Consider the following 57,671-nt stretch of genomic DNA (forward strand, 5'->3'; position numbering starts at 1 on the left):
CATTGCACAGCCGTACCAACCAATCATGGCAGCGCCAATGCCTGAAGTAATATGGTCATAACCAGGAGCGACGTCTGTCGTCAGTGGACCAAGCGTGTAGAACGGCGCTTCATGGCAGTGCTCTAATTGTTCTTCCATGTTTTCTTTAATCATGTGCATTGGCACGTGCCCTGGCCCTTCAATAATGACCTGAACGTCGTATTTCCACGCTATCTTAGTCAACTCGCCAAGAGTACGAAGCTCAGCAAATTGCGCTTCGTCATTAGCATCGGCAACCGAACCAGGACGCAGACCATCACCGAGAGAAAGTGCCACATCATACTTGGCGCAGATTTCACAGATCTCTCGAAAATGGGTGTACAAGAAGCTTTCTTGGTGATGCGCTAAACACCATTTCGCGATAATAGAGCCGCCACGAGAGACGATGCCAGTAACACGTTTTGCTGTCATTGGTACATAGCGCAGTAGTAAGCCAGCATGGATAGTGAAGTAATCAACACCCTGCTCTGCTTGCTCAATCAAAGTGTCGCGCATCACTTCCCAGTTAAGGTTTTCTGCAACACCATTCACTTTCTCCAGTGCTTGGTACATAGGTACAGTGCCGATCGGAACCGGACTATTACGTAGAATCCATTCTCGAGTTTCATGAATATTGCGACCTGTTGAGAGATCCATGACAGTATCGCCACCCCAGCGTGTCGCCCACACTAACTTCTCAACCTCTTCTTCAATCGAAGAGGTCACCGATGAGTTACCGATATTGGCGTTTACTTTGACCAAGAAGTTGCGGCCAATGATCATTGGCTCTGACTCAGGATGGTTTATATTTGATGGGATAATTGCACGACCTTCAGCAACTTCTTGGCTAACAAACTCTGCAGTGATGTCTTTAGGTAGATTCGCTCCAAAGCTTTGACCCGGATGCTGTTGATTTAGCACTTCATCGCGGTATTGAGCACGCCCCATATTTTCGCGAAGGGCGATATATTCCATTTCAAGGGTAATAATGCCTTTACGAGCGTAATACAATTGGGTCACGCAATGACCATCTTTAGCACGTCGAATACGTGGTAGATTACCGTAACGCAGATCGTCTAGCGTTTCGTCTTCTAAGCGTTCCTTTGTGTACACCGAACTTACTTCATCAAGTAATTCAGTGTCACCGCGCTCTTCAATCCAGCTTTCTCTTAGCTTTGGTAAGCCACTATAAAGGTCAATATCGTAGTTCGGATCAGTATAAACACCTGACGTATCGTAGACTCGGACGGCTTCATTAGGCTCGAAAATAGGCGCTTCTTTTGTGCCACCAATCAAACTATCTGCTAGCGCTATTTCACGCATAGGTACACGAATATCTGGACGTGAACCTTCTACATATACTTTTGTGGAATTTGGGTACGGTTGTACCGAGAGTGTTTCAATGAACTGTTTTGCTTCTAGTCTCGCTTGTTTGCGACTCGACATAGCATTTTTCCTTGCTTTGTTATACTAGATAAAAAGTAATTGGATAAAAATGCTTGGCGGATAGATGCGACAAGAGGAGTCAAATTAAGGCTAAATAAAGCTTAAGTAATTTGCCTATAACAACATTCGACTATTTGATAGGTCAACCAGAAAGAACTCCGGTATAAATATCTTCTCTTGTTCCCTTCGCAGATTCTAATCTGATCAGGTTCAACGGATCCCGAATTAACGGTCTCAGCCTTATGGCACTCCGACAAGTGATATCAGTATATAAAAACGGCTTAGTGAAACCAAGCCGACCTGTTTAATTTTTAACTACTTTGCTAGCTGCGCATCAATAATTGGAAACCGATCCACGCGGCAGAGATGCTAAGCACCACATTTAATAAAATATTTAACCCCATCTTAAAAAATGCACCTTGCTGCATAAGTAAAACATTATCCATAGAAAAGGTAGAAAACGTCGTTAGTGCCCCTAAAAAACCCAAACCAATCACTTGTCGCCAAGGTTCTGTTGCCAACAGTTCATTATCGAAAGCAGCAATCAACAAGCCCATGATAAATGAACCGACCACATTAACGGTTAGCGTACCGTATGGAAAGCCACGCCCCAATAAAATGACACATAGTTCAGATATCAAGTAACGAGAACACGCACCGAAAGCACCACCCAGTGCAATAAAACCAAGAATGGAAAGTTGTCCCATAATTCCCCCAAAGCTTTGATGACGATATTGTAACCAAAACTAAAGCGATATTGATGGTAAAATCTTAGAATTTAGCAATGTATTGCATTTAAAACTCCTCAGCATTTAAAAAATTACAGGAGTCACTTTGCTTCAAGTTCAATACATGATGGTGATAGGTAACCGATGAGCTTTAACTAACAGGGATTCAACAACATTCAATTCAAAGAGAGTAAATAAAACCACTTTGTAAATTTTACAGCACTCTGGGGAAAAACCGATGTCTTACAGAATTGTTGCATCCTATCATTGATACCACCCCGTTCATTCAAGCAGATCATCATTAAAGCTCTTCGACTATCCTTACTTATAAACGAATGTTTGAGATTAACCGCATACTGTCAGGGCTAAAAAGAGACTAGACCATGTAGGTGAATTGTTATGGGCTTAGCCGTATCGACGTGAGCAAAAAGAAAAGTCAGCATAAAATGAGCTTGCTGGCTTTCACCTACTACCAAGACGTCCATTCTTACAATTTAACTCACTAAATTTTTTAACGGAAGCAGAACTCTGTGGTTCAAGCTTTCTTGAAGAAGAATTAGGCCCACCCTTTGCGCTGAACGAGAAATTTGATAAAGCAGTAATTCTCTATTCACAAGATGTATTGGCGAGGCCATAGTTGTGCCTTGGGTCGACAAAGCATCATGAGTGAGCAATCTAAAGCAAATATAAAAGATAACAGCAAGGGCCATCATACTGTTATGATAATGGATGATACTGGTTTGGAGTTGGCGGCGACAGCACATCGAGCGAACCAAAGCTCATTGGTTTATATTGAATATTATTGGAAGGTTGTGCGGCATGAAATCGCTTTCTAGAATGTACTCACTGCTCGTATTGCCAAACTGGTTCGAGAAATTGAGAGACCTAAACAGTTAATTCTTAAATACATCTACTATTTTCATGTATTAGCAATTTTTAAAGTAAAGAAACGAAAAAACCGCTGTAAGAACAGCGGTTTTTCATTAAAAGTGGCGGAGAGATAGGGATTTGAACCCTAGATACGCTATTAACGTATGCCGGTTTTCAAGACCGGTGCTTTCAACCACTCAGCCATCTCTCCACAAATTGTTACTAAAACTTAGTCTTATTTATCATGCTAAATTTTAGTTTTGCTTTCAGAGGCACCTTAATATTAAGGTAAATCCAAAAGCGATAAATAAAGCCTGGCGATGTCCTACTCTCACATGGGGAAACCCCACACTACCATCGGCGCTATTTCGTTTCACTTCTGAGTTCGGCATGGAAGTCAGGTGGGGCCAAAACGCTATGGTCGCCAAGCAAATTCTTTTTTAACTACCGCCAACGCGATAATTAATAATCTGGAAAGCTGTTTCAGTTCTTAACACAATCAAGTTTTCTTGTATTGAGCCCATCAAAACCCCTTGGGTGTTGTATGGTTAAGCCTCACGGGCAATTAGTACAGGTTAGCTCAATGCCTCGCAGCACTTACACACCCTGCCTATCAACGTCGTAGTCTACGACAACCCTTTAGGATACTTAAAGTATCAGGGAGAACTCATCTCAAGGCTCGCTTCCCGCTTAGATGCTTTCAGCGGTTATCGATCCCGAACTTAGCTACCGGGCAATGCGTCTGGCGACACAACCCGAACACCAGAGGTTCGTCCACTCCGGTCCTCTCGTACTAGGAGCAGCCCCTTTCAATTCTCCAACGCCCACGGCAGATAGGGACCGAACTGTCTCACGACGTTCTAAACCCAGCTCGCGTACCACTTTAAATGGCGAACAGCCATACCCTTGGGACCGACTTCAGCCCCAGGATGTGATGAGCCGACATCGAGGTGCCAAACACCGCCGTCGATATGAACTCTTGGGCGGTATCAGCCTGTTATCCCCGGAGTACCTTTTATCCGTTGAGCGATGGCCCTTCCATTCAGAACCACCGGATCACTATGACCTGCTTTCGCACCTGCTCGAATTGTCATTCTCGCAGTCAAGCGGGCTTATGCCATTGCACTAACCACACGATGTCCAACCGTGTTTAGCCCACCTTCGTGCTCCTCCGTTACGCTTTGGGAGGAGACCGCCCCAGTCAAACTACCCACCAGGCACTGTCCTCACCCCCGATGAGGGGGCTAAGTTAGAACATCGACACTACAAGGGTGGTATTTCAAGGTTGCCTCCACACATACTGGCGTACGTGCTTCAAAGGCTCCCACCTATCCTACACATGTAGGGTCAATGTTCAGTGCCAAGCTGTAGTAAAGGTTCACGGGGTCTTTCCGTCTAGCCGCGGGTACACTGCATCTTCACAGCGATTTCAATTTCACTGAGTCTCGGGTGGAGACAGCGTGGCCATCATTACGCCATTCGTGCAGGTCGGAACTTACCCGACAAGGAATTTCGCTACCTTAGGACCGTTATAGTTACGGCCGCCGTTTACCGGGGCTTCGATCAAGAGCGTCGACCGAAGTCTAACCCCATCAATTAACCTTCCGGCACCGGGCAGGCGTCACACCGTATACGTCATCTTACGATTTTGCACAGTGCTGTGTTTTTAATAAACAGTTGCAGCCACCTGGTATCTGCGACTCCTAGTAGCTCCATCCGCAAGGGACTTCACCGCCAAGAGCGTACCTTCTCCCGAAGTTACGGTACCATTTTGCCTAGTTCCTTCACCCGAGTTCTCTCAAGCGCCTTGGTATTCTCTACCCGACCACCTGTGTCGGTTTGGGGTACGATTCCATCAAATCTGAAGCTTAGAGGCTTTTCCTGGAAGCATGGCATCAATGACTTCACATCCGTAGATGCTCGACGTCGTGTCTCAGCCTTAAAAAGAGCCGGATTTACCTAACTCTTCAGCCTACGCACTTGAACCTGGACAACCGTCGCCAGGCCCACCTAGCCTTCTCCGTCCCCCCATCGCAATTTGATTGAGTACGGGAATATTAACCCGTTTCCCATCGACTACGCCTTTCGGCCTCGCCTTAGGGGTCGACTCACCCTGCCCCGATTAACGTTGGACAGGAACCCTTGGTCTTCCGGCGTGGAGGTTTTTCACCCCCATTATCGTTACTCATGTCAGCATTCGCACTTCTGATACGTCCAGCGTGCCTTACGACACACCTTCAACCGCTTACAGAACGCTCCCCTACCCAATACTCAAAGAGCATTGCCGCAGCTTCGGTTTACTACTTAGCCCCGTTACATCTTCCGCGCAGGCCGACTCGACCAGTGAGCTATTACGCTTTCTTTAAATGATGGCTGCTTCTAAGCCAACATCCTGGCTGTCTGAGCCTTCCCACATCGTTTCCCACTTAGTAGTAATTTGGGACCTTAGCTGGCGGTCTGGGTTGTTTCCCTCTCCACGACGGACGTTAGCACCCGCCGTGTGTCTCCCGGATAGTACTTACTGGTATTCGGAGTTTGCAAAGGGTTGGTAAGTCGGGATGACCCCCTAGCCTTAACAGTGCTCTACCCCCAGTAGTATTCGTCCGAGGCGCTACCTAAATAGCTTTCGGGGAGAACCAGCTATCTCCAGGTTTGATTGGCCTTTCACCCCTAGCCACAAGTCATCCGCTAATTTTTCAACATTAGTCGGTTCGGTCCTCCAATTGATGTTACTCAATCTTCAACCTGCCCATGGCTAGATCACCTGGTTTCGGGTCTATATCCAGAGACTAAGTCGCGCAGTTAACACTCGCTTTCGCTACGGCTCCCCTAGATGGTTAACCTTGCCACTGAATATAAGTCGCTGACCCATTATACAAAAGGTACGCAGTCACACCACGAAGGTGCTCCTACTGCTTGTACGTACACGGTTTCAGGTTCTATTTCACTCCCCTCACAGGGGTTCTTTTCGCCTTTCCCTCACGGTACTGGTTCACTATCGGTCAGTCAGTAGTATTTAGCCTTGGAGGATGGTCCCCCCATATTCAGACAGGATATCACGTGTCCCGCCCTACTCGATTTCACTGCATATGCGTCGTCAGTTACGGGGCTATCACCCTGTATCGCCAAGCTTTCCAGCTTGTTCACCTGACGCCTATAAAGCTTAAGGGCTAGTCCAATTTCGCTCGCCGCTACTTTCGGAATCTCGGTTGATTTCTTTTCCTCGAGGTACTTAGATGTTTCAGTTCCCCCGGTTCGCCTCGCTACGCTATGTATTCACGCAGCGATACTTACTTATGTAAGTGGGTTTCCCCATTCGGAAATCCCAGACTCAAGTGGCTTTTACTGCCTAATCTGGGCTTATCGCAAGTTAATACGTCCTTCATCGCCTCTGACTGCCAAGGCATCCACCGTGTACGCTTAGTCACTTAACCATACAACCCGAAGGAGTTTCGAGTTGATGTTCAAATCACCAAAGTTGTCTCTCATTATTTGAATGAGCGAGAGACATTTCGATTTTGCCGGACTCAATTTCGAATAATCACTGTAATAGTGATATTCCCAAGAACACTTGAATGTGTTGTTTTGGTGTTTATCTTAAAGATAAACATTGAGAACTTTATTTGATAACAACGTTGTTGTTATCAGTCAGCTTTCCAAATTGTTAAAGAGCAATTATAGCTCGAAGCTTTCGCTTCTAAACCATCAATCTGTGTGAACACTCATCGCAATAATCTTTCGTATAAGGAGGTGATCCAGCGCCAGGTTCCCCTAGCGCTACCTTGTTACGACTTCACCCCAGTCATGAACCACAAAGTGGTAAGCGTCCCCCCGAAGGTTAAACTACCTACTTCTTTTGCAGCCCACTCCCATGGTGTGACGGGCGGTGTGTACAAGGCCCGGGAACGTATTCACCGTGGCATTCTGATCCACGATTACTAGCGATTCCGACTTCATGGAGTCGAGTTGCAGACTCCAATCCGGACTACGACGCACTTTTTGGGATTCGCTCACCATCGCTGGCTCGCCGCCCTCTGTATGCGCCATTGTAGCACGTGTGTAGCCCTACTCGTAAGGGCCATGATGACTTGACGTCGTCCCCACCTTCCTCCGGTTTATCACCGGCAGTCTCCCTGGAGTTCCCGACATTACTCGCTGGCAAACAAGGATAAGGGTTGCGCTCGTTGCGGGACTTAACCCAACATTTCACAACACGAGCTGACGACAGCCATGCAGCACCTGTCTCAGAGCTCCCGAAGGCACACCAGAATCTCTTCCGGCTTCTCTGGATGTCAAGAGTAGGTAAGGTTCTTCGCGTTGCATCGAATTAAACCACATGCTCCACCGCTTGTGCGGGCCCCCGTCAATTCATTTGAGTTTTAATCTTGCGACCGTACTCCCCAGGCGGTCTACTTAACGCGTTAGCTCCGAAAGCCACGGCTCAAGGCCACAACCTCCAAGTAGACATCGTTTACGGCGTGGACTACCAGGGTATCTAATCCTGTTTGCTCCCCACGCTTTCGCATCTGAGTGTCAGTATCTGTCCAGGGGGCCGCCTTCGCCACTGGTATTCCTTCAGATCTCTACGCATTTCACCGCTACACCTGAAATTCTACCCCCCTCTACAGTACTCTAGTCTGCCAGTTTCAAATGCTATTCCGAGGTTGAGCCCCGGGCTTTCACATCTGACTTAACAAACCACCTGCATGCGCTTTACGCCCAGTAATTCCGATTAACGCTCGCACCCTCCGTATTACCGCGGCTGCTGGCACGGAGTTAGCCGGTGCTTCTTCTGTCGCTAACGTCAAAGAATACCGCTATTAACGATATCCCCTTCCTCACGACTGAAAGTACTTTACAACCCGAAGGCCTTCTTCATACACGCGGCATGGCTGCATCAGGCTTGCGCCCATTGTGCAATATTCCCCACTGCTGCCTCCCGTAGGAGTCTGGACCGTGTCTCAGTTCCAGTGTGGCTGATCATCCTCTCAGACCAGCTAGGGATCGTCGCCTTGGTGAGCCCTTACCTCACCAACTAGCTAATCCCACCTAGGCATATCCCGACGCGAGAGGCCCGAAGGTCCCCCTCTTTGGCCCGTAGGCATTATGCGGTATTAGCCATCGTTTCCAATGGTTATCCCCCACATCAGGGCAATTTCCTAGGCATTACTCACCCGTCCGCCGCTCGACGCCCAACAAATCACCCGAAGGCTCAATGTTGCCGTTTCCGCTCGACTTGCATGTGTTAGGCCTGCCGCCAGCGTTCAATCTGAGCCATGATCAAACTCTTCAATTTAAGATTTTGTCGGCTCAACGAATACTGACTTCAAAACTACAAACGTAATTTTAAAGCTATTATCGTTCCAACAGAACGATAATGAATTGACTGTGCCAAGATTAAACAAGTTAATCTCGATTGGTCACTCAGTTCATTGAAACCATATTTGAAGCAAAAGCTTCTAATTTGATTATCATCAACGAGTGCCCACACAGATTGATAGGTCTATATTGTTAAAGAGCTTGGCTTTCAGTGCCTTAGCACTTAAGCGAGGTGCGTATAATACGCTTCCCACTTTGAAAGTCAACATAAAATTCTAAACAAATTTAGAACTCTATGGTGACTTGCTTAACGAATAAGCAAAGTCGAGATTAAAGCCTGGCGATGTCCTACTCTCACATGGGGAAACCCCACACTACCATCGGCGCTATTTCGTTTCACTTCTGAGTTCGGCATGGAAGTCAGGTGGGGCCAAAACGCTATGGTCGCCAAGCAAATTCTTTTTAACTACCGCCAACGCAGTAATTAATAATCTGGAAAGCTGTTTCAGTTCTTAACACAATCAAGTTTTCTTGTATTGAGTCCATCAAAACCCCTTGGGTGTTGTATGGTTAAGCCTCACGGGCAATTAGTACAGGTTAGCTCAATGCCTCGCAGCACTTACACACCCTGCCTATCAACGTCGTAGTCTACGACAACCCTTTAGGATACTTAAAGTATCAGGGAGAACTCATCTCAAGGCTCGCTTCCCGCTTAGATGCTTTCAGCGGTTATCGATCCCGAACTTAGCTACCGGGCAATGCGTCTGGCGACACAACCCGAACACCAGAGGTTCGTCCACTCCGGTCCTCTCGTACTAGGAGCAGCCCCTTTCAATTCTCCAACGCCCACGGCAGATAGGGACCGAACTGTCTCACGACGTTCTAAACCCAGCTCGCGTACCACTTTAAATGGCGAACAGCCATACCCTTGGGACCGACTTCAGCCCCAGGATGTGATGAGCCGACATCGAGGTGCCAAACACCGCCGTCGATATGAACTCTTGGGCGGTATCAGCCTGTTATCCCCGGAGTACCTTTTATCCGTTGAGCGATGGCCCTTCCATTCAGAACCACCGGATCACTATGACCTGCTTTCGCACCTGCTCGAATTGTCATTCTCGCAGTCAAGCGGGCTTATGCCATTGCACTAACCACACGATGTCCAACCGTGTTTAGCCCACCTTCGTGCTCCTCCGTTACGCTTTGGGAGGAGACCGCCCCAGTCAAACTACCCACCAGGCACTGTCCTCACCCCCGATGAGGGGGCTAAGTTAGAACATCGACACTACAAGGGTGGTATTTCAAGGTTGCCTCCACACATACTGGCGTACGTGCTTCAAAGGCTCCCACCTATCCTACACATGTAGGGTCAATGTTCAGTGCCAAGCTGTAGTAAAGGTTCACGGGGTCTTTCCGTCTAGCCGCGGGTACACTGCATCTTCACAGCGATTTCAATTTCACTGAGTCTCGGGTGGAGACAGCGTGGCCATCATTACGCCATTCGTGCAGGTCGGAACTTACCCGACAAGGAATTTCGCTACCTTAGGACCGTTATAGTTACGGCCGCCGTTTACCGGGGCTTCGATCAAGAGCGTCGACCGAAGTCTAACCCCATCAATTAACCTTCCGGCACCGGGCAGGCGTCACACCGTATACGTCATCTTACGATTTTGCACAGTGCTGTGTTTTTAATAAACAGTTGCAGCCACCTGGTATCTGCGACTCCTAGTAGCTCCATCCGCAAGGGACTTCACCGCCAAGAGCGTACCTTCTCCCGAAGTTACGGTACCATTTTGCCTAGTTCCTTCACCCGAGTTCTCTCAAGCGCCTTGGTATTCTCTACCCGACCACCTGTGTCGGTTTGGGGTACGATTCCATCAAATCTGAAGCTTAGAGGCTTTTCCTGGAAGCATGGCATCAATGACTTCACATCCGTAGATGCTCGACGTCGTGTCTCAGCCTTAAAAAGAGCCGGATTTACCTAACTCTTCAGCCTACGCACTTGAACCTGGACAACCGTCGCCAGGCCCACCTAGCCTTCTCCGTCCCCCCATCGCAATTTGATTGAGTACGGGAATATTAACCCGTTTCCCATCGACTACGCCTTTCGGCCTCGCCTTAGGGGTCGACTCACCCTGCCCCGATTAACGTTGGACAGGAACCCTTGGTCTTCCGGCGTGGAGGTTTTTCACCCCCATTATCGTTACTCATGTCAGCATTCGCACTTCTGATACGTCCAGCGTGCCTTACGACACACCTTCAACCGCTTACAGAACGCTCCCCTACCCAATACTCAAAGAGCATTGCCGCAGCTTCGGTTTACTACTTAGCCCCGTTACATCTTCCGCGCAGGCCGACTCGACCAGTGAGCTATTACGCTTTCTTTAAATGATGGCTGCTTCTAAGCCAACATCCTGGCTGTCTGAGCCTTCCCACATCGTTTCCCACTTAGTAGTAATTTGGGACCTTAGCTGGCGGTCTGGGTTGTTTCCCTCTCCACGACGGACGTTAGCACCCGCCGTGTGTCTCCCGGATAGTACTTACTGGTATTCGGAGTTTGCAAAGGGTTGGTAAGTCGGGATGACCCCCTAGCCTTAACAGTGCTCTACCCCCAGTAGTATTCGTCCGAGGCGCTACCTAAATAGCTTTCGGGGAGAACCAGCTATCTCCAGGTTTGATTGGCCTTTCACCCCTAACCACAAGTCATCCGCTAATTTTTCAACATTAGTCGGTTCGGTCCTCCAATTGATGTTACTCAATCTTCAACCTGCCCATGGCTAGATCACCTGGTTTCGGGTCTATATCCAGAGACTAAGTCGCGCAGTTAACACTCGCTTTCGCTACGGCTCCCCTAGATGGTTAACCTTGCCACTGAATATAAGTCGCTGACCCATTATACAAAAGGTACGCAGTCACACCACGAAGGTGCTCCTACTGCTTGTACGTACACGGTTTCAGGTTCTATTTCACTCCCCTCACAGGGGTTCTTTTCGCCTTTCCCTCACGGTACTGGTTCACTATCGGTCAGTCAGTAGTATTTAGCCTTGGAGGATGGTCCCCCCATATTCAGACAGGATATCACGTGTCCCGCCCTACTCGATTTCACTGCATATGCGTCGTCAGTTACGGGGCTATCACCCTGTATCGCCAAGCTTTCCAGCTTGTTCACCTGACGCCTATAAAGCTTAAGGGCTAGTCCAATTTCGCTCGCCGCTACTTTCGGAATCTCGGTTGATTTCTTTTCCTCGAGGTACTTAGATGTTTCAGTTCCCCCGGTTCGCCTCGCTACGCTATGTATTCACGCAGCGATACTTACTTATGTAAGTGGGTTTCCCCATTCGGAAATCCCAGACTCAAGTGGCTTTTACTGCCTAATCTGGGCTTATCGCAAGTTAATACGTCCTTCATCGCCTCTGACTGCCAAGGCATCCACCGTGTACGCTTAGTCACTTAACCATACAACCCGAAGGAGTTTCGAGTTGATGTTCAAATCACCAAAGTTGTCTCTCATTATTTGAATGAGCGAGAGACATTTCGATTTTGCCGGACTCAATTTCGAATAATCACTGTAATAGTGATATTCCCAAGAACACTTGAATGTGTTGTTTTGGTGTTTATCTTAAAGATAAACATTGAGAACTTTATTTGATAACAACGTTGTTGTTATCAGTCAGCTTTCCAAATTGTTAAAGAGCAAATCACTTCCTAAGAAGTTCATTTTCTAAAGACTTTTAGATTCAACAATGCGAACCAGTATCAATTGCTTGCTCTGGTTTTGAGTTTTATTCCAAAAATACTTAGAGAATGGTGGGCGATACCGGGCTCGAACCAGTGACCCCCTGCTTGTAAGGCAGGTGCTCTCCCAACTGAGCTAATCGCCCACATTGTTTTCTTACCTAAAGTAAGCATTTCCGTGGAAGGAAATGGTGGGTCGTGCAGGATTCGAACCTGCGACCAATTGATTAAAAGTCAACTGCTCTACCAACTGAGCTAACGACCCAATGGTATCCCGTAGGGGAGTCGAACCCCTGTTACCGCCGTGAAAGGGCGGTGTCCTAGGCCTCTAGACGAACGGGACACTAGTGTAAGTGTTGGGCACTTACTTTCTCTTAAACTTTATAAACCGTATCAATCTGTGTGAACACTCATCGCAATAATCTTTCGTATAAGGAGGTGATCCAGCGCCAGGTTCCCCTAGCGCTACCTTGTTACGACTTCACCCCAGTCATGAACCACAAAGTGGTAAGCGTCCCCCCGAAGGTTAAACTACCTACTTCTTTTGCAGCCCACTCCCATGGTGTGACGGGCGGTGTGTACAAGGCCCGGGAACGTATTCACCGTGGCATTCTGATCCACGATTACTAGCGATTCCGACTTCATGGAGTCGAGTTGCAGACTCCAATCCGGACTACGACGCACTTTTTGGGATTCGCTCACCATCGCTGGCTCGCCGCCCTCTGTATGCGCCATTGTAGCACGTGTGTAGCCCTACTCGTAAGGGCCATGATGACTTGACGTCGTCCCCACCTTCCTCCGGTTTATCACCGGCAGTCTCCCTGGAGTTCCCGACATTACTCGCTGGCAAACAAGGATAAGGGTTGCGCTCGTTGCGGGACTTAACCCAACATTTCACAACACGAGCTGACGACAGCCATGCAGCACCTGTCTCAGAGCTCCCGAAGGCACACCAGAATTTCTTCCGGCTTCTCTGGATGTCAAGAGTAGGTAAGGTTCTTCGCGTTGCATCGAATTAAACCACATGCTCCACCGCTTGTGCGGGCCCCCGTCAATTCATTTGAGTTTTAATCTTGCGACCGTACTCCCCAGGCGGTCTACTTAACGCGTTAGCTCCGAAAGCCACGGCTCAAGGCCACAACCTCCAAGTAGACATCGTTTACGGCGTGGACTACCAGGGTATCTAATCCTGTTTGCTCCCCACGCTTTCGCATCTGAGTGTCAGTATCTGTCCAGGGGGCCGCCTTCGCCACTGGTATTCCTTCAGATCTCTACGCATTTCACCGCTACACCTGAAATTCTACCCCCCTCTACAGTACTCTAGTCTGCCAGTTTCAAATGCTATTCCGAGGTTGAGCCCCGGGCTTTCACATCTGACTTAACAAACCACCTGCATGCGCTTTACGCCCAGTAATTCCGATTAACGCTCGCACCCTCCGTATTACCGCGGCTGCTGGCACGGAGTTAGCCGGTGCTTCTTCTGTCGCTAACGTCAAAGAATACCGCTATTAACGATATCCCCTTCCTCACGACTGAAAGTACTTTACAACCCGAAGGCCTTCTTCATACACGCGGCATGGCTGCATCAGGCTTGCGCCCATTGTGCAATATTCCCCACTGCTGCCTCCCGTAGGAGTCTGGACCGTGTCTCAGTTCCAGTGTGGCTGATCATCCTCTCAGACCAGCTAGGGATCGTCGCCTTGGTGAGCCCTTACCTCACCAACTAGCTAATCCCACCTAGGCATATCCCGACGCGAGAGGCCCGAAGGTCCCCCTCTTTGGCCCGTAGGCATTATGCGGTATTAGCCATCGTTTCCAATGGTTATCCCCCACATCAGGGCAATTTCCTAGGCATTACTCACCCGTCCGCCGCTCGACGCCCAACAAATCACCCGAAGGGTCAATGTTGTCGTTTCCGCTCGACTTGCATGTGTTAGGCCTGCCGCCAGCGTTCAATCTGAGCCATGATCAAACTCTTCAATTTAAGATTTTGTCGGCTCAACGAATACTGACTTCAAAACTACAAACGTAATTTTAAAGCTATTATCGCTCCAACAGAACGATAATGAATTGACTGTGCCAAGATTAAACAAGTTAATCTCGATTGGTCACTCAGTTCATTGAAACCGTATTTGAAGCAAAAGCTTCTAATTCGATTATCATCAACGAGTGCCCACACAGATTGATAGGTCTATATTGTTAAAGAGCTTGCCGATTGAGCCCTGCTCAAATCGGACGGCCATTTTAGCGAGTTAAAGTTTAGTGTCAATCACTTTTTTTTAAACTTTCTTTAAGCGTTTCCGCTTGGCTAATTTGGCTTGCTAACTCAGACTCCGTCTCATTCGAAGCGTTGCCCTGTCAGCGAGGTGGCATTATAGGGATTGCGATCACATTGGCAAGCCATTTTTATCGCTTTTTCTGTTTTTTTTGCCTTTCGGATAAGAAAACATCAAAAGGCTTCAAAAAAGCATATTTTTTCTACAATTTTTTGAATCTATCTGCGAAAAGTGCCACTTTCCCCCAATTCGTATATTCCACTTCTTTTGTTGTATCGGTCTCCCCCCCTGTCATCGACATGATGAATCGAATCATCATTCGGTCAAACCAACCATAACGAGGATAGTAAAGTGCTCCAGCAAACACTCCAATGAGAGTCGGCTTCCATGGTGACTTGAGAAGGAACTTACGGATATATGCGCTCCCCTCTGGGGTATCTTTTGCTTGGTCTTCTTTACGCGCGGTTAAATTGACACAAAAAAATGCGACTTTACTACTCTCTAACTGATTTAGATTACGCTCTATAAATTGGTAAAGCTTTTTGTTCAAGTGACCATAACGAATAGATGCGCCAATCAGTACTCTGTCGTATTGGCTAAAATCGATGGTATTTACATTATGTAAATCCATTAACTCACAATCAAAGTCCGCCAATTGTTCATCTATATAGTGAAATATTTTTTTGGTTTGCCCTTCACGTGAAGAGTATAGAAACAATGCTTTTGTCACGATTTTTCCTTAGCTACGCCAAAACGTCGGCGTGAGCAGAATTAATAAGGTAAAGATTTCCAGACGCCCAAATAACATAGACACAACCAACACCCATTTAGCCGTGTCGTTAATATCACCAAAATGCAGAGCAACTTCGCCTAAGCCAGGGCCGAGGTTATTCAAGGTCGCCGCTACTGCCGAAAATGCACTGAGTTCATCCATTCCAGTGGCAATCAATGCCAACATGCATACCACAAAAACAAGCGCGTATGCTGAGAAGAACCCCCATACTGCATCGACTACTCGTTGAGGCAGTGCGCTACCACCAACTTTGATGGTGTAAACCGCGCGAGGATGGACTAAGCGTTTTAGCTCGCGGGCACCTTGTAAGGTTAGAAGCAAGATACGGATCACTTTCATTCCGCCCCCCGTCGAACCCGCGCAGCCCCCGATAAAAGAAGAAAATAGTAGCAATACCGGTAAGAACAGTGGCCACTCTGCAAACCCTGTTGTAGTGAAGCCTGCCGTGGTCGAAATCGACACGGTTTGGAATAACGCTTGGTCAAAGGCGTCATAAGGCGAAGTGTAAGAGTGATGTTTAAGTAACAAAAGAAAACAAACCACAAACAACAACACTTGTATAAAGAGGAAAGCGCGGAATTCGGGGTCTTTCCAATAATACTTTGGATGAACGCCACCGGATGCAAATGCGGCAAAGTGCAACGTATAGTTACATGCTGATATTAATAAAAACACAACGGTGATCAGGTTAATCGCGTAACTGTCAAAGTAGCCGATGCTAGCATCGTAGGTTGAGAAGCCTCCAATCGCTATCGTAGAGAAGCTATGGCTGATCGCGTCAAACGGTGTCATACCTGCTAGCCAAAACGCAGAAGCACATGCGATGGTCAGACTCAGATAGATGTACCATAACGCTTTGGCTGTTTCTGCAATACGCGGCGTAACTTTGGTATCTTTAACTGGTCCTGGGATCTCAGCGCGGTATAACTGCATACCACCAATGCCAAGCACTGGCAAAATTGCGACGGCTAATACGATGATCCCCATCCCCCCAAACCATTGCAGCAGCTGCCGATAGAATAAAATCGCTTTGGGTAATTCATCTAACCCAACGATGACCGTCGCCCCCGTTGTCGTCAGCGCGGAAAACGATTCAAAAAAGGCATCCGTCACAGATACGTTTGGGTTGTCAGAGATGAGAAAGGGAATCGAGCCAGCGCTACCAAGTACCGTCCAGAATAGAACGACAATAAGAAAGCCATCCCGTGCTTTAAGCTCATGCTTGTACCTGCGATTTGGGTACCAGCAGACGGCCCCGCAAAATAGCAGAACAAAAAATGTCGTGACAAAAGGCACACCCGCACCATCTCGATAGATAAGCGCAACCAGTGCTGGCGCGAGCATCGTGACACTAAAAAGTGCGAGCAATAGCCCGACGATTCGAATTATTGAACGAAATTGCATGGATAGATTGACTAGCGAAGCTGTCTTTGTTGCTTCTTGTTTTTCATTATTGTCCGTCTAGAGGGGTAACTATTGCTTTCGCCCCACTTTTATTGATGATTGCCTGGGTAAACGCGCTCACTTCTCGAAGCTCAATTTCCACCACGAATATGACCAGATCGCTATAGTCTGCCTCAACTTCAACCGCCTCAAATTGAGCCAGTATTGATTGTGCGATAGGCAGAAACCCATAGTCTAACGTTAGTCTGAGCTTTGTGGTTATTTTTTTCTCAATAGTTTGAAGCAGCTTGAGTGCTTGTTGTACACCTCCGCCATAGGCCTTCACCAAACCGCCCGTTCCTAACTTGATCCCCCCCGAATAACGGGTAACCACCGCGGTGATTTCACCGACTCCAGAACCGGATAACTGCGCCAGGATCGGTTTACCTGCGGTGCCTGATGGTTCACCATCATCACTAAAGCCCCATTTCATCGAATCTTCTGGTCGGCCAGCCACAATCCCCCAACAATGGTGTCTTGCATTGGCGTGTTTTGCTTTGACTTGTTCCACAAACGCTTTGGCTGCTTCTACACTTGGGGTATGCACTAAGTATGTAATAAAGACACTTTTTTTGATCTCTTCTTCAAATTGAGTCGGCTCAGCAGGAATCAGATAAGGCTGGTCATTCATAGGATTATGGATTCAGTACTATTTACCCGCAGTCTATCACGAGTGCCATTTACACGTCGCATAAGATCTGCCACAGCGCACAATGTTAAACACTTGTTTAAAAAATGTATTGAAATTAACCAATCCGCGATCCAAACTAACCTAACTGGTCAAACCAGAATAAAAATAACACGACTTCCTCGGCTGCTCTTTGTCGAGGAACACGGCACCGTTGAATAGGTATACAGACAATCCACGATTGCATGTCATGGAGATAGACAATGATTTACCAAGCCGAAACCCTACAGGTAAAGGAAATACAATCTGGTATTGCAGAGCTTAACTTCTGCTCACCAACATCCGTCAACAAACTCGATCTAGCAACGCTGGAATCGTTAGATAAAGCCCTTGATGCACTGATCGCTCACCAAGGCTTAAAAGGTTTACTGCTCACATCTGATAAAGACACGTTCATTGTTGGCGCGGACATTACCGAGTTTTTAGGTCTGTTTGCTAAAACAGATGCCGAACTCGATGAGTGGCTGCAGTTTGCTAATAGCGTCTTTAATAAGCTAGAAGACTTACCCGTTCCAACCCTCTCCGCAATAAAAGGCCATGTGCTTGGCGGAGGCTGTGAGTGTGTCCTTGCGACCGATATGCGTATCGGTGATAACACCACCAGCATTGGTTTACCAGAAACCAAACTTGGCATCATGCCAGGTTTTGGTGGCTGTGTTCGATTGCCTCGTGTTATCGGGGCAGACAGCGCCATGGAAATCATCACTCAAGGCAAAGCATGCCGCGCGGATGAGGCTCTGAAGATTGGTCTGTTAGATGCCATTGTAGAAACAGACTCTCTATACGAATCCGCACGGCAAACATTGACTGCAGCGATCAATGAGAAACTGGACTGGCAAGTACGTCGTAAACAAAAGACCTCACCACTGACACTCAGCAAGCTTGAGTCAATGATGAGTTTCACCATGGCGAAAGGCCTGGTAGCGCAAAAAGCGGGCCCTCACTACCCAGCGCCAATGGCTGCGGTAATAACGATTGAAGAAGGCGCACGTTTTGCGCGTAATGAAGCACTCAACGTTGAACGTAAGCACTTTGTGAAACTGGCGAAAACAGAAGAAGCCAAATCGTTAGTTGGTCTGTTCCTTAACGACCAATACATCAAAGGTATCGCGAAGCAAGCAGCGAAGTCTGCGAGTAAAGACACCCAACGTGCAGCGGTACTTGGTGCGGGCATCATGGGGGGCGGCATCGCTTATCAATCGGCGCTGAAAGGCGTGCCAGTATTGATGAAGGACATCGCACAAACCTCGCTAGATTTGGGCATGACCGAAGCGTCGAAACTACTCAATAAACGCTTATCTCGTGGTCGTATTGATGGTTTCAAGATGGCCGGTATTTTGGCCTCTATCACCCCAAGCCTACACTACGCCGGTATTGAAAACTCAGACGTGATTGTTGAAGCGGTGGTTGAAAACCCGAAAGTGAAAGCAGCAGTATTGAGTGAAGTAGAAACATACGTCGGTAATGATACTGTTCTCACGTCAAACACCTCGACGATTCCGATCAACCTTTTGGCTCAGTCGTTAAAACGCCCAGAAAACTTCTGTGGTATGCACTTCTTTAACCCTGTGCACCGCATGCCATTGGTTGAAATCATCCGCGGCGAAAAAACCTCTGATGAAACCATCAACCGTGTTGTCGCGTATGCCGCGAAAATGGGTAAATCACCAATCGTTGTGAATGACTGTCCGGGATTCTTCGTCAACCGCGTACTCTTCCCCTACTTTGGCGGCTTCAGCATGCTGCTACGTGATGGTGCGGATTTTACTAAAATCGACAAAATCATGGAGCGTCAGTTTGGCTGGCCGATGGGTCCGGCTTACTTGCTGGATGTGGTCGGCATTGATACCGCGCACCACGCGCAAGCGGTCATGGCAGAAGGCTTCCCTGAGCGCATGGGCAAACAAGGTCGTGACGCGATTGATGCACTCTTTGAATCTGGCAAATATGGCCAGAAGAATGGCAACGGCTTCTATAGCTACACCCTTGATAAAAAAGGTAAGCCGAAGAAAACCTTCTCTGAAGATGTCTTGCCAGTCTTGGCAGGAATTTGTGCCGATAAGCAAGACTTTGATGACCAAACCATCATCCAACGCATGATGATTCCCATGATCAACGAAGTGGTGCTGTGTTTACAAGAAGGCATCATCGCCTCGCCTCAAGAAGCCGATATGGCATTAGTTTACGGCCTTGGCTTCCCTCCATTCCGCGGTGGTGTATTCCGCTATCTAGACAGCGTGGGTATTGCTGAATTTGTCAAAATGGCAGAACAGTACTCACAACTAGGCGCAATGTACCAAGCACCGCAAACGCTGATTGACATGGCGGCGAAAGGCGAAAGCTTCTACGACGCACAACAGCAAGGTTCTATCTAAGGAGGGATTCCCAAAATGACTAATCAAACAAGAAACGTGGTCGTAGTCGATTGTCTGCGTACCCCTATGGGTCGCTCCAAAGGCGGTGCTTTTCGTCATACCCGTGCAGAAGATCTCTCTGCTCGCTTAATGAAAGGCATTCTGGCGCGTAACCCACAAGTTAACCCAAGTGAGATAGAAGACATCTACTGGGGCTGTGTACAACAAACACTGGAGCAAGGCTTCAATGTGGCTCGCAATGCGGCGCTGCTTGCTGGTCTACCTATCGAAATTGGTGCTGTCACCGTGAACCGTTTGTGTGGTTCGTCAATGCAAGCTCTGCACGATGGTACTCGTGCGATTATGACGGGGGATGCAGAAATCTGCCTGATCGGTGGTGTCGAACACATGGGCCACGTACCGATGAGCCATGGTGTCGACTTTCATCCCGGCATGTCAAAAAACGTCGCCAAAGCAGCAGGCATGATGGGCCTAACGGCTGAGATGCTCGGCAAAATTCATGGCATTAGCCGTGAGCAACAAGATGCCTTTGCCGCACGATCTCACGCTCGTGCCCAAGCCGCGACTGTAGAAGGTCGCTTTAAAAATGAAATTCTGCCCATTGAAGGGCATGCGGCTGACGGCACACTGTTTACTCTCGACTATGATGAAGTGATTCGTCCAGAGACGACAGTTGAAGGTCTGTCTCAGCTTCGTCCTGTATTTGACCCAGCCAACGGCACCGTAACGGCGGGGACTTCCTCTGCGCTATCGGATGGCGCGTCAGCGATGCTGATCATGAGTGAAGAGAAAGCCAACGAACTTGGCCTGAAGATTCGTGCTCGCATTAAAGGCATGGCAATCGCAGGTTGTGACCCATCAATTATGGGTTACGGTCCGGTTCCAGCCACGCAAAAAGCTCTGCAACGTGCAGGCCTATCGATTGATGATATGGGTGTGGTTGAGCTCAATGAAGCCTTTGCTGCGCAATCTCTGCCTTGTGCGAAAGACTTAGGTTTGCTTGATGTCATGGACGAGAAAGTCAACCTCAACGGCGGCGCAATTGCACTGGGTCACCCGCTGGGCTGTTCCGGTTCACGTATCTCAACCACCTTAATCAACCTGATGGAAGATAAGGATGTGAAATACGGGCTGGCCACCATGTGCATCGGTTTGGGTCAAGGTATTGCTACGGTATTTGAACGGCCATAGTGAACGCTTCACAATTATGATGAAATGAACCAAGACTGAAAATTTTGCTATTACACTTAAAGGCGACATCAAATGTCGCCCTTTTTTACGCCAAATATAGTAAATATGCACAAAAGGCATACATAAAATGAGTAACTTTCATTTTATTCATAGATAGAGAAGACATACACTTATAGCCAGTTGATATTTTGCTGCATGTGGCACCTAAGTCACCCTATCGCACATTCGGAGAACCTTATGTTTAATGCTCTAGTTCTAAATCAAGAAGACAAACGCACTATCGCTAGCATCGAGCAGATCGATGAGACACAGCTGCCGCAAGGCGACGTTCTGGTTGAGGTCGATTACTCATCGTTGAATTACAAAGACGGTTTGGCGATCACAGGTAAAGGTAAAATCATCCGTAACTTCCCGATGGTGCCAGGGATTGACCTAGCCGGTACGGTCATCAGCTCTGAAGATGCGCGTTACCAAACAGGCGACAAGGTGGTCTTAACTGGCTGGGGCGTGGGTGAAAACCATTGGGGTGGCATGGCTCAACGTGCACGTCTAAAAGCAGATTGGTTGGTACCACTACCAAAAGGTCTAGACAGCAAGAAAGCCATGATGGTGGGTACAGCAGGCTTTACTGGTATGCTGTGTGTTCAAGCATTGCTTGATGCGGGCATCAAACCTGAAGGTGGTGAAATTCTAGTAACGGGCGCAAGTGGCGGTGTGGGCTCGGTAGCCGTTACGCTTCTCGCTCAGCTTGGTTACAAAGTCGCAGCCGTGACAGGCCGTGTAGAGCAAAACGGCCCGCTACTTGAAAAACTCGGTGCCAGTCGCATCATCGACCGCGTTGAATTTGAACAGCCAGCCCGTCCGCTAGAACAACAAATCTGGGCAGGCGCAGTAGACACAGTAGGTAGTAAAGTACTAGCAAAAGTATTGGCGCAAATGGATTACAACAGCGCAGTCGCAGCTTGTGGCCTTGCAGGTGGCTTTGATCTACCCACCACCGTGATGCCGTTCATTCTCCGTAACGTTCGTCTACAAGGTGTCGACTCAGTCATGTGCCCAACCGAGAAACGCATCGCAGCTTGGGAAAAATTGGTTGAGCTACTCCCAGACAGCTACTTCGAGCAAGCTTGTACTGAAGTAGCACTCGCTGAAGCGCCAAAATACGCTGAAGACATCACTAACGGTCAAGTAACTGGTCGTGTGGTCATCAAGCTATAAACGCCGACCCAATACCAACAGACTAAGAGCCGGCATTGCTGGCTCTTTTTGTTAGCGGTTCAGTCCCATGTCTTCAATACGCTTAGCAATCAAGCGGCTACATTCTTCACGTACAATGGTTCTTAACCACTCTTGAGCGGGAGAGTGTTCGCAGCGCGCATGCCAGATCATCGAATACTCAAAAGGGGTAAATTGGAATGGCAGTGGCTTCACCACCAAGTCATAACGCTCAGCGACTAAATAGGCTAAGTCAGCAGGCACAGTAATAATGATGGGTAACGTATCGACAATCGCCAGCGCAGCTTCCAAATGATACGCACGCAACACCATTTTACGCGGAGGTTGATCGACCAAAGCTTGTTCAATGAGGGTGCTCACACCATCACTGATCGCGATCATCGCATGAGGATGGTTTAAATAGTCATTCAAATTCATCTCTTTACCCGCCAACGGATGTTGTTTGGATAACAAACACAACACACTAACTCGACCTAAGATCTCACTTCGTAACGGCGCTATAGGGTGGGTTGGGCGACAAATCGCTAAGTCCGCCCCTTCATAGGTCAGTTGATCGGCTAATCGATCGTGCTGTAGCGGCAAGAAATTAAATGATACATGGGGAGCTTCCTGATAAATACGCGGCAAGGCAAAAGGTAAAATCGCTTGCATCGCATAATCTGTGGTCGCGATCTTGAATGTCTGCTCACATTGCTGCGGGTCGAATTCAATCGGCGATAATAACTGGCGCAGCGACTCTAAAGGCTCACCCAATAAACGATCGATTTCCAAGGCTTTTTGAGTTGGAATCAAATGCTGACCCTGGCGAGTAAACAACGGGTCGCCCAACAAATCACGCAAGCGGCCAAGCACTCGACTCATCGCTGATTGGCTTAAATTTAAACGTGTTGCCGCTTTACTGACACTGCTCTCTTCAATCAATACTCGCAATGCGACTAATAAATTCAGATCTCGGCGGTAGATGTCTTCTAGTTCCACGATTTGCTACTGACTCTTTAAGGTTTGAGTAAATTGTACTCTTCGAGCAAAAAAAATCCCGCCTTTCAGCGGGGAAGCCCAAGAAAAATGGGGATAGTGTCGGAATGAAGTGTCGTAAGAAATAGGTGAGCGGTATGAACGTGTTGTGATTGAGGCAAGAAGCGCTAATTTTCTTGCTCTGATCCACCTGACCATTTGTGCATCTCAATCCAAATCCCAGTAATAGTGGCCATCATACCGATTAAAGGCATCAATGAGGTGTCAGCTGACGTCTTAAAGACCAATGCACAAAACGAGAGAAAACACAGCACAGAGTAAATCGTAAGTCTGTCTAACGCAGTCACCATTGTCCTCCCTTGTCATTTGTTACCAACTTGTTAATTTAAGGTAAAACAAAAAATTCACTTTGCCAAGAGGTTATTGAATATTTTTTCAACGAACGTAGAATTCACCGCTAAGTTAGTTACGAGAATCACACTATGAGCTTTAATCCTGAACTGGCGACAAAGACATTAGAGGCGGAAGGACTGCGCTGCCCGGAGCCAGTGATGATGGTCAGGAAGACAATTCGCAACATGCAAGATGGTGAGACTTTGCTGGTCAAAGCCGACGACCCATCCACCACTCGAGACATTCCGAGTTTCTGCCGTTTTATGGATCACCAATTAATGGCGGCACAAACGGAACAAGTTCCGTATCAGTACCTGATCAAGAAAGGATTGGTATAACTGGGTCGAATTAAAAACGGCAGCCAATAGGCTGCCGTTTGTTTATTCATCGTATTCGAGTGTGCGAACTTCCGATTGAAGCTTGTTGAGTTGTTTTTTCATTGCCCGCATCTCTTCATGCATCGGGATGATGTGAGCAACGCGAATCCACGCCTCGACGGTTAATCCTGTAAGAACGAACGATCCTGCCACAATCGGTAACCACATATCGGTTAATACCATGGCTAATAAGCACAGCGCTAAACCAAAAGTGAATAAATAACTCTGACTCTTTGGGGACATCCCCATGTAACGTGTAAGCATAAACTTGCCCTCTCGCTATCATTCACATCATTAAACTACCATGACAAGTATGACACTAATATATCATCCGTCACGTAACGGAACGATTTTCGCTCAGAGTTTCAAGCGACGCACTGCTCCACTAGTTATTGATAATTCGCACCATTTTATAAAGTGAAAAATTAGACCAATGCTGCGCCAATCGCTAGTGCAATAAACAGGAACGCGGTCACCTTACGGATTAGAGCTAAAGGCAACTTATCCGCAGACAGTTTACCAATCAGCACCACAGGTACATTGGCCAGTAACATTCCGATGGTGGTTCCCAAAATCACCCAACTCAGCGCATCCGCGTATTGTGCGCCTAGGATAGAGGTCGCAATTTGTGTCTTGTCGCCAATCTCAGCCACAAAGAAAGCAATAAAGCTGGCAATAAACGGACCGCGATTGGAGATCGGCTCGTCATCATCCAACTTATCAGGAATCAGTACCCAAGCCGCCATGGCGACAAAGCTGACCACCAGCACCCACTTTAAAATATCCGGTGATAAATAGTCAGCGACAACCACGCCTAACCATGCCGCCAAAGCGTGGTTGGCAATGGTTGCCAAAAAGATGGCGGCAATAATTGGGATTGGTTTGCGGTAACGGCTGGCGAGTAATAGAGATAGCAATTGGGTCTTATCGCCAATTTCTGCTAACGCTACAGTAGTAATTGAAATAGCTAAAACGCTCACGACATGCTCATTGGGGCAGGGATTATGATATTGAACCAAAGACAAACCTCACGCCCCTACCCCGGTTCGTGATGATTTGTCTAAGGTCTTGCTAAACTTGAAAGGCTTCAAGTCTCGAACGCCATGGTGATTTTGCACCAATTATGTTGACGAACGAACCAGATGAAACAGAAACTTCACCGGGTAAGCTACTCCCCAAAGACGGGCGCAATTCTAGCCACCTTTGATGGGCATCTCAAGCGTCAATACATATGAAAACTCCCTTTTAAGAAAATTTAGACAAATAAGCCATTAAATTTCGATTAAAGGGGAAAGATGCCCACGAATTAATCAAGATTTGCTCTACTCCCATGCTCAATATCTCGGTATACTAGATTGTTAATTTATTCAACCAAAATTACTCTTTATCACCTTTCATTAGCGTTGAAAAACTCGCTATATAAAGGACAGATTAACGAGTAACAAGAGAATCGCGCGAACCTGACTTATGCAAAAATACGATATCAAAACCTTCCAGGGAATGATCCTCGCGCTGCAGGATTATTGGGCTCAAAATGGTTGCACCATAGTTCAACCACTCGACATGGAAGTGGGTGCGGGTACCTCTCACCCAATGACCTGTCTACGAGCGCTTGGCCCAGAGCCAATGTCGACAGCTTATGTACAACCTTCACGTCGTCCAACTGATGGCCGTTACGGTGAAAACCCTAACCGTCTTCAGCACTACTACCAATTCCAAGTAGCGCTAAAACCATCGCCAGACAATATTCAAGAGTTGTACCTTGGCTCCCTTGAAGTTCTTGGTATTGACCCACTGGTTCACGACATCCGTTTCGTAGAAGACAACTGGGAAAACCCAACACTCGGTGCATGGGGTCTAGGCTGGGAAGTTTGGCTCAACGGCATGGAAGTGACTCAGTTCACTTACTTCCAACAAGTTGGCGGCCTTGAATGTAAACCCGTTACTGGTGAAATCACTTACGGTATCGAACGTCTAGCCATGTACATCCAAGAAGTAGACTCGGTATACGACTTAGTCTGGAACGTGGCGCCTGACGGATCGAACGTTACTTACGGTGATATCTTCCACCAAAACGAAGTGGAGCAATCGACTTACAACTTCGAACACGCTGACGTAGATTTTCTATTCACTTTCTTCGATCAGTGCGAGAAAGAGTGTAAAGAACTGCTTGAGCTTGAGAAGCCACTGCCGCTTCCTGCTTATGAGCGCATTCTAAAAGCGGGTCACGCATTCAACATCCTTGATGCGCGCAAAGCGATCTCGGTTACCGAGCGCCAACGTTACATCCTTCGTATCCGCAACCTAACCAAAGCAGTTGCAGAAGCATACTACGCATCACGTGAAGCGCTTGGCTTCCCAATGTGTAAGAAAGAACAAGCGTAAGAGGTAGAGTAACATGGCAAAAGAATTTCTAATCGAGCTAGGTACCGAAGAGCTACCACCAACGCAACTTCGTACTCTAGCTGAAGCATTCGCAGCAAACTTCGAATCAGAACTAAAAGGCGCAGATCTGACGCACGAAGGGATAAAATGGTTCGCGGCACCTCGTCGTCTGGCGCTAAAAGTAACAGCACTAGCAGAAAGCCAATCAGACAAAATCGTTGAAAAACGTGGTCCTGCGGTTTCTGCAGCATTTGACGCGGAAGGCAACCCAACAAAAGCGGCTCAAGGCTGGGCACGCGGTTGTGGCATCACGGTTGATCAAGCAGAGCGCATGGTAACCGACAAAGGCGAATGGCTACTGTTCAAACAAGAAGTGAAAGGTAAGCCAACAACTGAGATCGTCGTTGAACTTGCAGCGAAAGCCCTAGCAAATCTACCTATCGCAAAACCAATGCGCTGGGGTAACAAAACCACACAATTTATCCGTCCAGTTAAGACCCTCACCATGCTAATGGGCAGCGATCTCATCGAAGGCGAGATCCTTGGTGTTGCATCAAGCCGTACTATCCGTGGTCACCGCTTCATGGGTGAACAAGAGTTCACTATTGATTCTGCTGAGCAGTACCCTGCGATCCTAGAAGAGCGCGGTAAAGTCATGGCCGATTACGAAGCGCGTAAAGCCATCATCCTCGCAGACGCACAAAAAGCGGCAGCAGAAGTTGGCGGTGTCGCTGACCTAGAAGATGATCTAGTAGAAGAAGTCACCTCTCTGGTGGAATGGCCCGTGGTACTCACCGCGAAGTTCGAAGAAGAGTTCCTAACAGTGCCTTCTGAAGCGTTGGTTTACACCATGAAAGGTGACCAAAAGTACTTCCCAGTCTATGACGAGAACAACAAACTGCTTCCGAACTTTATCTTCGTTTCAAACATCGAGTCGAAAGAGCCTCGTTACGTAATCGAAGGTAATGAGAAAGTAGTTCGTCCTCGTCTTGCTGATGCCGAATTCTTCTTCAACACAGACCGTAAGCGTCCGCTTATCGACCGTCTGCCAGAACTAGAGCAAGCGATCTTCCAAAAGCAACTAGGGACGATCAAAGACAAAACCGACCGCATCACCGAGCTTGCTGGCTACATTGCAGAGCAAATCGGTGCTGACGTTGAGAAATCAAAGCGTGCTGGTCTACTAGCAAAATGTGACCTCATGACCTCGATGGTATTCGAATTTACCGATACTCAAGGTGTCATGGGTATGCACTACGCTCGCCACGACGGTGAAGCAGAAGAAGTTGCAGTCGCACTGAACGAGCAATACATGCCTCGTTTCGCAGGCGATGAACTGCCATCTAACGGCGTGTCAACCGCAGTTGCAATGGCTGACAAGCTGGACACTATCGTCGGTATCTTCGGTATTGGTCAAGCGCCAAAAGGCAGCGACCCATTCGCACTACGCCGCGCATCGTTAGGTGTACTACGTATCATCGTTGAATACGGCTACAACTTAGATCTCGTTGACCTAGTAGCGAAAGCAAAATCACTGTTCGGTGACCGTCTAACCAACGACAACGTTGAGCAAGACGTAATTGAATTCATGCTTGGTCGTTTCCGTGCTTGGTACCAAGACGAAGGCTTCAGCGTCGACATCATTCAAGCGGTTCTAGCGCGTCGCCCAACGAAACCAACAGACTTCGACCAACGTGTTAAAGCGGTTTCTCACTTCCGTGAACTGGAAGCGGCAGAGTCTCTAGCAGCTGCGAACAAACGTGTCGGTAACATCCTCGCGAAATTCGACGGCGAGCTTGCAGAAGAGATTGACCTCGCCTTGCTACAAGAAGACGCAGAAAAAGCACTAGCAGAAAGCGTTGAAGTCATGACTGAAGCGCTAGAGCCTGCATTTGCAACCGGTAACTACCAAGAAGCCCTAAGCAAGCTAGCGGACCTCCGTGAGCCAGTGGATGCGTTCTTTGATAACGTAATGGTAATGACAGACGACGAAGCGCTTAAGAAGAACCGCCTGACACTACTAAACAACTTACGTAACCTGTTCCTACAGATCGCAGACATCTCTGTTCTTCAAAAGTAATTCATTACTGATTCAGAAGTCATTAAGAGATAAGTAAAAGGGAAGCATCGGCTTCCCTTTTTTGTTGCCTTCAAATGGAGATAACTGGTTCTTATTATTCATTTTGTGAACAAGGCAAAAAATTGTAGGGTGAAACGCGTTTAACTTGTTGCTGTAGAGCTCGGATTGTAGAGGCACAGTTTTGCTATAACAGGACTGTTTATTCGGGGGAAGGACACAATGAAAAAAACAGTTATCGCACTCTCTATCGGACTACTGAGTGCCTGCAACCAGATTCCAGAAAATGCCATCGCATTAAGTGTAGGAGACAATACCGCCGTCTTCGAACCAAACGCTGACGGCTTACTTGTCGCCGAGCAAAAACTAGAAAAAGGCAGCTACACCTTTACCATTGCCGACAGCAACCAAACCTGTGGCAGCAGCTTTGCTTTGGCAGAAGAAGATCGCATCAAATTCAATCGTCCGTTAAAAATGGATAACTGCGCCACCGATGCCAAAATACCGCTGCGCATCTTCAAAGCCAACATCTACCAATTTACGCTTAATCCAGACACTAACGAGCTGACGGTAAAACTCAAGCCCAAACAGAACCAAGACATTACCTACTCTTGCCCTATCGCAACCGATACGCCAAAAACCATCAACGTTGCCCAAACCTTTAATGATGACACGGTCGTTCGTGATGCGCTCACCGGACAAGAAGCCACCGTCGCCAATGGCAGCGTAACCATGCAGCCAGGCCCGATGAGCCAAGGTCTGTTGTTGCTAGAAGAGGTTGAACAGCAAGCCGAGAAACCTTTCAATTGGGATAACGCAACGGTGTACTTCGTCATGACCGACCGTTTCTACAATGGCAATCCAGATAACGACAACAGCTACGGTCGCAGCAAAGACGGCAAGCACGAAATCGGCACCTTCCACGGTGGTGACTTAGCCGGTCTGACGAAAAAGCTCGATTACATCGAATCACTTGGCGTGAATGCCATTTGGCTCACCTCGCCGCTTGAGCAAATCCATGGCTGGGTTGGCGGTGGTGATAAAGGCGACTTTAAACATTACGGTTATCACGGCTATTACCATCAAGATTGGACCAAGCTCGATGCCAACATGGGTACCGAAGAGGAACTCAGAACCTTCATCGATACCGCGCACAAGAAAGGCATCCGCGTGATCTGGGATGTGGTCATGAACCATACTGGCTATGCGACATTGGCCGACATGCAGGAATTTGGATTTGGTCAGCTTTACCTTGATGACCAAGAAGCTAAAGAAATCCTTGGTGAGAAATGGACTGATTGGCAGCCAAAATCCGGTCAAAGCTGGCACAGCTTTAACGACTACATCAAATACGGTGATGACGAAGCGTGGAATAAATGGTGGGGCAAAGATTGGATTCGCACCGACATTGGCGATTACGATGCGCCGGGATACAACGACATCAACATGTCTTTGAACTACCTACCCGATCTCAAAACCGAATCGACGCAAAAAACGGGGTTGCCTAACTTCTTCCACAATAAAGACACCAATGCGCAAGATGCGTTGAAAACCCCACGTGAGCATCTGATTACCTGGCTATCGGATTGGGTACGGGATTACGGCATTGATGGCTTCCGCGTCGACACCGCCAAACACGTCGAAATGCAGGCGTGGGAAGAACTCAAAGCCAGCACCACTCAAGCACTGGCACAATGGAAGCAAAACCACCCTGACAAAGCGTTAGATAACTTGCCATTCTGGATGACGGGTGAAGTGTGGGCGCACAGCGTGGTGAAGAGTCCATATTTTGATAATGGGTTTGATTCGATCATCAACTTTGAATTCCAATCCGACGTCGCACCAAAAGCGCTGAAATGCTTTGCTCAACTTGATAGTGATTACCACCGCTACGCAGAACGTATTAACTCGGATCCGGAGTTCAACGTGTTGAGCTACCTGTCTTCACACGATACACAGCTGTTTTGGTCAGCACGCAGCCGCAGCTTTGATGACCAAGCACGTGCCGCCAATGCGTTAATGCTGGCACCGGGTGCGGTGCAAATCTATTACGGCGATGAGATCGCCCGTGATTTTGGCATTACAGGCTCAGATGCTCACCAAGGTACTCGCTCTGATATGCCATGGGATAAGATTCATGGTGAACGCGAAGGCTTGCTGCAACACTGGCAAAAACTGGGCGAGTTTCGTCAACGCCATCCTGCTGTTGCACAAGGTAAGCACATCACACGCCATCAAGAAGGGTATTACGCATTCGAGCGTCAATACCAAGACGATAAAGTGCTGATCGTCTACACGGGCGAATAGCCGATTCACTCCACCAGTAAGGGAAGCAACGCGCTTCCCTTTTTCATCACCTCTTTCTGTGCAAGCTTCCCTCACCAACCCTGATAACAAACTTTTTCCTTGTTCGAGTAAATTCACACTTTGCGTCGTAATAACATTAGGGTAAGGTCAAGTATTACTCTATGAGCTGATATTTCGTCAGTATTCAAAATACATAAAGCAATCACTATGAATTAGGTATAAGTACGCATGCAGTTTTCAAAGTTTGGTGAAAAATTTAATCAGTATTCAGGTATTACGCAGTTAATGGACGATTTGAATGATGGTCTCCGCACACCAGGTGCCATTATGCTCGGTGGAGGTAACCCCGCCGCCATTCCTGCCATGCTCGACTACTTTCACCAAACCAGTGAAGAAATGCTCGCCAGTGGCGAACTCGTTGCTGCTCTCGCCAACTATGATGGCCCGCAAGGTAAAGATGCATTTGTAAAAGCGCTCGCGCAATTATTTCGTGAAACCTACGGTTGGAACATTTCAGAGAAGAACATCAGCCTAACCAACGGCAGCCAAAGCGGGTTCTTCTACTTGTTCAACTTACTGGCAGGGAAGCAGCCAGACGGTTCACACAAGAAAGTCCTTCTGCCGATCGCACCTGAATACATCGGTTATGGGGACGCGGGCATCGATGAAGACATTTTTGTTTCGTACCACCCTGAAATCGAGCTACTCGACAATGGCCTGTTTAAATACCACGTCGATTTTGAGCAGCTAAAAGTCGATGACTCTGTTGCGGCCATCTGTGCATCTCGCCCAACCAACCCAACGGGTAACGTACTGACCGACGAAGAAGTGCGTAAACTGGACAAACTCGCACGTGAAAACAACATCCCACTAATCATCGATAACGCCTACGGCTTGCCGTTCCCGAACATCATCTTTGAAGATGTCGAACCGTTCTGGAATGAAAACACCATCTTGTGCATGAGCCTATCTAAGCTTGGCTTACCGGGGGTGCGTTGCGGGATTGTGATTGCAAGCGAGGAGATCACTCAAGCCTTGACGAATATGAATGGCATCATCAGCTTAGCACCGGGCAGTCTCGGCCCGGCACTGGCAAACCACATCATCGGTAAAGGCGATCTGCTTAAACTGAGTTCAGAGGTGATTAAGCCGTTCTACAAGCAGAAGTCGCAACGCGCGGTTGAATTGCTGCAACAAGCCATTACCGATGAGCGATTCCGCATCCACAAACCGGAAGGCGCTATCTTCTTGTGGTTATGGTTTGATGAGCTGCCAATTACGACAATGGCGTTGTACCAACGCTTGAAAGCGCGTGGGGTATTGATTGTTCCAGGTGAATACTTCTTTATTGGTCAGCAAGACGAGTGGGAGCATGCTCATCAATGCTTGCGCATGAACTACGTGCAAGACGATGAAATGATGCAGAAAGGCATTGCGATCATCGCGGAAGAAGTGGAAAAGGCTTACCAACAAGGTCTGTAATACGCAATAATCGCTTCGACGACTCCAATTAAAAAGAGCGCCAACTGGCGCTCTTTCTCACTCTATAGGGCAGTCACTCGCTGATTAGTTATTTTCTAGCAAGCTATTGCTGCCGATAGCAATTTTACGTGGTTGCATTGCTTCTGGAATTTCACGAACCAAATCAATGTGCAGTAGCCCATTTTCCATCGAAGCGCCGGTCACTTTAACGTAATCCGCTAGTTGGAACTTGCGTTCGAAGTCGCGCTCGGCAATGCCTTGGTAAACGTAGTTTTTACCTTCTTCCGCTTTACGCTCCCCTCTCACAATCAACATGTTTTCGTTTTGAGTCAGGTCGAGTTGGTCTTCAGAGAACCCTGCAACGGCCATAGTAATACGGTAGTTGTGATCGTCCTGTTGTTCAATGTTGTATGGAGGGTAACCGCCAGATGCATTTTTCGCTGTGTTGGCTTCCATCAGATTAAGCAGACGGTCAAAACCAATGGCATTACGGTATAGTGGTGAGAAATCTACATTACGCATAAATCTATCCTCTTAATTAAGCAATAGTCTTAGCTCAGATGACGTTCATCCAACTGGCGTGTTGATGCAAAAACCAACGCCGAGCTAAGAGATCCTTATTATTCTGCAGGCCTTCGTTTGGCTCGGAGACATAATAAGAAATCTAAAGGTTTAAGTTGTGTGCTAAAACACCATATCCTCTTTGGAGCAATCGGGTTTTAGCGATTTCAGAGGCCAGTCTTCTAATTTCTTAGCAAGCCAGTCATCCTCTTCACAACTAGATATAAGGTCGTCAAAAATGACTTTCAAGGGGAAAAATAAAAATTTTAAACGCATTTATTATGCTCGCTAACAAGCGAAGCTAACCCGCATGTTACGACCTTGAGTGAAAAAGCCCACCTATCTGGTGGGCTCAATCCGTGCTCTACTTACGCGATGATTTACGTGCTTTTACGATGCTTTTTTCTCCCGCTTTTTCCTGTTTTAACTTACGCTTTTCTTTAAGACTTAACTGCGGTTGTTTCTTGTCTTTTTTACTCATGACTTCACCTCTATAGACTGACACAACATACAGCTACACAGCAGTTGTTGAGCTGGTGGCTGTGATTGATGCACAATTTCAGTAATTACAAAGCAGCGTCGCTGGTTAAAAATCTCTATTTCGAACCTGTCATTCTGAGCTCGCCCTAATAAGTTTGCTCCCAAGTAGGAATCAACCGCAAGCATGCCCATTAAAGGCTCGCTTTTGCGAGAGTCAACCAACGTCATCCGATATTGATACGAACGCTCAATATCCATGAAACGAACCATATCGCCGACGGCAATGCGGGCTAAATTGCGGCACCTCGCTTGTCGTTCGTAAGCTTCAAATAGCAACAATAATCTCAATGGTGACTGGTAAGTAAAAAAGCGACTGGTTAACCACCACGTTCTCAGCGCCAAGCAGCACACTGAGAACCAGCGTTCAAACATGATTATTTCCTTCTTAATGCCTTGTCTTACAGATAATTCAGTGCATTGGACCGGAAGTGCGCCACCTCCGGCTTAATTCAGGAAAGTCATCACCATTTGTCTCAACCTCTTATTTGTAAGCTCTCCAGCACTATAGCGAGAGGAAAAAAGAAAGCAAAAGCACCAAAGCGCACAAAGTGGCAAGGAAGCAATAAAACAAATATAAAATCGCAACATTGAATACAGCGTTGGCGGTTTGTACCGGAAAAGCAGAAGACTTGGAATAAAGTGGCGATTTACCCCCTCATAAAAAACAAAAAAAGCAGCGATAAATCGCTGCTTTTTAATGATGATTATTTCGTTATGAAGAGCAGGGGTTGTTACACGTCTAGGTTTGCAACCTTGAGTGCATTCTCTTCGATGAAGTTACGACGCGGCTCAACTTGATCACCCATTAGTGTGGTAAACAGTTGGTCAGCGCCTACGCCATCTTCAATCGTGACTTGCATCATGCGACGTGTTTCTGGATCCATCGTCGTTTCCCACAGCTGGTCGGGGTTCATCTCACCGAGACCTTTGTAACGCTGACGGCTTAGACCTCGCATGGACTCTTTAACCAACCACTCTAATGCTTCTGCAAAGCTAGAAACCGCAAGCGTTCGTTCACCACGTTTGATGTAAGCCCCCTCTTCTAACAGCCCATCCAACGCTTCTGATAAATCCGCCAGTTTGCCGTATTCTTTCGAGTTGAGAAAATCAACGCTAATCGCATGCTCATGAGTCACACCATGAGTACGTACGATAATCTTAGGTAGGTTTAAGCCCAGTTCAGCGTGTTGCTCGACTTGATAGCTGTATTGGCTTGCACCCACTTCTTTCGCGTTTAGCTGTTCGATAAGCTGCTTAGTCCACGCTTCTACTGCCGCAGCATCGTGACACTGTTCTGGCGTTAGACGAGGGGTGTAAATCAGTTCGTTCACTAACGCACTTGGGTAGCGGCGGCTCATGCGCTCTGCCAGCTTAATACCGGCATTGTATTGTTGCACCATTTTCTCTAACGCTTCACCCGCCAAAGCTGGAGCATCAGGATTGACATGCAGAGCGGCGTTGTCCAGTGCCAATGAGACTTGGTACTGATTCATCGCTTCTTCGTCTTTAATGTAATGCTCTTGTTTGCCTTTTTTCACTTTGTATAGCGGTGGCTGAGCAATGTACACGTAGCCTCGCTCAATAAGCTCTGGCATTTGACGGTAGAAGAAAGTCAACAATAGGGTACGGATGTGCGAACCATCGACATCCGCATCCGTCATGATGATGATGCTGTGGTAACGCAGTTTATCTGGGTTGTACTCGTCACGACCGATACCACAACCAAGCGCGGTGATTAGTGTTGCTACCTCTTGCGAAGACAGCATCTTATCGAAACGGGCTTTCTCTACGTTCAGGATCTTACCTTTTAACGGTAGGATTGCCTGATTCTTACGGTTACGACCCTGCTTAGCACTGCCGCCTGCAGAGTCACCCTCCACAATGTAAAGTTCAGAGAGTGCCGGATCTTTTTCCTGACAATCCGCCAATTTACCTGGAAGGCCGGCGAGATCGAGCGCACCTTTACGACGCGTCATTTCACGTGCTTTACGTGCCGCTTCACGCGCACGCGCTGCATCGATGATTTTCGAACAAACCATCTTCGCTTCAGTTGGGTTCTCTATCAAGAACTCTGATAGCTTCTCACCCATTGCAGATTCAACCGCGGCTTTCACCTCCGAAGAAACCAGCTTGTCTTTGGTTTGGCTTGAGAACTTAGGATCGGGCACCTTGACAGAAACCACCGCCGTAAGACCTTCACGTGCATCATCGCCTGAGGTCGCCGTTTTCGCTTTCTTGGAAAAACCTTCTTTATCCATAAAGTTGTTCAACGTACGAGTGAGCGCTGATCGGAAACCAGCAAGGTGAGTACCACCATCACGTTGAGGAATGTTGTTGGTAAAACAGAAGATGTTCTCTTGGAAACCATCATTCCATTGCATCGCCACTTCCACTGAAATGCCATCTTCGCGCTCAAAGTTGAAATGGAAGATTTTATCGATAATGGGTGTTTTGTTGGTATTTAGGTGATCAACAAATGCTTGAATACCACCTTCATACATGAAGTGATCGTGTTTATCCGCTTCACGCTCGTCAACCAGTTTGATTGACACGCCAGAGTTAAGGAACGATAACTCACGTAGACGTTTCGCTAAGATATCGTAATGGAACTCAGTGTTGGTGAAGGTTTCAGAACTTGGCCAGAAACGGATCGTCGTACCGGTTTTATCAGTCTCTCCCACCGCTGTTAGTGGCGCTTGAGGCTCACCATGACGGTAAGTTTGGGTATAAGTATGGCCACCACGATGAATCGTCAGCTCAACTTTCTCAGACAGTGCGTTTACTACTGAAACACCAACCCCGTGAAGACCACCAGAGACTTTGTATGAGTTATCGTCGAACTTACCACCCGCGTGAAGTACCGTCATGATGACTTCTGCTGCAGAGACATTTTCCTCTGAGTGGATTTCTGTTGGAATGCCACGACCATCATCGCTAACGGAAACCGAGTTATCCTCATGAATTGTCACAACGATGTCTTTACAGTGACCTGCCAACGCTTCATCAATTGAGTTATCCACCACCTCGAAAACCATGTGGTGAAGGCCGGTGCCGTCGTCCGTGTCGCCGATGTACATTCCTGGACGCTTACGTACCGCATCCAGACCCTTCAGTACCTTAATACTCGATGAATCGTAATTTTCAGACATGAGTTTCTCTCTTCTAGTTTGACTCTATCCTGCCGTGTTCCACATGAAACAATTTACCATTTTCGTCCAACATATCGGCGATCTGGTTTTCAGTGATAGAGCTTACAAATACTTGTGCACCCGTCTCTTTTAAGCAGTCAGCAAGACGCTTGCGACGTTGGCTATCTAATTCCGACGCGAAGTCGTCAATTAGGTAAATGCATTGTTTACCGGTCATTTGCGTCAGGTGTTGCCCTTGCGCGACACGCAATGCACACACCATGAGTTTTAATTGACCGCGTGACAGAACATCTTCAACGGGCGTTCCGTTCACTTTAATGCGCAAATCAGCTTTATTTGGGCCACTAAAGGTGTATCCCAAGGCCTGATCGCGCTCAAAATTCTTTTCTAGTATCTCTTGGTATGGGGTATCTTTATCCCAGCCTCGATAATACTTCAATTGGATCTCAAATTCTGGCAAAAATGTCTGACAGAGACTTTCTGCGACCGTTTTCATCTGTTCGATATAATACGCTCGCCACTGACTGATGTTTTCTGCCAAACGCGCCATTTCCCGATCCCAGTAACTGAGCTCTCGATAACCATTGGCGCTTTTTAACAGTGCGTTTCGTTGTTTGTTGAGTCGTTTAAACCGACCCCACGCTTGATAAAATGCAGGCTCAGTATGAAACACGCCCCAATCAATAAACGCACGCCGATGTTTTGGTCCATCAGTCAATAAATCAAACCCTTCCGGGTGTATCAACTGCAGAGGCAGCACTTGTGCCAACTGCGCTAATTTCTGCCCAGATTGACCGCCTATTTTAACCTCTGTTGAGCCATCACGCTGCTTATTAATGCCGATAGGTAGCTCAAATTGATCCGAGTTCAAAAAACGACCATGAACAAACAGCTCATCGCACTCATTTTGTATCACTCTCCCGGTTAAAGAGCTCTTGAATGAACGACCATGCCCGAGCAGGTACACCGCTTCCAAAACACTGGTTTTACCGCTGCCATTCGGCCCGATAAGAAAGTTAAACCCTGCTGATAACGCAATATCACAGGCTTTAACATTGCGGAACTGCTGAATGATGAGGCGAGAAAGAGGCATTCAGTTGGCTTATAGACGGATTGGCATCACCACGTACATGGCACTGTCATCGTCCGCATTTTCAATCAACGCACTGGCGTTGGCATCCGACATCGACACGCGCACATGTTCACAACGCAGTGTATTCAGAACATCCAAAACATAACTGACATTGAAGCCGATTTCGATGGCGTCACCCTCAAAGGTCACATCCAGCATCTCTTCCGCTTCTTCTTGCTCTGGGTTGTTGGCGGTAATGCGCATTTCGGTATCCGCTAGGTTGACTCGAACCCCTCGGAATTTTTCATTTGATAGAATCGCAGCTCGAGAAAAGGCTTGACGCAATTCATCACAACTTGCCACTAAGGTTTTGTTGGTGTTTTGCGGCAATACGCGGCGATAATCAGGAAAACGACCATCAACCAATTTAGAAGTGAAGGTAAAATTATTCACTTCAGCACGCACATTAGAGTTACCAATTTGCAATACCACAGGTTGTTTTGGCGCATCCATCAATTTAACTAACTCTTGGACACCTTTACGCGGCACGATAATTTGCTTTTGCGCAAAATCCGCCCCGAGCTGGGTTTGCGAGACCGCCATCCGGTGACCATCGGTCGCCACACTGCGTAGTGTTGCCCCCTCAATTTCAAACAGCAGCCCATTGAGATAATAACGAACGTCTTGGTTCGCCATTGAGAACTGTGTTTTTTCAATCAGTGCACGTAGATCCGCTTGGGTTAGTGAGACTTCCACTTCACTTTGCCAATCTTCGATATTGGGGAAATCATTGGCTGGGAGCGTGGCTAATGAAAAACGGCTACGGCCAGAACGAACTTGCACACGATCGCCTTCGAGTACGAAAGTGATGATCGCATCATCCGGCAGGCCACGGCAGATATCAAGAAACTTACGAGAAGGAACGGTAATACTGCCCGTTTCACAATCCCCTTCTAGCGTCACTTTGCTCACCAATTCCACTTCTAGATCGGTTGCGGTCATCGACAACACGTTCTCTTCTACTTTGAGCAGTAGGTTACCTAAAATTGGCAGAGTTGGTCGGCCACCTAAAGCGCCCGAAACTTGCTGTAGCGGTTTGATTAAATGACTACGTTCAATGGTAAATTTCATGCTTGGCTCTTTACGCTGTCAGCTTAATAAATGATTGGCTTAGAATACGGTTATTCTAACCGATTACGAAGACAGGGTGCGAATCAAGTTTGAGTAATCTTCTTTAATATCGTGGCTCTCTTCACGCAGCTGCTCAATCTTGCGACACGCATGCAATACGGTCGTGTGGTCACGACCACCAAATGCATCCCCGATCTCAGGCAAGCTGTGGTTAGTCAGCTCTTTAGCCAGTGCCATCGCCAACTGACGAGGACGAGCAACCGAACGAGACCGACGTTTAGACAGTAGATCCGCAATTTTAATTTTGTAGTATTCCGCCACCGTCTTCTGAATATTGTCGATGGTGACAAGCTTTTCTTGAAGCGCCAGTAAGTCGCGCAGCGCTTCACGCACAAAATCGATCGTGATTGGACGACCAGTAAAGTTGGCATTGGCGATGACGCGGTTCAAGGCGCCTTCCAGCTCACGGACATTAGAACGTAAACGTTTCGCAATAAAGAATGCCACTTCATCGGCAAGGTGGATTTGATGGTCTTCCGCTTTTTTCATCAAGATCGCAACACGCGTTTCTAACTCAGGAGGCTCAATCGCAACCGTGAGACCCCAACCAAAACGCGATTTAAGACGATCTTCGACACCGTTGATCTCTTTTGGGTAACGGTCTGAAGTCAGGATGATCTGCTGGTTGCCTTCAAGCAATGCGTTAAAGGTATGAAAAAACTCTTCTTGCGAACGCTCTTTATTCGCAAAAAACTGGATATCATCGATAAGCAATGCGTCAACACTGCGGTAATAACGTTTGAATTCTTCAATCGCGTTATTTTGTAGCGCTTTTACCATGTCTTGCACAAAACGCTCAGAGTGCATGTATACCACTTTCGCATTTGGCTTGTTATCCACAATCGCATTACCCACGGCATGCAATAAGTGCGTTTTACCTAAACCCGTACCACCATATAAGAACAAAGGATTGTAGGCTGCACCCGGGTTACCCGATACCTGACGTGCCGCTGCCAAACCAAGCTGGTTCGACTTACCTTCCACAAAGTTGTTGAACTTGTGCTTTGGGTTTACGTTTGAACGGTGATGAATGTTCGCAATAGCCTGTGCGTCATCGTCCCACATTTTATGTACAGGTTTCCGTGCCTGTAATTGGGCAGGGGCAGACGATTCTGCCGCCACATCAGCGGGTGTGCGTGTCGGTACCGGTTTAGGTTTAGAAACAGGTCGGCTACCTACTTCAAAACGCAAGTTAGGGATATCGCCCCCACAGTAATCCTGCAGTAACCGAGTAATACTGTTCAGATACTTATCACGCACCCAGTCCAACACAAAGCGGTTTGGCGCGAATAGAGTGAGAGTATTGTCATTGAGCTCCGCTTGTAGCGGACGAACCCACATGCTGAATTCTGTAGCTGGTAGCTCTTCTTGAAGCTGCTGCATACATTGCAGCCAAAGCGAAGATGACACGGTGCCCCCACTGAGTAGTTGGATTATCGGAAAAGACTGGCAATTTTACCTGTTGATAACCAAGATCGCCAGCGATTGATCGATGATCCAGTGAATAAGATCCAAGTTATGCACAATTGTTTCTGCAAATTAGATGAGATCACCACACCTTACCCCTACTTTACCCACACAACGATCCACATTGAATGAAAAAGGTAAGATCAAGCGACTGGTGATAAGTCTGTGCATTATTTTATTAGCCACCGCGATTTTGTCGATCATCAATAGCTATAATCCGATCGCATTTTTATCATCTTCGCCATCAGTCTTCTATCATTTGAGTACTTATTACTCTCTGGTCTAGGTTATTGCTCTTGGTTATTTATCATTAAGCTGACTAACAGTAGTATTTCCAACCATAAAATTATGGAGATGTATTATGAAAAACTGGATTAAGGTTGCCGTTGCAGCCATCGCTTTGTCTGCCGCTACCGTTCAAGCGGCGACTGAAGTCAAAGTTGGCATGTCAGGTCGTTACTTCCCGTTTACTTTTGTTAAACAAGATAAGCTACAAGGCTTTGAAGTCGACATGTGGGATGAAATCGGCAAACGCAACGACTACAAGATCGAATACGTTACCGCCAACTTTTCTGGCTTGTTTGGCCTGTTAGAGACAGGCCGTATTGATACTATCTCTAACCAGATTACGATGACTGACGCACGTCAAGCGAAATACCTATTTGCTGATCCGTATGTCGTCGATGGCGCACAGATTACGGTACGTAAAGGCAATGACAGCATCAAGGGTGTTGAAGACTTAGCCGGTAAAACCGTTGCTGTCAACTTAGGTTCAAACTTCGAGCAGCTGCTTCGCCAGTACGATACAGATGGAACCATCAACATTAAAACGTACGACACTGGTATCGAACATGATGTGGCACTCGGTCGCGCTGATGCGTTTGTGATGGACCGTTTATCCGCCCTAGCCCTGATCAAAAAAACGGGACTGCCACTCAAGCTTGCTGGCGAACCATTTGAAACCATTCAAAACGCATGGCCTTTCGTTGATAACGAAAAAGGTCGCAAACTGCAAGCCGACGTAAACAAAGCATTGGCTGAGATGCGTGCAGACGGTACCGTTGAGAAAATTTCAGTGAAATGGTTTGGCGCCGACATCACGAAGTAAGAACTCTTTGTACTTTAGGACGCAAAGTGGTATCACTCTCGGCCTAAAATTGACTCATAGTAAGGTGGAACACGGTTTTCCACCTTTTCTTTTCTCTAGCCTTTAGGTAAGCCGTATGGGATTTGACTTTAATTACATGTTGGAATTGCTGCCTATATTACTGAAATATCTCGGCACAACCATGGAAATGGCGACGTGGGGGTTAGTATTTTCACTGATTTTATCCGTCATTTTAGCCAATATTCGCGTATTTAAACTGCCAGTGCTTGATCAATTAAGTCAACTGTACATTAGCTTCTTCCGTGGCACCCCGCTTTTAGTTCAACTTTTCCTGCTTTATTATGGCTTGCCGCAAATCTTCCCCTTGATGGTCGGCATCGACGCTTTCTCAGCGGCGGTTATCGGCTTGACGTTGCACTTTGCCGCTTATATGGCAGAAAGCATTCGTGCCGCCATTATTGGTATCGATCGCAGCCAGATGGAAGCCAGCTTGTCTGTTGGCATGACAACCTCACAAGCAATGCGTCGCGTAGTCTTGCCGCAAGCAACGCGTGTCGCCCTGCCTTCGCTGATGAACTACTTCATCGATATGATTAAGTCGACGTCCCTTGCCTTTACGCTTGGCGTAGCAGAAATTATGGCCAAAGCGCAGATGGAAGCCTCATCGAGTTTCCGCTTTTTTGAAGCCTTCCTCGCGGTTGCATTAATTTACTGGGGAGTAGTGGTCATTTTGACTCGCGTGCAGACTTGGGCAGAAGTGAAACTGAATAAGGCGTACATACGATGATCAAATTAGAAAATATCCACAAACGTTTTGGTGAGACAGAGGTATTGAAAGGTATTAACCTCGATATCCAACAAGGTGAGATCATCGTTATCATCGGCTCAAGTGGTACAGGTAAATCCACCCTACTGCGTACCGTGAACTTTCTTGAACAAGCCGATGAGGGCCGCATCTCTATAGATGATGTTTCTGTGGATGCGCAGAAGCACACGAAAGCAGAGGTGCTTGCTCTGCGCCGGCGTACTGGCTTTGTATTTCAGAATTATGCGCTGTTCGCCCACATGAATGCTCGCCAAAATGTTGCTGAAGGTCTGATCACCGTGCGTGGCTGGAAAAAAAGTGACGCGCTGAAACGCGCCCAGCAAATTTTGGATGATATCGGTCTGGGAGATAAAGGCGACAGCTACCCAGCCGCCCTCTCAGGGGGGCAGCAGCAACGTGTCGGTATTGGCCGTGCAATGGCACCGCAACCAGAGTTGTTATTATTTGATGAGCCGACATCAGCGCTGGATCCAGAACTGGTCGGCGAAGTTCTTTCTTTAATGAAGCAGTTAGCGAACCAACATCAAACCATGCTGGTGGTAACGCACGAAATGCAATTTGCGAAAGAGGTCGCGGATCGCGTGATCTTCATGGCGGAAGGAAACATTGTCGAACAAGGTTCTCCACAGGATATCTTCAATAATCCACACGATCCTCGTTTGAAAAAATTCCTTAACCAAGTCGGGATAGAGTAACGATCTGGCATCAAGATCGATTGATCCTTGAGATTTCACTCACACTACGTATAATCGCCCAGCCGGAATTTCGTACTCATTGAGTCATTGACACATTATGTGAGTGTGATTACAATTCCGCCTCTTTGTTGAGAGGCGTCGGTTTTTCTTCTCTATATAAAGAGTTTCTTTATAACAAAGAAAACAAAAACCAACGCTGGGTTTAACAAGAACCTAAAACTACTGATCAGTAAAGGTAATTATCATGAAACGCACTTTTCAACCTACAGTTCTAAAGCGCAAGCGCACTCACGGCTTCCGTGCTCGCATGGCAACTAAGAACGGTCGTAAAGTTATCAACGCACGTCGTGCAAAAGGCCGTGCGCGCCTATCAAAATAATCGTTAGTTTATTTTGAACACGTACGCGTTTAATCGGGAGTTACGTTTGTTAACTCCCGAGCATTATCAAAACGTCTTCCAGCAAGCTCATCGAGCTGGCTCGCCTCATTTCACCATCATTGCTCGCAACAACAAACTTTCTCACCCACGATTAGGTTTAGCTGTTCCGAAAAAGCAAATCAAAACTGCTGTCGGTCGTAACCGATTTAAGCGTTTGACTCGTGAAAGCTTTCGTCACAATCAACATCAACTTCCAAATAAAGATTTTGTTGTGATTGCGAAGAAAAGCGCGCAAGATTTAAGCAATGAGGAAATTTTTAAGTTGTTTGATAAGCTATGGCAACGCCTGTCTCGCCCTTCACGTGGATAGCCATTGGGCTCGTTTATCTTTATCGCTGGTTTATCAGCCCTTTGATTGGTCCTCGTTGCCGGTTCACACCAACCTGCTCCACTTACGCGCTAGAAGCTTTGAGAGCTCACGGTTTTGTAAAAGGATGTTGGTTATCAGGCAAACGTCTATTAAAATGCCATCCTTTGAATGAAGGGGGGTATGACCCCGTTCCACCAGTCCAAAAACAAGACAGAGATAACTAACGATGGATTCTCAACGTAATATCCTGCTCATTGCTCTGGCCCTGGTTTCTTTCTTGCTGTTTCAACAATGGCAAGTAGCGAAGAATCCAGAACCTCAAGCAGTTGAACAGGCTCAATCAAGCAGCACTCTACCTGCACCATCTTTTGCTGATGAGCTAGATCCAGTTCCTGGTCAGCAGCAAGCTTCTGCAAAAACTATCACAGTAACGACTGATGTTTTAACTCTGTCGATCGACACCGTTGGTGGCGATGTGGTACATGCCAACCTTAACGAATACTCTGCTGAGCTTGATTCATCAGATTCATTTGTTCTGCTGAAAAATACTCAAGGTCACCAATTCATCGCACAGAGCGGTCTTGTTGGTCCTCAAGGTATCGATCTGAGCAGCACGAATCGCCCTCACTACAATGTTAGTGCAGACAGCTTTACGCTGGCTGATGGTCAAGATGAACTTCGTGTTCCGATGACTTTCACTACCAATGGCATCGAATATACCAAGACTTATATCTTTAAACGCGGCAGCTACGCGCTTAATGTTGAATACGATGTAGTGAATAACTCTGGTAACAATGCCACCTTCGGTATGTACGCTCATTTGCGCCAAAGTTTGATGGACGATGGCGGCAGCATCACAATGCCAACTTATCGTGGCGGTGCTTACTCCACAGAAGACACGCGTTACAAAAAGTACAGCTTTGATGATATGCAGGATCGCAACCTGTCTCTTAATCTAGCCAATGGCCAAGGTTGGGCAGCAATGATCCAGCACTACTTTGCAACTGCTTGGATTCCACGTAATGAGCCAGGCACTAACCTCTATACACGTGTGATTGGTAACCTCAGCGATATCGGTGTGCGTATGCCGAACAAAACCATCGCAACGGGTGATCAAGCGAACTTTGAAGCAACACTATGGGTTGGTCCAAAGCTGCAAGATGAAATGGCCGCGGTCGCACCGAACCTAGATCTCGTCGTGGATTACGGCTGGTTGTGGTTTATCGCCAAACCTCTGCACATGTTGCTTTCATTCATCCAGAGCTTTGTTGGTAACTGGGGTGTAGCCATCATCTGTTTGACCTTTATTGTTCGTGGTGCCATGTACCCGCTCACCAAAGCGCAATACACGTCGATGGCCAAAATGCGTATGCTACAGCCTAAGCTGCAAGCAATGCGTGAGCGTATCGGTGATGACCGTCAGCGCATGAGCCAAGAAATGATGGAACTGTACAAAAAAGAGAAAGTAAACCCACTCGGTGGCTGTTTACCTCTTATTCTACAGATGCCTATTTTCATCTCACTATACTGGGCACTGATGGAATCGGTTGAGCTACGTCACTCACCATTCTTCGGTTGGATTCATGACCTATCCGCGCAGGACCCGTACTACATCTTGCCACTATTGATGGGTGCTTCAATGTTCCTGATCCAGAAGATGAGTCCAACGACCGTGACGGATCCAATGCAGCAGAAGATCATGACCTTTATGCCGGTGATGTTTACCTTCTTCTTCTTGTTCTTCCCATCAGGCCTTGTCCTGTACTGGTTGGTGTCGAACATTGTGACGCTTATCCAGCAAACTCTAATCTACAAAGGGTTGGAGAAAAAAGGCTTACACAGCAAGTAATCCTTTAGGAAATGAGTGAGAAAGGCGGCCAAAAGGTCGCCTTTTTGTTTTTGGCTGATTACAATTCAGCTAATTAACGTTATGGCTCAATTTGAGCCCAGCTCAAAAGGCAAAATTATGACTACAGATACGATTGTCGCTCAAGCGACCGCGCCTGGTCGTGGCGGTGTCGGTATTATTCGTGTTTCAGGCCCAAAGGCCACTCAGGTGGCGCAGGCCGTCACAGGCAAGACACCAAAGCCTCGTTACGCAGAGTACCTGCCGTTTAAAGCCGAAGATGGCACTGTGCTTGACCAGGGCATCGCTCTTTACTTCCCAAATCCGCACTCTTTCACTGGTGAAGACGTGCTTGAGTTGCAAGGGCATGGCGGCCCTGTCGTGATGGATATGTTGATCAAGCGTATTCTCGGTATTCATGGAATTCGCGCCGCTCGTCCGGGTGAGTTCTCTGAGCGCGCATTCCTTAACGATAAGCTCGACCTTACACAGGCCGAAGCCATTGCAGATTTGATAGATGCCAGCTCAGAAGAAGCCGCCAAATCAGCCTTACAGTCACTGCAAGGTCAGTTTTCTCAGCGTATACAAACGTTAGTAGAATCACTTATCCACTTGCGGATCTACGTAGAAGCCGCCATCGACTTTCCTGAAGAAGAAATCGATTTTCTGGCCGATGGTAAAGTGTCAGGTGACCTACAGGCCATTATCGACAACCTCGATGCGGTGCGTAAAGAGGCGAATCAGGGGGCCATCATGCGTGAAGGGATGAAAGTCGTGATCGCAGGCCGTCCGAATGCAGGCAAATCAAGCTTACTCAATGCACTGTCTGGCAAAGAGTCCGCAATCGTAACAGACATAGCAGGCACCACACGTGATGTACTGCGTGAGCACATTCATATTGATGGTATGCCACTACACATCATTGATACAGCAGGCCTACGCGATGCATCTGATGAAGTAGAAAAAATTGGTATTGAGCGCGCATGGGATGAGATTTCTCAAGCAGACCGCGTACTCTTTATGGTAGACGGCACCACGACCAATGCCACCGATCCAAAAGATATCTGGCCAGATTTTGTGGATCGTCTGCCAAGCAGCATCGGCATGACAGTGATCCGCAATAAAGCCGATCAAACCGGTGAAGACATGGGGATCTGCCACGTCAACAATCCAACGCTTATCCGCCTATCGGCTAAAACTGGCGCTGGGATTGAGGCACTGCGTGAACACCTCAAAGCATGCATGGGCTTCTCGGGGAGTCGTGAAGGGGGCTTTATGGCACGTCGCCGCCACCTCGATGCGTTGGAGCGCGCCGCACAGCACCTTCAAATAGGCCAGGAACAGCTGGAAGGCTATATGGCGGGTGAGATACTAGCCGAGGAGCTACGTATCACTCAGCAACATTTAAATGAGATAACCGGTGAATTCAGTTCAGATGACTTACTCGGTCGCATCTTCTCCTCCTTCTGTATCGGGAAGTAATCTCACCCGCGGTATTGAACTGAGTTTAATACCGCGTTTTTTTGTCCGGTCACCGTCTCTGCAACGTGGTGGCCGTCGTATTCAATAAGGAAGAAGTATGATCCACATAATTACAGGCAGCACGCTAGGTGGCGCCGAATACGTAGGCGATCACCTCAGTGATCTACTTAATGAAAACGGATTTGAAACCACGATCCACAACCAACCCTCGCTACAATCGATCGAAAATCAAGGCACTTGGCTTGTGATCACCTCTACTCATGGCGCGGGGGAATATCCAGATAATATCCAACCTTTCATCGCCGCATTGCAAGATACGCCACCCAAAATGTCGGATGTGAAGTTTGCCGTGATCGCGATTGGTGACTCAAGCTATGACACGTTTTGTGCTGCAGGTCGACACGCATACGATCTTTTAGAGGATATCGGAGCAACCCCGATTGCAGACTGCTTTCTCATCGACGTGCTCAATCATATGGTCCCAGAAGATGCGGCAGAAGCATGGTTAAACGAGCACATTGAGCGATTTTAGTCCTCAATTACCCTTCTAACAGAGCCGCCATTCGGCTCTGTTTTTTTTCATGTGAATAACTTTCCCCAAATAACGGCGTTCAACCGCTCAAAAAACAACCAAACAGTCTGTGTATAACAACGGTAATATCCAGTGAATTTCCTTTAGTTATCCAAAGAACAACTTTTATTTTTTTAGCCCCTGTGGATAACAAGGCATTTTGATCCCAGCTTATACGCGATCTGATCCAAGCATGATCACAAGGTATGATCCAATTAAGATCCATGATCTTGTTGATCATTTTTACGTTATCCACAGAAGAGGTCGATCCTAATAATAGATCTAATAAAAGATCATATATAAAGATCTATTATATATAGGCTTGGAACCTAAAAAAGATAAAGCAAGAAAACGTTTTTCTCTGTGGCATAAAGCAGGTAAAATGCGGCTCCTTTATCTGTCCAATAAATCCTTTGAATACCTGAGGTCAGTTCATGCTTTATCACGAAAACTTTGACGTCATTGTTGTCGGTGGCGGACACGCAGGAACGGAAGCCGCACTCGCATCTGCACGCACAGGACAAAAAACGCTTCTCCTTACCCATAATATTGATACGTTAGGTCAGATGTCTTGCAATCCGGCGATTGGTGGTATCGGTAAAGGTCACTTAGTAAAAGAAGTGGATGCTATGGGCGGTTTGATGGCCGAAGCTATCGACCATGCAGGTATTCAATTTCGTACACTAAATGCTTCTAAAGGTCCGGCAGTTCGGGCGACCCGAGCTCAAGCGGATCGGGCTCTGTACAAAGCGTATGTTCGTAATGCATTAGAAAATGCACCCAATTTAACGTTGTTCCAACAGTCGGTTGACGATCTGATTGTTGAGCAAGATCGCGCCGTTGGCGTTGTAACGCAAATGGGACTTCGATTCCATGCCAAAGCGGTAGTGTTAACGGTTGGCACCTTCCTCGGTGGTAAGATTCATATTGGTATGGAAAGTTCTTCCGGTGGTCGTGCAGGAGATCCTCCTTCGATCGCATTGGCGGATCGATTGCGTGAGCTGCCATTTCGAGTGGATCGTTTGAAAACGGGAACACCACCGCGCATTGATGCTCGCAGTGTCGATTTTTCTGTGCTTGAAGCACAACACGGTGATAATCCTACCTCGGTATTCTCGTTCATGGGGAAGCGAGATCAACATCCTCGCCAGATCCCATGTTTTATCACCCATACCAACGATCAAACGCACGATGTGATCCGCAATAATTTGGATCGTAGCCCAATGTACGCTGGTGTGATTGAAGGCATTGGTCCGCGTTACTGCCCGTCTATCGAAGACAAGGTGATGCGCTTTGCGGATAAGAACAGCCACCAGATTTTTATCGAGCCTGAAGGACTTACTACGCATGAGTTGTACCCGAATGGTATCTCGACGAGCTTGCCGTTTGACGTTCAAGTACAAATCGTACGTTCGATGAAAGGTTTTGAAAACGCGCATATCGTACGTCCTGGTTACGCGATTGAATACGATTTCTTCGATCCTCGCGATTTGAAGCAAACATATGAAACTAAATTTATCCACGGCTTGTTCTTTGCGGGTCAGATTAATGGCACAACAGGCTACGAAGAAGCGGCCGCACAAGGCCTAATGGCAGGCTTGAACGCAAGCTTGTACAGCCAAGACAAAGAAGGTTGGAATCCGCGTCGTGATCAAGCTTACATGGGCGTCTTGATTGATGACTTGTCGACCATGGGGACTAAAGAACCGTACCGAATGTTCACTTCCCGCGCGGAATATCGCCTGCTGCTTCGTGAAGACAACGCCGATTTGCGCTTAACTGAGAAAGCACGTGAACTTGGTCTGATTGATGACGTTCGTTGGGCGCGCTTCAACGAAAAAATTAATAACATGGAAACCGAACGTCAGCGCCTAAAATCGACGTGGATGAACCCAAACTCAGAAGGGGTTGAGGCGTTAAACCTATTACTGAAAACGCCAATGGCACGTGAAGCAAGTGGTGAGGATCTGCTGCGTCGTCCTGAGATGAGCTACGCTCAGTTGACTCAATTGGATGCGTTTGCACCAGCGCTAGAGGATCAACAAGCGGCTGAGCAAGTTGAAATTCAAGTTAAATACGATGGTTACATCAAACGTCAGCAAGATGAGATTGAAAAATCCCTTCGCCATGAGAACACAAAACTGCCGGCGGATATCGACTACAGCGACGTGAAAGGTTTGTCGAATGAAGTGGTGGCCAAGCTGACGGAAGCTAAGCCTGAAAGCGTTGGTATAGCTTCGCGTATTGCCGGTATTACCCCAGCAGCTATCTCGATTCTACTCGTTCACTTGAAGAAGCACGGTTTGCTGAAAAAAGGTGAGGAAGAGTCATGAGTGCACTTCGCACAAAACTGGATGCGCTGATCGCGCAAACCGAGTTAAATGTCTCAGATAGACAGCGCGAGCAGTTAGTCGGTTACGTTGAGCTGCTCGATAAGTGGAACAAAGCGTACAACTTAACATCCGTGCGAGATCCGCATGAGATGTTAGTAAAACACATTCTTGATAGTATAGTGGTTAGCGCTCACTTACCCGGTGAGCGATTTATAGACGTTGGTACAGGTCCTGGTTTACCAGGGATTCCACTGGCGATCATGGCGCCGGAAAAAACGTTCTTCTTGCTCGACAGTCTTGGTAAGCGGATTCGTTTTATTAAGCAAGTCGTGCACACGTTAGGGCTGGTAAACGTGACACCCATTCAAAGTCGCGTCGAAGAATTCCAGCCGGAAGAAAAATTTGATGGCGTTTTAAGTAGAGCTTTTGCTTCAATGACGGACATGGTGGAATGGTGCCATCATTTGCCGGAAGAAGAGCATGGGGTGTTTCTAGCGCTGAAAGGACAGCACCCTAAAGATGAAATGGATCAGCTTCCTGAGTGGTGCAGTGTGACAGAGATCATATCTTTGGCTGTTCCTCAGCTGGAAGGTGATCGTCATCTAGTAATCTTATCGCGTAAGGGAAATTAGCGAGGTAGTTGTGGGTAAAATTGTAGCAATCGCCAACCAGAAAGGTGGGGTCGGCAAAACAACAACGTGCATTAATTTAGCGGCTTCGATGGCGGCAACAAAGCGCAAGGTTTTGGTGATCGATCTCGACCCTCAAGGCAATGCTACGATGGCCAGTGGTGTGGATAAATACATGGTTGACGCCACGGCGTACGACCTTCTGGTCGAAGATACTCCGTTTGAGCAAGTGGTGTGCACCCAAACAACGGGGAAATTCGATTTAATTGCGGCGAACGGTGACGTTACTGCCGCTGAGATTAAATTGATGGAAGTGTTTGCTCGCGAAGTGCGGTTGAAAAATACATTGTCGTCAGTTCGCGATAACTATGATTTCATCTTTATTGATTGTCCTCCTTCGCTAAACCTTCTTACAATCAACGCCATGGCAGCCGCTGATTCTGTGCTGGTGCCGATGCAATGTGAATACTTTGCGTTAGAAGGTTTAACTGCTCTTATGGATACGATTAGCAAATTAGCGGCCGTGGTCAATGAAAACCTCAAAATAGAAGGTTTACTGCGTACGATGTACGATCCGCGTAACCGCTTGTCTAATGAAGTATCTGATCAACTTAAAAAACACTTTGGTAATAAAGTTTACCGCACGGTCATTCCGCGTAATGTTCGTTTGGCCGAAGCGCCAAGTCACGGAAAACCTGCGATGTACTACGATAAGTACTCTGCAGGTGCCAAAGCGTATCTTGCTCTAGCAGGCGAAATGCTCCGCCGCGAAGAAATCCCAGTTTAACACTAACCTAAGGAATTCAATCCCATGTCTAAGCGTGGTCTCGGAAAAGGACTGGATGCGTTATTGTCGACCAGTTCGTATGCTCGTGAAAAACAGCATATCGCATCACACAGCCAAGAATTATCGGCGGATGGTGAGTTGACCGATTTGACAATAGGTCAATTGCAACCGGGCGTATACCAACCGCGTAAAGATATGGCACCGGAAGCGTTGGAAGAACTGGCTGCTTCGATTCAGTCTCAAGGTATCATTCAGCCGATCGTGGTTCGCCAAGTGGAAAATGGTCAGTTTGAGATCATCGCTGGTGAACGACGTTGGCGTGCAGCGAGGCAAGCAGGCTTAAGGCGTGTACCTTGTTTGGTGAAAAAAGTTGAAGATCGCGCTGCGATAGCGATGGCGTTGATTGAAAACATTCAACGTGAAGACTTGAATGTGATTGAAGAATCTCAAGCCTTAGAGCGCCTACAAGATGAATTTACACTAACGCATCAGCAAGTCGCCGAAGTAATTGGTAAGTCGAGAACGACCGTCAGTAACTTACTACGGCTAAATCAGCTAGAGTTAGACGTGAAAAATTTGGTTGCCGATAAACGGCTTGAGATGGGTCATGCTCGTGCGCTCTTGGTATTGCAGGGCGAACAACAAGTGGAAGTCGCTCACCTAGTTGCGAAGAAGCAGATGACCGTTCGCCAAACCGAACAGTTAGTAAAAAAGTGCTTAGCTCCACAAAATGAGCAAAAAGCGCAACAAGAAGATACCGAAGCTGAGCAAATATCGCATAAATTGAGTCAGCAGCTTGATGCGAAAGTTTCTCTGACCCGTTCTGTAAACGGAAAAGCGAAATTGACGATAAGTCTTGATGATCCTCACAGATTAGACCAACTAATTGCTAAGCTTGAGGCCTAAGTGAGATAATTGATTTAGGTCAATTAATCTAATTTTGTGCGAAAGTTGTCGTTTTGTAAACAAAACTGTAAGTTTTTGATGCAATCGAATTGCTTTACGTTGAACTGAACGTATAATTTTCGTCAATTTCCCTGCACAGAGAGTTTAGTGCGAAGTGGATATTACTAGAGGTACGAATACATGGTAGCTGCGTTAGCTAGACCAGGACGAGAGCTCGCAAGGCAATTGTTAATGATCCAGTCTGGCGCGGTTATTTTTGTGGCGGCAGGAATGGCGGTAGCCGTAAATCCTGATTGGGGACTTTCAGCGCTGATTGGCGGAGGCATTTTTGTTGTTGCCAATGCTGTATTCGCTCTGTGTGCTTTCATGTTTAGTGGAGCACGCGCTGCCAAGCGCATCGCGGCTTCCTTCTATGCGGGGGAAGTACTGAAAATTCTCATCACGGTTGCACTGTTCTATGTTGCCTACATGTATATGCAGGTGGAACTTGTTCCCCTCAAACTAACCTATTTGCTGGTACTAGGTATTAATATCTGTGCACCAGTGCTATTCATTAACAACAAAAAATAGGATGAGTTATGGCTGCGCCAGGTGAAGCGCTAACATCGTCCGGATACATTGCCCACCACCTTTCTAACCTATCGCTGTATAAGTTGGGTTTAGTAGGGTCGGAGACAAGTTTCTGGAACGTACATATCGATAGCCTGTTTTTTTCTTGGTTTACTGGTTTAATTTTCCTTGGGATTTTTTACAAAGTAGCAAAGAAAACAACAGCAGGTGTACCGGGTAAGCTTCAGTGTGCTGTAGAAATGATCGTGGAATTTGTCGCTAATAACGTCAAAGACACGTTCCATGGACGCAACCCACTGATCGCGCCTTTAGCACTGACTATCTTTTGTTGGGTATTCTTGATGAACGTGATGGACTTAGTTCCTATCGACTTCTTACCTTACCCAGCAGAACATTGGCTAGGTATTCCTTATCTTAAGGTTGTACCGTCTGCTGATGTGAATATCACCATGGCTATGGCTCTAGGCGTTTTTGCCTTGATGATTTACTACAGCATCAAAGTGAAAGGTCTAGGTGGATTCGCAAAAGAACTTGCACTACATCCATTCAATCACCCACTCATGATCCCGTTTAACCTATTAATTGAAGTGGTATCGCTACTCGCGAAACCGCTATCACTGGGTATGCGTTTATTCGGTAACATGTTCGCAGGTGAGGTTGTATTCATTCTTTGTGCGGCAATGCTACCATGGTACTTACAATGGATGGGTTCACTACCGTGGGCAATCTTCCATATCTTGGTTATTACGATCCAAGCCTTCGTATTTATGATGTTGACAATTGTTTATCTGTCAATGGCACACGAAGATCCTGATCATTAATTTTTTTAAGCTTTTTATTTGGGCACTAAGCCAACAACTATAAATTGGAGATAGTAATGGAAACTTTACTGAGCTTTTCTGCAATCGCGGTAGGTATTATCGTCGGTCTTGCTTCTCTTGGTACAGCGATTGGTTTCGCACTACTAGGTGGTAAATTCCTAGAAGGTGCAGCACGTCAACCAGAAATGGCTCCTATGCTACAAGTTAAGATGTTCATCATCGCGGGTCTGCTTGATGCGGTTCCAATGATCGGTATCGTAATCGCGCTACTATTCACTTTCGCAAACCCATTCGTTGGTCAACTAGGTTAATCACCTTCAACTCGGGACGAGCGATTAGCGCTTGTCACTGATTAACACTAAGTCCAAATAGAGGGGTAGCTGTTGTGAACATAAACGCAACTCTGCTAGGTCAAGCAATTTCGTTCGCACTGTTTGTGTGGTTCTGCATGAAGTATGTATGGCCGCCAATTATGCAAGCGATTGAAGAACGTCAGAAGAAAATTACTGATGGTCTTCAAGCAGCAGAACGTGCTGCAAAAGACTTGGATCTAGCACAAGCCAACGCTTCTGATCAGTTGAAAGAAGCGAAGCGCACAGCAACTGAGATCATCGAGCAAGCGAATAAGCGCAAGTCTCAAATTCTTGATGAAGCTCGCGAGGAAGTTCAGGTAGAACGCCAGAAAATCCTAGCGCAAGCAGAAGCAGAACTTGAAGCTGAGCGCAATCGTGCACGCGATGAGCTGCGCAAACAAGTTGCTACTCTGGCTGTAGCTGGTGCTGAGAAAATCCTTGAGCGTACTATCGATAAAGATGCGCAAAAAGATATTCTCGACAACATTACTGCAAAACTTTAAGTCTGGGGGCGCATATGTCTGATTTGACTACTATCGCACGCCCCTATGCTAAAGCAGCCTTCGACTTTGCTTTAGGGGAAGACCAGTTGGACCAATGGGGCCAAATGTTGTCTTTTGCTGCTGAAGTGGCTAAAAACGAACAAATAAAAGAACTTCTAACGGGGTCTGTTTCTGCTGAGAAAATGGCGGAAATATTTGTTGCAGTTTGCGGCGAACAAGTTGATGCACACGGTCAAAACCTTTTGAAGGTGATGGCTGAGAATGGTCGTTTAGCGGCCCTTCCTGATGTTTGTATAGAGTTCTTCGCGTTGAAGAAAGAACATGAGAAAGAAGTTGATGTTGAAGTCATTTCAGCAACAGAGCTTTCTGATGAGCAGCTTGCAAATATTAGCAGCAAACTTGAAAAGCGTCTTGAACGCAAAGTGAAGCTGAATTGCAGTGTAGAAGAGACCCTACTTGGTGGGGTTATTATTCGAGCCGGAGACCTAGTCATCGATAACTCAGCGCGTGGTCGTTTGAACCGCCTGAGCGATGCATTGCAGTCTTAATGGGGATTGGAGCATGCAACTTAATTCCACGGAAATTAGCGAACTGATCAAACAACGTATCGAATCTTTCGACGTTGTTAGTGAAGCTCGCAACGAGGGTACTATCATCTCGGTAAGTGATGGTATCATCCGCATCCACGGCCTAGCGGACGTGATGCAAGGTGAAATGATTGAATTACCGGGTGGCCGTTATGCACTGGCACTTAACCTAGAGCGTGACTCTGTTGGTGCGGTTGTAATGGGCCCATATGCTGACCTTAAGGAAGGCATGAAAGTTACAGGTACTGGCCGCATTCTTGAAGTGCCAGTTGGTCCAGAACTACTAGGCCGCGTCGTTAATACGCTGGGTGAGCCTATCGATGGTAAAGGTCCAATCGAAGCGAAATTAACTTCGCCTGTAGAAATGATCGCACCAGGTGTAATCGAACGTAAATCGGTAGACCAACCAGTGCAAACTGGTTATAAGTCAGTTGACTCAATGATCCCTATCGGTCGTGGTCAGCGTGAACTTATTATCGGTGACCGCCAGATTGGTAAAACTGCACTGTCTATTGACGCGATCATTAACCAGAAAAACTCTGGTATTTATTCAATCTACGTAGCTATCGGTCAAAAAGCATCGACTATCGCTAACGTAGTTCGCAAACTAGAAGAGCATGGTGCACTACAAAATACTATCGTAGTGGTTGCATCCGCTTCTGAATCTGCAGCGCTGCAATACCTAGCGCCATATGCAGGTTGTGCGATGGGTGAATACTTCCGTGATCGCGGCGAAGATGCACTGATTGTTTATGATGATCTATCTAAGCAAGCCGTTGCTTACCGTCAGATCTCTCTACTACTGAAACGTCCACCAGGCCGTGAGGCATTCCCAGGTGACGTATTCTACTTACACTCTCGTCTGCTAGAGCGTGCTGCTCGTGTAAACGAAGAGTATGTAGAGCGTTTCACTAATGGTGAAGTGAAAGGTAAAACAGGTTCTTTAACTGCACTACCTATCATTGAAACTCAAGCCGGTGATGTGTCAGCATTCGTACCGACTAACGTAATCTCTATTACCGATGGTCAGATCTTCCTGCAAACTGAGCTATTCAACGCCGGTGTTCGTCCAGCCGTTGACCCAGGTATCTCAGTCTCTCGTGTAGGTGGTTCAGCTCAGACGAAAATCATCAAGAAACTATCAGGTGGTATCCGTACAGCATTAGCTGCATACCGCGAACTAGCGGCATTTGCTCAGTTCTCTTCTGATCTTGATGAAGCGACGAAGAAACAGCTAGACCATGGTCAAAAAGTAACAGAGCTAATGAAGCAGAAGCAGTACGCTCCAATGTCTGTATTTGATCAAGCGTTAACTATCTTCGCAGCAGAGCGTGGTTACCTAGATGATGTAGAACTCAACAAAGTTCTAGATTTCGAGGCGGCTCTACTATCGTACGCTCGCGGTCAATACGCTGAACTAGCAGCTGAGATCGACAAGTCTGGTGCTTATAACGATGAAATCGAAGCTCAGTTGAAGAAACTGACTGACGAATTCACAGCAACCCAAACTTGGTAATTAGATCGGTGGCAGTTTCTGCCACCAACTAACGGAGAGTAACGATGGCCGGCGCAAAAGAGATACGTAATAAAATCGGTAGTGTTAAAAGCACGCAGAAAATTACGAAAGCGATGGAAATGGTGGCAGCTTCAAAAATGCGTCGTTCTCAAGATGCAATGGAAGCTTCTCGTCCATACGCTGAAACAATGCGTAAAGTGATCGGTCATGTGGCTAACGCAAACCTAGAGTACCGTCATCCGTACCTAGAAGAGCGTGAAGCCAAACGTGTTGGTTACATCATCGTTTCGACAGACCGTGGTCTGTGTGGCGGCTTGAACATTAACGTGTTCAAAAAGTCGGTGACAGACATGAAAGCATGGAAAGAGAAAGGTGCTGAAATTGAGCTAGCGGTTGTTGGTTCAAAGGCAACCGCTTTCTTCAAACATGGTGGCGCAAAAGTTGCGGCACAGGTTTCTGGACTGGGTGATAACCCAAGTTTAGAAGACCTAATCGGTTCTGTTGGCGTAATGCTGAAAAAATACGATGAAGGTAAACTGGACCGTCTATATGTAGTGTTCAACAAGTTTGTTAACACTATGGTTCAGCAACCGACGATCGATCAAATGCTACCTTTGCCTAAATCGAACAGCGAAGATATGCAGCGTGAGCACTCATGGGACTACATTTATGAGCCTGAGCCGAAACCTTTACTGGATACGCTATTAGTGCGTTACGTAGAGTCTCAGGTATACCAAGGTGTGGTTGAGAATCTTGCTTGTGAGCAAGCGGCTCGAATGATTGCGATGAAGGCTGCAACGGATAATGCAACCAACTTGATTGATGATTTAGAACTTGTGTACAACAAAGCCCGTCAGGCTGCGATCACACAAGAACTGTCTGAAATCGTTGGCGGTGCATCTGCGGTTTAGGCTTAGGTAAAACGAAACAGTTTAGAGGATTAACGATGGCTACAGGTAAGATCGTACAGATCATCGGTGCGGTAGTCGACGTAGAGTTCCCACAGAGCAATGTACCTAGTGTATATGACGCTCTAAACGTAACGGACTCAAAAGAACGTTTGGTTCTTGAAGTTCAACAACAGCTAGGCGGTGGTGTAGTTCGTTGTATCGTTATGGGTAGCTCTGATGGTTTACGTCGTGGAGTGGAAGTGGTTAACACAGGCGCTCCAATTTCAGTACCAGTCGGTACTAAAACTCTAGGTCGTATCATGAACGTCCTAGGTGACGCGATTGACGAGCGTGGTGAAGTGGGAGCGGAAGAAGTTTACTCTATTCACCGTGCAGCACCAAGCT

44 protein-coding genes, 4 tRNA genes, 6 rRNA genes and 1 riboswitch (2 of these 55 cut by a window edge) are annotated in these 57,671 nt (G+C 47.1%); of the genes, 29 read left to right on the forward strand and 25 right to left on the reverse strand.

What is annotated here, in order from left to right; genetic code table 11:
- The 15 genes from thiC to AC3D28_RS11230 form a co-directional block, all read right to left on the reverse strand.
- Nucleotides 1-1,464, reverse strand: partial view of a phosphomethylpyrimidine synthase ThiC gene (gene thiC / locus AC3D28_RS11160; RefSeq protein ID WP_488534785.1) — the 5' portion only. The gene continues 477 nt to the left of window position 1, outside the view; the window shows 1,464 of its 1,941 coding nt (coding positions 1-1,464); it begins with the start codon at nucleotides 1,462-1,464; the stop codon falls past the left edge of the window.
- A 164-nt stretch (nucleotides 1,465-1,628) separates the two neighbouring features.
- Nucleotides 1,629-1,727, reverse strand: a riboswitch (TPP riboswitch).
- A gap of 60 nt (nucleotides 1,728-1,787) precedes the next feature.
- The gene (gene crcB, locus AC3D28_RS11165; protein WP_488534786.1) at nucleotides 1,788-2,171 is read right to left on the reverse strand and encodes a fluoride efflux transporter CrcB; all 384 of its coding nucleotides are present in this window, start codon (nucleotides 2,169-2,171) and stop codon (nucleotides 1,788-1,790) included.
- A 1,011-nt stretch (nucleotides 2,172-3,182) separates the two neighbouring features.
- Nucleotides 3,183-3,273: transfer RNA gene (locus AC3D28_RS11170), tRNA-Ser, on the reverse strand.
- 101 nt (nucleotides 3,274-3,374) lie between these two features.
- Nucleotides 3,375-3,491, reverse strand: a 5S ribosomal RNA gene (gene rrf, locus AC3D28_RS11175).
- Nucleotides 3,492-3,606: 115 nt separating this feature from the next.
- Nucleotides 3,607-6,496: ribosomal RNA gene (locus tag AC3D28_RS11180) — 23S ribosomal RNA — on the reverse strand.
- Between the two features lie 309 nt (nucleotides 6,497-6,805).
- Nucleotides 6,806-8,358 (reverse strand): 16S ribosomal RNA (locus tag AC3D28_RS11185).
- A 358-nt stretch (nucleotides 8,359-8,716) separates the two neighbouring features.
- Nucleotides 8,717-8,833: ribosomal RNA gene (gene rrf, locus AC3D28_RS11190) — 5S ribosomal RNA — on the reverse strand.
- A 114-nt stretch (nucleotides 8,834-8,947) separates the two neighbouring features.
- Nucleotides 8,948-11,837: ribosomal RNA gene (locus AC3D28_RS11195) — 23S ribosomal RNA — on the reverse strand.
- A gap of 349 nt (nucleotides 11,838-12,186) precedes the next feature.
- Nucleotides 12,187-12,262, reverse strand: a tRNA-Val gene (locus AC3D28_RS11200).
- 43 nt (nucleotides 12,263-12,305) lie between these two features.
- Nucleotides 12,306-12,381, reverse strand: a tRNA-Lys gene (locus AC3D28_RS11205).
- Between the two features lie 2 nt (nucleotides 12,382-12,383).
- Nucleotides 12,384-12,459 (reverse strand) — tRNA-Glu (locus tag AC3D28_RS11210).
- A gap of 88 nt (nucleotides 12,460-12,547) precedes the next feature.
- Nucleotides 12,548-14,100: ribosomal RNA gene (locus AC3D28_RS11215) — 16S ribosomal RNA — on the reverse strand.
- The 16S, 23S and 5S rRNA genes sit together here with 4 tRNA genes alongside, the layout of an rRNA operon.
- A 494-nt stretch (nucleotides 14,101-14,594) precedes the next feature.
- Nucleotides 14,595-15,122 carry a menaquinone-dependent protoporphyrinogen IX dehydrogenase gene (gene hemG / locus AC3D28_RS11220; RefSeq protein ID WP_488534787.1) on the reverse strand — a complete coding sequence of 176 codons (528 nt, stop codon included), beginning with the start codon at nucleotides 15,120-15,122 and terminating at the stop codon, nucleotides 14,595-14,597.
- A gap of 9 nt (nucleotides 15,123-15,131) precedes the next feature.
- A complete protein-coding gene (locus tag AC3D28_RS11225) occupies nucleotides 15,132-16,589 on the reverse strand; it encodes a TrkH family potassium uptake protein (RefSeq protein ID WP_098417091.1) in 1,458 nt (485 codons plus the stop codon).
- Between the two features lie 46 nt (nucleotides 16,590-16,635).
- On the reverse strand, nucleotides 16,636-17,259 hold the full coding sequence (locus AC3D28_RS11230) for a YigZ family protein (protein WP_488534788.1): 624 nt from the start codon (nucleotides 17,257-17,259) through the stop codon (nucleotides 16,636-16,638).
- Nucleotides 17,260-17,519: 260 nt separating this feature from the next.
- Between AC3D28_RS11230 and fadB the strand changes: the two genes are divergently transcribed.
- From fadB to acuI, 3 genes are all read left to right on the forward strand, one after another.
- On the forward strand, nucleotides 17,520-19,691 hold the full coding sequence (gene fadB, locus AC3D28_RS11235; protein ID WP_488534789.1) for a fatty acid oxidation complex subunit alpha FadB: 2,172 nt from the start codon (nucleotides 17,520-17,522) through the stop codon (nucleotides 19,689-19,691).
- A gap of 15 nt (nucleotides 19,692-19,706) precedes the next feature.
- The gene (gene fadA, locus AC3D28_RS11240; protein WP_488534790.1) at nucleotides 19,707-20,882 is read left to right on the forward strand and encodes an acetyl-CoA C-acyltransferase FadA; all 1,176 of its coding nucleotides are present in this window, start codon (nucleotides 19,707-19,709) and stop codon (nucleotides 20,880-20,882) included.
- Nucleotides 20,883-21,119: 237 nt separating this feature from the next.
- Nucleotides 21,120-22,100: an acrylyl-CoA reductase (NADPH) gene (acuI, locus tag AC3D28_RS11245; RefSeq protein WP_488534791.1), complete on the forward strand. Its 981-nt coding sequence runs from the start codon at nucleotides 21,120-21,122 to the stop codon at nucleotides 22,098-22,100.
- 51 nt (nucleotides 22,101-22,151) lie between these two features.
- On the opposite strand, the gene AC3D28_RS11250 is transcribed toward acuI, so the two are convergent.
- The gene (locus tag AC3D28_RS11250) at nucleotides 22,152-23,096 is read right to left on the reverse strand and encodes a LysR family transcriptional regulator (protein ID WP_488534792.1); all 945 of its coding nucleotides are present in this window, start codon (nucleotides 23,094-23,096) and stop codon (nucleotides 22,152-22,154) included.
- Nucleotides 23,097-23,260: 164 nt separating this feature from the next.
- The gene (locus AC3D28_RS11255; protein ID WP_098417081.1) at nucleotides 23,261-23,443 is read right to left on the reverse strand and encodes a hypothetical protein; all 183 of its coding nucleotides are present in this window, start codon (nucleotides 23,441-23,443) and stop codon (nucleotides 23,261-23,263) included.
- Between the two features lie 132 nt (nucleotides 23,444-23,575).
- On the opposite strand from AC3D28_RS11255, the gene tusA reads away from it, so the two are divergent.
- Nucleotides 23,576-23,824: a sulfurtransferase TusA gene (gene tusA / locus AC3D28_RS11260; RefSeq protein WP_098417080.1), complete on the forward strand. Its 249-nt coding sequence runs from the start codon at nucleotides 23,576-23,578 to the stop codon at nucleotides 23,822-23,824.
- A gap of 42 nt (nucleotides 23,825-23,866) precedes the next feature.
- Here the strand turns inward: tusA and AC3D28_RS11265 are convergent, their stop codons facing one another.
- Nucleotides 23,867-24,127, reverse strand: a complete 261-nt coding sequence (locus AC3D28_RS11265) for a hypothetical protein (protein ID WP_005378878.1) — start codon at nucleotides 24,125-24,127, stop codon at nucleotides 23,867-23,869.
- A 161-nt stretch (nucleotides 24,128-24,288) separates the two neighbouring features.
- Nucleotides 24,289-24,843: a TMEM165/GDT1 family protein gene (locus tag AC3D28_RS11270; RefSeq protein WP_488534793.1), complete on the reverse strand. Its 555-nt coding sequence runs from the start codon at nucleotides 24,841-24,843 to the stop codon at nucleotides 24,289-24,291.
- A 487-nt stretch (nucleotides 24,844-25,330) separates the two neighbouring features.
- Here AC3D28_RS11270 and glyQ point away from each other — a divergent pair, with 487 nt between their 5' ends.
- The 4 genes from glyQ (at nucleotide 25,331) to AC3D28_RS11290 (ending at nucleotide 32,114) form a co-directional block, all read left to right on the forward strand.
- Nucleotides 25,331-26,248 (forward strand): glycine--tRNA ligase subunit alpha, encoded by a 918-nt coding sequence (gene glyQ, locus AC3D28_RS11275; RefSeq protein ID WP_098417076.1) that lies wholly within the window; start codon nucleotides 25,331-25,333, stop codon nucleotides 26,246-26,248.
- A 13-nt stretch (nucleotides 26,249-26,261) separates the two neighbouring features.
- The gene (gene glyS / locus AC3D28_RS11280; protein ID WP_488534794.1) at nucleotides 26,262-28,328 is read left to right on the forward strand and encodes a glycine--tRNA ligase subunit beta; all 2,067 of its coding nucleotides are present in this window, start codon (nucleotides 26,262-26,264) and stop codon (nucleotides 28,326-28,328) included.
- 219 nt (nucleotides 28,329-28,547) lie between these two features.
- The gene (locus AC3D28_RS11285; RefSeq protein ID WP_488534795.1) at nucleotides 28,548-30,632 is read left to right on the forward strand and encodes an alpha-amylase; all 2,085 of its coding nucleotides are present in this window, start codon (nucleotides 28,548-28,550) and stop codon (nucleotides 30,630-30,632) included.
- Between the two features lie 228 nt (nucleotides 30,633-30,860).
- A complete protein-coding gene (locus tag AC3D28_RS11290) occupies nucleotides 30,861-32,114 on the forward strand; it encodes a valine--pyruvate transaminase (RefSeq protein WP_488534796.1) in 1,254 nt (417 codons plus the stop codon).
- Between the two features lie 84 nt (nucleotides 32,115-32,198).
- On the opposite strand, the gene AC3D28_RS11295 is transcribed toward AC3D28_RS11290, so the two are convergent.
- The 6 genes from AC3D28_RS11295 to dnaA all read right to left on the reverse strand — a co-directional run bounded on the left by AC3D28_RS11295 (nucleotide 32,199) and on the right by dnaA (nucleotide 40,037).
- A complete protein-coding gene (locus AC3D28_RS11295) occupies nucleotides 32,199-32,636 on the reverse strand; it encodes an Hsp20 family protein (protein WP_098417069.1) in 438 nt (145 codons plus the stop codon).
- A 516-nt stretch (nucleotides 32,637-33,152) separates the two neighbouring features.
- Nucleotides 33,153-33,587, reverse strand: a complete 435-nt coding sequence (locus AC3D28_RS11300; RefSeq protein WP_488534797.1) for a GreA/GreB family elongation factor — start codon at nucleotides 33,585-33,587, stop codon at nucleotides 33,153-33,155.
- A gap of 359 nt (nucleotides 33,588-33,946) precedes the next feature.
- Nucleotides 33,947-36,364, reverse strand: coding sequence for a DNA topoisomerase (ATP-hydrolyzing) subunit B (gyrB, locus tag AC3D28_RS11305; RefSeq protein ID WP_488534798.1), 2,418 nt, complete (start codon nucleotides 36,362-36,364; stop codon nucleotides 33,947-33,949).
- A gap of 13 nt (nucleotides 36,365-36,377) precedes the next feature.
- Nucleotides 36,378-37,457, reverse strand: coding sequence for a DNA replication/repair protein RecF (gene recF, locus AC3D28_RS11310; protein WP_098417061.1), 1,080 nt, complete (start codon nucleotides 37,455-37,457; stop codon nucleotides 36,378-36,380).
- Between the two features lie 9 nt (nucleotides 37,458-37,466).
- Complete coding sequence (gene dnaN, locus AC3D28_RS11315; protein WP_488534799.1) at nucleotides 37,467-38,567, reverse strand: DNA polymerase III subunit beta; 1,101 nt, start codon at nucleotides 38,565-38,567, stop codon at nucleotides 37,467-37,469.
- 63 nt (nucleotides 38,568-38,630) lie between these two features.
- Nucleotides 38,631-40,037 (reverse strand): chromosomal replication initiator protein DnaA, encoded by a 1,407-nt coding sequence (dnaA, locus tag AC3D28_RS11320; protein WP_098417057.1) that lies wholly within the window; start codon nucleotides 40,035-40,037, stop codon nucleotides 38,631-38,633.
- 418 nt (nucleotides 40,038-40,455) lie between these two features.
- On the opposite strand from dnaA, the gene AC3D28_RS11325 reads away from it, so the two are divergent.
- From AC3D28_RS11325 to atpD, 21 genes are all read left to right on the forward strand, one after another.
- Complete coding sequence (locus AC3D28_RS11325; RefSeq protein ID WP_098417056.1) at nucleotides 40,456-41,202, forward strand: amino acid ABC transporter substrate-binding protein; 747 nt, start codon at nucleotides 40,456-40,458, stop codon at nucleotides 41,200-41,202.
- Nucleotides 41,203-41,317: 115 nt separating this feature from the next.
- Nucleotides 41,318-41,989, forward strand: coding sequence for an amino acid ABC transporter permease (locus AC3D28_RS11330; RefSeq protein ID WP_488534800.1), 672 nt, complete (start codon nucleotides 41,318-41,320; stop codon nucleotides 41,987-41,989).
- A complete protein-coding gene (locus AC3D28_RS11335) occupies nucleotides 41,986-42,723 on the forward strand; it encodes an amino acid ABC transporter ATP-binding protein (protein WP_098417052.1) in 738 nt (245 codons plus the stop codon). Before AC3D28_RS11330 ends, AC3D28_RS11335 begins: the two co-directional genes overlap by 4 nt.
- 244 nt (nucleotides 42,724-42,967) lie before the next feature.
- Complete coding sequence (gene rpmH, locus AC3D28_RS11340; RefSeq protein WP_005378825.1) at nucleotides 42,968-43,102, forward strand: 50S ribosomal protein L34; 135 nt, start codon at nucleotides 42,968-42,970, stop codon at nucleotides 43,100-43,102.
- Between the two features lie 46 nt (nucleotides 43,103-43,148).
- Nucleotides 43,149-43,472, forward strand: a complete 324-nt coding sequence (rnpA, locus tag AC3D28_RS11345) for a ribonuclease P protein component (protein ID WP_257145778.1) — start codon at nucleotides 43,149-43,151, stop codon at nucleotides 43,470-43,472.
- The gene (gene yidD / locus AC3D28_RS11350; RefSeq protein ID WP_005378822.1) at nucleotides 43,439-43,696 is read left to right on the forward strand and encodes a membrane protein insertion efficiency factor YidD; all 258 of its coding nucleotides are present in this window, start codon (nucleotides 43,439-43,441) and stop codon (nucleotides 43,694-43,696) included. The genes rnpA and yidD overlap by 34 nt, the downstream gene beginning before the upstream one ends.
- Before the next feature lie 2 nt (nucleotides 43,697-43,698).
- Nucleotides 43,699-45,321, forward strand: a complete 1,623-nt coding sequence (gene yidC, locus AC3D28_RS11355) for a membrane protein insertase YidC (RefSeq protein ID WP_488534801.1) — start codon at nucleotides 43,699-43,701, stop codon at nucleotides 45,319-45,321.
- 117 nt (nucleotides 45,322-45,438) lie between these two features.
- Nucleotides 45,439-46,800, forward strand: coding sequence for a tRNA uridine-5-carboxymethylaminomethyl(34) synthesis GTPase MnmE (gene mnmE, locus AC3D28_RS11360; RefSeq protein ID WP_098417139.1), 1,362 nt, complete (start codon nucleotides 45,439-45,441; stop codon nucleotides 46,798-46,800).
- 97 nt (nucleotides 46,801-46,897) lie between these two features.
- Nucleotides 46,898-47,332: an FMN-binding protein MioC gene (mioC, locus tag AC3D28_RS11365; RefSeq protein WP_488534802.1), complete on the forward strand. Its 435-nt coding sequence runs from the start codon at nucleotides 46,898-46,900 to the stop codon at nucleotides 47,330-47,332.
- A gap of 473 nt (nucleotides 47,333-47,805) precedes the next feature.
- On the forward strand, nucleotides 47,806-49,704 hold the full coding sequence (gene mnmG, locus AC3D28_RS11370; protein ID WP_488534803.1) for a tRNA uridine-5-carboxymethylaminomethyl(34) synthesis enzyme MnmG: 1,899 nt from the start codon (nucleotides 47,806-47,808) through the stop codon (nucleotides 49,702-49,704).
- Complete coding sequence (gene rsmG / locus AC3D28_RS11375) at nucleotides 49,701-50,336, forward strand: 16S rRNA (guanine(527)-N(7))-methyltransferase RsmG (protein WP_488534804.1); 636 nt, start codon at nucleotides 49,701-49,703, stop codon at nucleotides 50,334-50,336. Before mnmG ends, rsmG begins: the two co-directional genes overlap by 4 nt.
- 10 nt (nucleotides 50,337-50,346) lie before the next feature.
- Nucleotides 50,347-51,120 (forward strand): ParA family protein, encoded by a 774-nt coding sequence (locus AC3D28_RS11380; protein WP_488534805.1) that lies wholly within the window; start codon nucleotides 50,347-50,349, stop codon nucleotides 51,118-51,120.
- Between the two features lie 24 nt (nucleotides 51,121-51,144).
- Nucleotides 51,145-52,026 carry a ParB/RepB/Spo0J family partition protein gene (locus tag AC3D28_RS11385; protein WP_098417017.1) on the forward strand — a complete coding sequence of 294 codons (882 nt, stop codon included), beginning with the start codon at nucleotides 51,145-51,147 and terminating at the stop codon, nucleotides 52,024-52,026.
- Nucleotides 52,027-52,206: 180 nt separating this feature from the next.
- The gene (locus AC3D28_RS11390) at nucleotides 52,207-52,596 is read left to right on the forward strand and encodes a F0F1 ATP synthase subunit I (RefSeq protein WP_098417015.1); all 390 of its coding nucleotides are present in this window, start codon (nucleotides 52,207-52,209) and stop codon (nucleotides 52,594-52,596) included.
- Nucleotides 52,597-52,604: 8 nt separating this feature from the next.
- Entirely contained in the window at nucleotides 52,605-53,417 is an 813-nt protein-coding gene (gene atpB, locus AC3D28_RS11395) for a F0F1 ATP synthase subunit A (RefSeq protein WP_098417013.1), read from the forward strand.
- Nucleotides 53,418-53,473: 56 nt separating this feature from the next.
- A complete protein-coding gene (atpE, locus tag AC3D28_RS11400) occupies nucleotides 53,474-53,728 on the forward strand; it encodes a F0F1 ATP synthase subunit C (RefSeq protein ID WP_002540812.1) in 255 nt (84 codons plus the stop codon).
- Between the two features lie 74 nt (nucleotides 53,729-53,802).
- The gene (gene atpF / locus AC3D28_RS11405) at nucleotides 53,803-54,273 is read left to right on the forward strand and encodes a F0F1 ATP synthase subunit B (RefSeq protein ID WP_098417011.1); all 471 of its coding nucleotides are present in this window, start codon (nucleotides 53,803-53,805) and stop codon (nucleotides 54,271-54,273) included.
- 14 nt (nucleotides 54,274-54,287) lie between these two features.
- On the forward strand, nucleotides 54,288-54,821 hold the full coding sequence (gene atpH, locus AC3D28_RS11410; RefSeq protein ID WP_098417009.1) for a F0F1 ATP synthase subunit delta: 534 nt from the start codon (nucleotides 54,288-54,290) through the stop codon (nucleotides 54,819-54,821).
- A gap of 13 nt (nucleotides 54,822-54,834) precedes the next feature.
- Nucleotides 54,835-56,376, forward strand: coding sequence for a F0F1 ATP synthase subunit alpha (gene atpA / locus AC3D28_RS11415; RefSeq protein WP_098417007.1), 1,542 nt, complete (start codon nucleotides 54,835-54,837; stop codon nucleotides 56,374-56,376).
- A gap of 44 nt (nucleotides 56,377-56,420) precedes the next feature.
- Nucleotides 56,421-57,287: a F0F1 ATP synthase subunit gamma gene (atpG, locus tag AC3D28_RS11420; RefSeq protein ID WP_098417005.1), complete on the forward strand. Its 867-nt coding sequence runs from the start codon at nucleotides 56,421-56,423 to the stop codon at nucleotides 57,285-57,287.
- 35 nt (nucleotides 57,288-57,322) lie between these two features.
- A protein-coding gene (gene atpD, locus AC3D28_RS11425) for a F0F1 ATP synthase subunit beta (RefSeq protein ID WP_488534806.1) crosses the window boundary here: on the forward strand, nucleotides 57,323-57,671 show its 5' portion. It continues 1,055 nt past the right edge of the window; 349 of the gene's 1,404 nt are visible here — the first part of the coding sequence; the start codon lies at nucleotides 57,323-57,325; the stop codon falls past the right edge of the window.

The organism is Vibrio sp. TAP-3B, assembly GCF_057784735.1.

Excerpts from the sequence above, each read along its gene's own strand:
- crcB (WP_488534786.1), bottom strand. The coding sequence starts at position 2,171 with ATGGGACAACTTTCCATTCTTGGTTTTATTGCACTGGGTGGTGCTTTC.
- AC3D28_RS11225 (WP_098417091.1), bottom strand. The coding sequence starts at position 16,589 with ATGCAATTTCGTTCAATAATTCGAATCGTCGGGCTATTGCTCGCACTT.
- AC3D28_RS11230 (WP_488534788.1), bottom strand. The coding sequence starts at position 17,259 with ATGAATGACCAGCCTTATCTGATTCCTGCTGAGCCGACTCAATTTGAA.
- fadB (WP_488534789.1), top strand. The coding sequence starts at position 17,520 with ATGATTTACCAAGCCGAAACCCTACAGGTAAAGGAAATACAATCTGGT.
- fadA (WP_488534790.1), top strand. The coding sequence starts at position 19,707 with ATGACTAATCAAACAAGAAACGTGGTCGTAGTCGATTGTCTGCGTACC.
- acuI (WP_488534791.1), top strand. The coding sequence starts at position 21,120 with ATGTTTAATGCTCTAGTTCTAAATCAAGAAGACAAACGCACTATCGCT.
- AC3D28_RS11255 (WP_098417081.1), bottom strand. The coding sequence starts at position 23,443 with ATGGTGACTGCGTTAGACAGACTTACGATTTACTCTGTGCTGTGTTTT.
- tusA (WP_098417080.1), top strand. The coding sequence starts at position 23,576 with ATGAGCTTTAATCCTGAACTGGCGACAAAGACATTAGAGGCGGAAGGA.
- AC3D28_RS11265 (WP_005378878.1), bottom strand. The coding sequence starts at position 24,127 with ATGCTTACACGTTACATGGGGATGTCCCCAAAGAGTCAGAGTTATTTA.
- glyQ (WP_098417076.1), top strand. The coding sequence starts at position 25,331 with ATGCAAAAATACGATATCAAAACCTTCCAGGGAATGATCCTCGCGCTG.
- glyS (WP_488534794.1), top strand. The coding sequence starts at position 26,262 with ATGGCAAAAGAATTTCTAATCGAGCTAGGTACCGAAGAGCTACCACCA.
- AC3D28_RS11285 (WP_488534795.1), top strand. The coding sequence starts at position 28,548 with ATGAAAAAAACAGTTATCGCACTCTCTATCGGACTACTGAGTGCCTGC.
- AC3D28_RS11290 (WP_488534796.1), top strand. The coding sequence starts at position 30,861 with ATGCAGTTTTCAAAGTTTGGTGAAAAATTTAATCAGTATTCAGGTATT.
- AC3D28_RS11295 (WP_098417069.1), bottom strand. The coding sequence starts at position 32,636 with ATGCGTAATGTAGATTTCTCACCACTATACCGTAATGCCATTGGTTTT.
- AC3D28_RS11300 (WP_488534797.1), bottom strand. The coding sequence starts at position 33,587 with ATGTTTGAACGCTGGTTCTCAGTGTGCTGCTTGGCGCTGAGAACGTGG.
- gyrB (WP_488534798.1), bottom strand. The coding sequence starts at position 36,364 with ATGTCTGAAAATTACGATTCATCGAGTATTAAGGTACTGAAGGGTCTG.
- recF (WP_098417061.1), bottom strand. The coding sequence starts at position 37,457 with ATGCCTCTTTCTCGCCTCATCATTCAGCAGTTCCGCAATGTTAAAGCC.
- dnaN (WP_488534799.1), bottom strand. The coding sequence starts at position 38,567 with ATGAAATTTACCATTGAACGTAGTCATTTAATCAAACCGCTACAGCAA.
- AC3D28_RS11325 (WP_098417056.1), top strand. The coding sequence starts at position 40,456 with ATGAAAAACTGGATTAAGGTTGCCGTTGCAGCCATCGCTTTGTCTGCC.
- AC3D28_RS11330 (WP_488534800.1), top strand. The coding sequence starts at position 41,318 with ATGGGATTTGACTTTAATTACATGTTGGAATTGCTGCCTATATTACTG.
- AC3D28_RS11335 (WP_098417052.1), top strand. The coding sequence starts at position 41,986 with ATGATCAAATTAGAAAATATCCACAAACGTTTTGGTGAGACAGAGGTA.
- rpmH (WP_005378825.1), top strand. The coding sequence starts at position 42,968 with ATGAAACGCACTTTTCAACCTACAGTTCTAAAGCGCAAGCGCACTCAC.
- yidD (WP_005378822.1), top strand. The coding sequence starts at position 43,439 with ATGGCAACGCCTGTCTCGCCCTTCACGTGGATAGCCATTGGGCTCGTT.
- yidC (WP_488534801.1), top strand. The coding sequence starts at position 43,699 with ATGGATTCTCAACGTAATATCCTGCTCATTGCTCTGGCCCTGGTTTCT.
- mnmE (WP_098417139.1), top strand. The coding sequence starts at position 45,439 with ATGACTACAGATACGATTGTCGCTCAAGCGACCGCGCCTGGTCGTGGC.
- mioC (WP_488534802.1), top strand. The coding sequence starts at position 46,898 with ATGATCCACATAATTACAGGCAGCACGCTAGGTGGCGCCGAATACGTA.
- mnmG (WP_488534803.1), top strand. The coding sequence starts at position 47,806 with ATGCTTTATCACGAAAACTTTGACGTCATTGTTGTCGGTGGCGGACAC.
- rsmG (WP_488534804.1), top strand. The coding sequence starts at position 49,701 with ATGAGTGCACTTCGCACAAAACTGGATGCGCTGATCGCGCAAACCGAG.
- AC3D28_RS11385 (WP_098417017.1), top strand. The coding sequence starts at position 51,145 with ATGTCTAAGCGTGGTCTCGGAAAAGGACTGGATGCGTTATTGTCGACC.
- AC3D28_RS11390 (WP_098417015.1), top strand. The coding sequence starts at position 52,207 with ATGGTAGCTGCGTTAGCTAGACCAGGACGAGAGCTCGCAAGGCAATTG.
- atpB (WP_098417013.1), top strand. The coding sequence starts at position 52,605 with ATGGCTGCGCCAGGTGAAGCGCTAACATCGTCCGGATACATTGCCCAC.
- atpE (WP_002540812.1), top strand. The coding sequence starts at position 53,474 with ATGGAAACTTTACTGAGCTTTTCTGCAATCGCGGTAGGTATTATCGTC.
- atpH (WP_098417009.1), top strand. The coding sequence starts at position 54,288 with ATGTCTGATTTGACTACTATCGCACGCCCCTATGCTAAAGCAGCCTTC.
- atpA (WP_098417007.1), top strand. The coding sequence starts at position 54,835 with ATGCAACTTAATTCCACGGAAATTAGCGAACTGATCAAACAACGTATC.
- atpG (WP_098417005.1), top strand. The coding sequence starts at position 56,421 with ATGGCCGGCGCAAAAGAGATACGTAATAAAATCGGTAGTGTTAAAAGC.